The sequence below is a fragment of the Caballeronia sp. INML3B genome (assembly GCF_023631305.1).
Taxonomy (GTDB): domain Bacteria; phylum Pseudomonadota; class Gammaproteobacteria; order Burkholderiales; family Burkholderiaceae; genus Caballeronia; species Caballeronia turbans.
The window spans coordinates 57,672-114,687 of record NZ_JALQDI010000008.1; the positions used below are offsets into that span (position 1 = coordinate 57,672).

The 57,016-nt window shown below is 64.2% G+C and carries 51 protein-coding genes and 3 tRNA genes (1 of these 54 running past the window's edge); 35 read left to right on the forward strand and 19 right to left on the reverse strand.

Features of this window, described 5'->3' with window-relative positions:
* Positions 1-106 precede the first annotated feature (106 nt).
* Together ispD and ispF are read left to right on the forward strand one after the other, a co-directional pair.
* Positions 107-841: a 2-C-methyl-D-erythritol 4-phosphate cytidylyltransferase gene (gene ispD, locus NCS58_RS07280; RefSeq protein WP_061117385.1), complete on the forward strand. Its 735-nt coding sequence runs from the start codon at positions 107-109 to the stop codon at positions 839-841.
* A 26-nt stretch (positions 842-867) separates the two neighbouring features.
* On the forward strand, positions 868-1,359 hold the full coding sequence (gene ispF / locus NCS58_RS07285; RefSeq protein ID WP_061117384.1) for a 2-C-methyl-D-erythritol 2,4-cyclodiphosphate synthase: 492 nt from the start codon (positions 868-870) through the stop codon (positions 1,357-1,359).
* A 39-nt stretch (positions 1,360-1,398) separates the two neighbouring features.
* On the opposite strand, the gene NCS58_RS07290 is transcribed toward ispF, so the two are convergent.
* From NCS58_RS07290 to ompR, 4 genes are all read right to left on the reverse strand, one after another.
* Positions 1,399-1,923 carry a carboxymuconolactone decarboxylase family protein gene (locus NCS58_RS07290; protein ID WP_250476608.1) on the reverse strand — a complete coding sequence of 175 codons (525 nt, stop codon included), beginning with the start codon at positions 1,921-1,923 and terminating at the stop codon, positions 1,399-1,401.
* A gap of 84 nt (positions 1,924-2,007) precedes the next feature.
* A complete protein-coding gene (locus tag NCS58_RS07295) occupies positions 2,008-2,556 on the reverse strand; it encodes a peroxiredoxin (protein WP_061117382.1) in 549 nt (182 codons plus the stop codon).
* A 197-nt stretch (positions 2,557-2,753) separates the two neighbouring features.
* On the reverse strand, positions 2,754-4,118 hold the full coding sequence (locus NCS58_RS07300; RefSeq protein ID WP_061117381.1) for an ATP-binding protein: 1,365 nt from the start codon (positions 4,116-4,118) through the stop codon (positions 2,754-2,756).
* A 61-nt stretch (positions 4,119-4,179) separates the two neighbouring features.
* Entirely contained in the window at positions 4,180-4,905 is a 726-nt protein-coding gene (gene ompR / locus NCS58_RS07305; protein ID WP_008349770.1) for a two-component system response regulator OmpR, read from the reverse strand.
* Positions 4,906-5,149: 244 nt separating this feature from the next.
* Here ompR and NCS58_RS07310 point away from each other — a divergent pair, with 244 nt between their 5' ends.
* Together NCS58_RS07310 and NCS58_RS07315 are read left to right on the forward strand one after the other, a co-directional pair.
* Positions 5,150-5,521 (forward strand): hypothetical protein, encoded by a 372-nt coding sequence (locus NCS58_RS07310; protein ID WP_250476609.1) that lies wholly within the window; start codon positions 5,150-5,152, stop codon positions 5,519-5,521.
* A 15-nt stretch (positions 5,522-5,536) separates the two neighbouring features.
* A complete protein-coding gene (locus NCS58_RS07315; RefSeq protein ID WP_250476610.1) occupies positions 5,537-6,451 on the forward strand; it encodes a DUF1501 domain-containing protein in 915 nt (304 codons plus the stop codon).
* On the opposite strand, the gene NCS58_RS07320 is transcribed toward NCS58_RS07315, so the two are convergent.
* Entirely contained in the window at positions 6,448-7,290 is an 843-nt protein-coding gene (locus tag NCS58_RS07320) for a squalene/phytoene synthase family protein (RefSeq protein WP_250476611.1), read from the reverse strand. The two genes, NCS58_RS07315 and NCS58_RS07320, sit on opposite strands and share 4 nt — an antisense overlap.
* A 369-nt stretch (positions 7,291-7,659) precedes the next feature.
* Here NCS58_RS07320 and NCS58_RS07325 point away from each other — a divergent pair, with 369 nt between their 5' ends.
* Complete coding sequence (locus tag NCS58_RS07325) at positions 7,660-7,851, forward strand: hypothetical protein (RefSeq protein ID WP_250538189.1); 192 nt, start codon at positions 7,660-7,662, stop codon at positions 7,849-7,851.
* Between the two features lie 59 nt (positions 7,852-7,910).
* On the opposite strand, the gene NCS58_RS07330 is transcribed toward NCS58_RS07325, so the two are convergent.
* Positions 7,911-7,997, reverse strand: a tRNA-Leu gene (locus NCS58_RS07330).
* A gap of 280 nt (positions 7,998-8,277) precedes the next feature.
* Here NCS58_RS07330 and NCS58_RS07335 point away from each other — a divergent pair.
* Together NCS58_RS07335 and NCS58_RS07340 are read left to right on the forward strand one after the other, a co-directional pair.
* The gene (locus tag NCS58_RS07335) at positions 8,278-8,688 is read left to right on the forward strand and encodes a DUF2946 domain-containing protein (protein ID WP_250476613.1); all 411 of its coding nucleotides are present in this window, start codon (positions 8,278-8,280) and stop codon (positions 8,686-8,688) included.
* A 205-nt stretch (positions 8,689-8,893) separates the two neighbouring features.
* Positions 8,894-10,333, forward strand: coding sequence for a PepSY domain-containing protein (locus NCS58_RS07340; RefSeq protein WP_250476614.1), 1,440 nt, complete (start codon positions 8,894-8,896; stop codon positions 10,331-10,333).
* A 13-nt stretch (positions 10,334-10,346) separates the two neighbouring features.
* On the opposite strand, the gene NCS58_RS07345 is transcribed toward NCS58_RS07340, so the two are convergent.
* Positions 10,347-11,495 carry a glycerate kinase gene (locus tag NCS58_RS07345; RefSeq protein WP_250476615.1) on the reverse strand — a complete coding sequence of 383 codons (1,149 nt, stop codon included), beginning with the start codon at positions 11,493-11,495 and terminating at the stop codon, positions 10,347-10,349.
* A 529-nt stretch (positions 11,496-12,024) separates the two neighbouring features.
* Between NCS58_RS07345 and tig the strand changes: the two genes are divergently transcribed.
* The 8 genes from tig to NCS58_RS07385 all read left to right on the forward strand — a co-directional run bounded on the left by tig (position 12,025) and on the right by NCS58_RS07385 (position 21,226).
* Positions 12,025-13,371 (forward strand): trigger factor, encoded by a 1,347-nt coding sequence (gene tig, locus NCS58_RS07350; RefSeq protein ID WP_061117375.1) that lies wholly within the window; start codon positions 12,025-12,027, stop codon positions 13,369-13,371.
* 138 nt (positions 13,372-13,509) lie between these two features.
* Positions 13,510-14,163 carry an ATP-dependent Clp endopeptidase proteolytic subunit ClpP gene (gene clpP, locus NCS58_RS07355; protein ID WP_008349755.1) on the forward strand — a complete coding sequence of 218 codons (654 nt, stop codon included), beginning with the start codon at positions 13,510-13,512 and terminating at the stop codon, positions 14,161-14,163.
* 174 nt (positions 14,164-14,337) lie between these two features.
* Positions 14,338-15,609 carry an ATP-dependent Clp protease ATP-binding subunit ClpX gene (gene clpX, locus NCS58_RS07360; RefSeq protein ID WP_035498697.1) on the forward strand — a complete coding sequence of 424 codons (1,272 nt, stop codon included), beginning with the start codon at positions 14,338-14,340 and terminating at the stop codon, positions 15,607-15,609.
* A 186-nt stretch (positions 15,610-15,795) separates the two neighbouring features.
* Positions 15,796-18,219 (forward strand): endopeptidase La, encoded by a 2,424-nt coding sequence (gene lon / locus NCS58_RS07365; RefSeq protein WP_061117374.1) that lies wholly within the window; start codon positions 15,796-15,798, stop codon positions 18,217-18,219.
* Positions 18,220-18,435: 216 nt separating this feature from the next.
* On the forward strand, positions 18,436-18,762 hold the full coding sequence (locus tag NCS58_RS07370) for an HU family DNA-binding protein (RefSeq protein WP_311394663.1): 327 nt from the start codon (positions 18,436-18,438) through the stop codon (positions 18,760-18,762).
* A 77-nt stretch (positions 18,763-18,839) separates the two neighbouring features.
* Positions 18,840-18,915, forward strand: a tRNA-Val gene (locus tag NCS58_RS07375).
* A gap of 26 nt (positions 18,916-18,941) precedes the next feature.
* Positions 18,942-19,018, forward strand: a tRNA-Asp gene (locus NCS58_RS07380).
* A gap of 282 nt (positions 19,019-19,300) precedes the next feature.
* Positions 19,301-21,226, forward strand: coding sequence for a SurA N-terminal domain-containing protein (locus NCS58_RS07385; protein WP_250476617.1), 1,926 nt, complete (start codon positions 19,301-19,303; stop codon positions 21,224-21,226).
* Positions 21,227-21,327: 101 nt separating this feature from the next.
* Here NCS58_RS07385 and NCS58_RS07390 read toward each other — a convergent pair whose 3' ends face one another.
* Complete coding sequence (locus tag NCS58_RS07390) at positions 21,328-21,669, reverse strand: hypothetical protein (RefSeq protein WP_061117372.1); 342 nt, start codon at positions 21,667-21,669, stop codon at positions 21,328-21,330.
* 123 nt (positions 21,670-21,792) lie between these two features.
* The gene (locus tag NCS58_RS07395) at positions 21,793-22,461 is read right to left on the reverse strand and encodes an arylesterase (RefSeq protein ID WP_284502160.1); all 669 of its coding nucleotides are present in this window, start codon (positions 22,459-22,461) and stop codon (positions 21,793-21,795) included.
* On the opposite strand from NCS58_RS07395, the gene NCS58_RS07400 reads away from it, so the two are divergent.
* Positions 22,346-23,161 carry an ABC transporter ATP-binding protein gene (locus NCS58_RS07400; RefSeq protein ID WP_409219263.1) on the forward strand — a complete coding sequence of 272 codons (816 nt, stop codon included), beginning with the start codon at positions 22,346-22,348 and terminating at the stop codon, positions 23,159-23,161. The two genes, NCS58_RS07395 and NCS58_RS07400, sit on opposite strands and share 116 nt — an antisense overlap.
* 50 nt (positions 23,162-23,211) lie before the next feature.
* On the opposite strand, the gene pgi is transcribed toward NCS58_RS07400, so the two are convergent.
* The 3 genes from pgi to NCS58_RS07415 form a co-directional block, all read right to left on the reverse strand.
* Positions 23,212-24,846, reverse strand: coding sequence for a glucose-6-phosphate isomerase (pgi, locus tag NCS58_RS07405; RefSeq protein ID WP_250476618.1), 1,635 nt, complete (start codon positions 24,844-24,846; stop codon positions 23,212-23,214).
* A 195-nt stretch (positions 24,847-25,041) separates the two neighbouring features.
* Positions 25,042-26,604: an NAD(P)H-hydrate dehydratase gene (locus tag NCS58_RS07410; RefSeq protein WP_250476619.1), complete on the reverse strand. Its 1,563-nt coding sequence runs from the start codon at positions 26,602-26,604 to the stop codon at positions 25,042-25,044.
* Positions 26,605-26,712: 108 nt separating this feature from the next.
* On the reverse strand, positions 26,713-28,005 hold the full coding sequence (locus tag NCS58_RS07415; RefSeq protein ID WP_250538190.1) for an FAD-dependent oxidoreductase: 1,293 nt from the start codon (positions 28,003-28,005) through the stop codon (positions 26,713-26,715).
* A 458-nt stretch (positions 28,006-28,463) separates the two neighbouring features.
* Here NCS58_RS07415 and purL point away from each other — a divergent pair, with 458 nt between their 5' ends.
* Complete coding sequence (gene purL / locus NCS58_RS07420) at positions 28,464-32,501, forward strand: phosphoribosylformylglycinamidine synthase (protein ID WP_250538191.1); 4,038 nt, start codon at positions 28,464-28,466, stop codon at positions 32,499-32,501.
* 132 nt (positions 32,502-32,633) lie between these two features.
* Here purL and NCS58_RS07425 read toward each other — a convergent pair whose 3' ends face one another.
* The 5 genes from NCS58_RS07425 to NCS58_RS07445 form a co-directional block, all read right to left on the reverse strand.
* Positions 32,634-33,416, reverse strand: a complete 783-nt coding sequence (locus tag NCS58_RS07425) for a peptidylprolyl isomerase (protein WP_061117365.1) — start codon at positions 33,414-33,416, stop codon at positions 32,634-32,636.
* Between the two features lie 82 nt (positions 33,417-33,498).
* On the reverse strand, positions 33,499-33,813 hold the full coding sequence (locus tag NCS58_RS07430; protein ID WP_250476622.1) for a BolA family transcriptional regulator: 315 nt from the start codon (positions 33,811-33,813) through the stop codon (positions 33,499-33,501).
* On the reverse strand, positions 33,810-34,346 hold the full coding sequence (locus tag NCS58_RS07435) for a septation protein A (RefSeq protein ID WP_250476623.1): 537 nt from the start codon (positions 34,344-34,346) through the stop codon (positions 33,810-33,812). The genes NCS58_RS07430 and NCS58_RS07435 overlap by 4 nt, the downstream gene beginning before the upstream one ends.
* A gap of 131 nt (positions 34,347-34,477) precedes the next feature.
* Positions 34,478-34,894, reverse strand: coding sequence for a peptide-methionine (R)-S-oxide reductase MsrB (msrB, locus tag NCS58_RS07440; protein WP_061117362.1), 417 nt, complete (start codon positions 34,892-34,894; stop codon positions 34,478-34,480).
* A gap of 47 nt (positions 34,895-34,941) precedes the next feature.
* Positions 34,942-36,465 (reverse strand): YdiU family protein, encoded by a 1,524-nt coding sequence (locus NCS58_RS07445; protein ID WP_250476649.1) that lies wholly within the window; start codon positions 36,463-36,465, stop codon positions 34,942-34,944.
* A 172-nt stretch (positions 36,466-36,637) separates the two neighbouring features.
* On the opposite strand from NCS58_RS07445, the gene NCS58_RS07450 reads away from it, so the two are divergent.
* The 9 genes from NCS58_RS07450 to NCS58_RS07490 all read left to right on the forward strand — a co-directional run bounded on the left by NCS58_RS07450 (position 36,638) and on the right by NCS58_RS07490 (position 46,144).
* Complete coding sequence (locus NCS58_RS07450) at positions 36,638-38,296, forward strand: 3-(methylthio)propionyl-CoA ligase (protein WP_061117360.1); 1,659 nt, start codon at positions 36,638-36,640, stop codon at positions 38,294-38,296.
* A gap of 167 nt (positions 38,297-38,463) precedes the next feature.
* A complete protein-coding gene (locus NCS58_RS07455) occupies positions 38,464-40,548 on the forward strand; it encodes a 3-hydroxyacyl-CoA dehydrogenase NAD-binding domain-containing protein (protein ID WP_250476624.1) in 2,085 nt (694 codons plus the stop codon).
* Positions 40,541-41,176 carry a bifunctional nicotinamidase/pyrazinamidase gene (gene pncA / locus NCS58_RS07460; RefSeq protein ID WP_409219260.1) on the forward strand — a complete coding sequence of 212 codons (636 nt, stop codon included), beginning with the start codon at positions 40,541-40,543 and terminating at the stop codon, positions 41,174-41,176. The genes NCS58_RS07455 and pncA overlap by 8 nt, the downstream gene beginning before the upstream one ends.
* Before the next feature lie 15 nt (positions 41,177-41,191).
* Entirely contained in the window at positions 41,192-42,370 is a 1,179-nt protein-coding gene (locus NCS58_RS07465) for an acetyl-CoA C-acyltransferase (RefSeq protein WP_250538192.1), read from the forward strand.
* A 70-nt stretch (positions 42,371-42,440) separates the two neighbouring features.
* Positions 42,441-42,743, forward strand: a complete 303-nt coding sequence (locus tag NCS58_RS07470; RefSeq protein ID WP_061117356.1) for a Dabb family protein — start codon at positions 42,441-42,443, stop codon at positions 42,741-42,743.
* Positions 42,744-42,748: 5 nt separating this feature from the next.
* Positions 42,749-43,228 carry a PaaI family thioesterase gene (locus NCS58_RS07475; RefSeq protein ID WP_061117355.1) on the forward strand — a complete coding sequence of 160 codons (480 nt, stop codon included), beginning with the start codon at positions 42,749-42,751 and terminating at the stop codon, positions 43,226-43,228.
* Between the two features lie 30 nt (positions 43,229-43,258).
* Entirely contained in the window at positions 43,259-44,263 is a 1,005-nt protein-coding gene (locus tag NCS58_RS07480) for an NADP-dependent oxidoreductase (RefSeq protein ID WP_061117354.1), read from the forward strand.
* A 16-nt stretch (positions 44,264-44,279) separates the two neighbouring features.
* Complete coding sequence (locus NCS58_RS07485; RefSeq protein WP_250476628.1) at positions 44,280-45,140, forward strand: SDR family oxidoreductase; 861 nt, start codon at positions 44,280-44,282, stop codon at positions 45,138-45,140.
* 50 nt (positions 45,141-45,190) lie between these two features.
* A complete protein-coding gene (locus NCS58_RS07490) occupies positions 45,191-46,144 on the forward strand; it encodes an alpha/beta hydrolase (RefSeq protein WP_250476650.1) in 954 nt (317 codons plus the stop codon).
* Between the two features lie 5 nt (positions 46,145-46,149).
* Here NCS58_RS07490 and NCS58_RS07495 read toward each other — a convergent pair whose 3' ends face one another.
* Together NCS58_RS07495 and NCS58_RS07500 are read right to left on the reverse strand one after the other, a co-directional pair.
* Entirely contained in the window at positions 46,150-46,971 is an 822-nt protein-coding gene (locus NCS58_RS07495) for an NRDE family protein (protein ID WP_250538193.1), read from the reverse strand.
* A gap of 12 nt (positions 46,972-46,983) precedes the next feature.
* The gene (locus NCS58_RS07500) at positions 46,984-47,982 is read right to left on the reverse strand and encodes a folate-binding protein YgfZ (RefSeq protein WP_250476629.1); all 999 of its coding nucleotides are present in this window, start codon (positions 47,980-47,982) and stop codon (positions 46,984-46,986) included.
* 104 nt (positions 47,983-48,086) lie between these two features.
* Between NCS58_RS07500 and mltG the strand changes: the two genes are divergently transcribed.
* The 9 genes from mltG to NCS58_RS07545 all read left to right on the forward strand — a co-directional run.
* Positions 48,087-49,097, forward strand: coding sequence for an endolytic transglycosylase MltG (mltG, locus tag NCS58_RS07505; protein ID WP_250538194.1), 1,011 nt, complete (start codon positions 48,087-48,089; stop codon positions 49,095-49,097).
* The gene (gene tmk, locus NCS58_RS07510; protein WP_250476630.1) at positions 49,098-49,718 is read left to right on the forward strand and encodes a dTMP kinase; all 621 of its coding nucleotides are present in this window, start codon (positions 49,098-49,100) and stop codon (positions 49,716-49,718) included. It abuts the gene before it with no gap.
* Between the two features lie 20 nt (positions 49,719-49,738).
* Complete coding sequence (locus NCS58_RS07515) at positions 49,739-50,779, forward strand: DNA polymerase III subunit delta' (protein WP_250476631.1); 1,041 nt, start codon at positions 49,739-49,741, stop codon at positions 50,777-50,779.
* Between the two features lie 28 nt (positions 50,780-50,807).
* On the forward strand, positions 50,808-51,593 hold the full coding sequence (locus NCS58_RS07520; RefSeq protein ID WP_250476632.1) for a TatD family hydrolase: 786 nt from the start codon (positions 50,808-50,810) through the stop codon (positions 51,591-51,593).
* A 55-nt stretch (positions 51,594-51,648) separates the two neighbouring features.
* Positions 51,649-52,437 carry an ankyrin repeat domain-containing protein gene (locus tag NCS58_RS07525; RefSeq protein ID WP_086960872.1) on the forward strand — a complete coding sequence of 263 codons (789 nt, stop codon included), beginning with the start codon at positions 51,649-51,651 and terminating at the stop codon, positions 52,435-52,437.
* Positions 52,438-52,543: 106 nt separating this feature from the next.
* Complete coding sequence (locus NCS58_RS07530) at positions 52,544-52,900, forward strand: Rap1a/Tai family immunity protein (protein WP_061117345.1); 357 nt, start codon at positions 52,544-52,546, stop codon at positions 52,898-52,900.
* Between the two features lie 182 nt (positions 52,901-53,082).
* Complete coding sequence (locus tag NCS58_RS07535) at positions 53,083-54,321, forward strand: mechanosensitive ion channel family protein (protein ID WP_061117344.1); 1,239 nt, start codon at positions 53,083-53,085, stop codon at positions 54,319-54,321.
* Positions 54,322-54,413: 92 nt separating this feature from the next.
* The gene (gene otsA, locus NCS58_RS07540; protein WP_250476633.1) at positions 54,414-55,799 is read left to right on the forward strand and encodes an alpha,alpha-trehalose-phosphate synthase (UDP-forming); all 1,386 of its coding nucleotides are present in this window, start codon (positions 54,414-54,416) and stop codon (positions 55,797-55,799) included.
* 266 nt (positions 55,800-56,065) lie between these two features.
* Positions 56,066-57,016, forward strand: partial view of a glycosyltransferase family 4 protein gene (locus NCS58_RS07545; protein WP_061117612.1) — the 5' portion only. It continues 120 nt past the right edge of the window; the window shows 951 of its 1,071 coding nt (coding positions 1-951); the start codon lies at positions 56,066-56,068; its stop codon lies off the right edge, out of view.

Here is a 57,016-nt window from a genome sequence, read left to right on the forward strand (position 1 = left end):
CGGCGAACGCGGGTTCGGGAGTCGAACCGACGTGTGCGGGACGTGGTCGCGAAGGACCTATTATAAAATCCGGGCTTCAACTTTGACTTGCCCACATTATTCGCCCGTGACTTCGCGCCTGTTCTCACTGATTCCCTGCGCCGGAACCGGCAGCCGATCCGGCGCGCCGATGCCGAAGCAATACCAGACTGTCGCGGGCCGCCCGATGCTCGCGTATTCGCTCGCAGCGTTCGACGCGTGCTCCGAATTCTCGCAGACACTCGTCGTGCTCGCACCGGACGACAACCATTTCGACGCCCGCCGCTTCGCCGGACTGCGTTTCGCGGTGGAGCGCTGCGGCGGCGCCTCGCGGCAGGCGTCGGTGTACAACGGGCTCATCGCGCTCGCCAAATTCGGCGCGCGCGAGGACGACTGGGTTCTCGTGCACGACGCTGCGCGCCCCGGCATCACGCCGGAGCTGATTCGCAAACTTGTCGCGGAACTGCGCGATGATACGGTCGGCGGTATTCTCGCCCTGCCGCTCGCGGATACGTTGAAGCGCGTCGCACCGAACATGCCCGATGTGCCGTCCGCTGCCGGCGAAAGCGAAGCGCGCATCGCGCGCACGGAATCGCGCGACGGACTGTGGCAGGCGCAGACGCCGCAGATGTTCCGGCTCGGCATGTTGCGCGAAGCGATCGAACGTGCGCGCCACGACGGGCACGACCTGACGGACGAAGCGAGTGCCGTCGAATGGCTCGGGCATTCGCCGAAGCTGGTTCAGGGCAGCCTGCGCAACTTCAAGGTGACTTATCCGGAAGATTTCGCGCTCGCGGGCGCGTTCCTTTCCGCGAACGCCTGACTCACACTCAACCAAGGTTTGAATCGATGGATTTCAGAATCGGACAAGGGTACGACGTCCACCAGCTCGTCGAGGGCCGCCCGCTCATCATCGGCGGCGTGACGATTCCCTATGAGCGCGGCCTGCTCGGCCATTCCGACGCCGACGTGCTTCTGCACGCGATCACCGATGCGCTGTTCGGTGCGGCTTCGCTCGGCGATATCGGCCGGCATTTTCCGGATACGGCAACCGAATTCGCCGGCGCGGACAGCCGCGTGCTGCTGCGCGAGGCGTTCAAGCGCGTGTCGGAAGCCGGATTCGCCATCGCGAACGTGGACAGCACGGTCATCGCGCAGGCGCCGAAGCTATCACCGCATATCGATGCGATGCGCGCGAACATCGCCGCGGACCTCGATCTCTCGATCGACCGCGTGAACGTCAAGGCCAAAACGAACGAGAAGCTGGGCTATCTCGGCCGCAAGGAGGGCATCGAGGCGCAAGCGGCGGTGCTGCTGCGCCGGACGTCGATCGACGGATAAAACGACGCCACGCTGTCGAGCCGTGGCGTCTTCGAAGATTCAACTCTTTTCCGCTTCGATCGTCAGCGCCACGGCGTTGATCACCGCCGCGATGCGGCCGACATCGCGCAGTTGCGTCGTCGACATGCCCTCTGCCACGAGATTCTCGTAGTGCGACTTCACGCAGAAGTGGCACTTGCCGATGATCGATGCCGCCAGCGCGTACATCTCGAAGCGCCGCTTGTCGACGCCGCCGTGCGATGCATAGGCATTCATGCGCAGGCCGGCGGGCTGCGTCCTGAGATCCGCGTTGTCGGCCATTTCCAGATACGGATACCAGACGTTGTTCATGCCCATCAGCGCGGCGGCGGTCAGCGCGGCGTTGGTCTCCTCCGGCGACAGTACGCCCGCGTTGCGGATGATGCTGGTGAGCTTCGTCGCCTTCGCGGCATAGGCGGCGGCAAGCGCGGCGCCGACCGCATCATTGCCTTCGAGCGACGAGCGGGCAATCGTACCGTCCACGTTCAGGCGAATATCCTTCGCGTAGTCGGGCACGAGTTCCTTGATCGCAGACAGGAATTCCATTGTTTTCTCCAGTTCGATGGCGTTAAAAAAGCCCGCCGCAGCCGAGGACTCGGCCGAGAGCGGGCTTTGCGGCATGAGGAACGCTTACAGCGTCGAGCCGCCGACCGCGCGGTTGCACGGGCACAGTTCGTCCGTTTGCAAGCCGTCGAGAATACGCAGGACTTCTTCCGGGCTGCGGCCCACGTTCAGGTTGTTGACGGACACATGCTGGATGACGTTGTCCGGATCGACGATGAAGGTCGCGCGCAGCGCAACGCCGGCTTCCTTGTCGCGCACGCCGAGCTGGTCGATCAGTTCGCCTTTCACGTCGCCGAAAGCGTAGTGGTTCAGCCTGTTCAAATCCTTGTGCTCGCGGCGCCATGCCAGCTTGACGAACTCGTTATCGACGCTGCCGCCGAGCAGCACCGCGTCGCGGTCCTCGAAGTCCTTCGCCAGCTTCGCGAACTCGACGATTTCCGTTGGGCACACGAACGTAAAGTCCTTCGGATAGAAGTAGATGATCTTCCACTTGCCAGGGAATGACTGTTCGGTGATTTCCTCGAAAGCGGACTGGCCGTTTTCTTCGTGATGATTGAAACCCGGCTTCGCAGCGGTGACGGTGAATGCTTCGACTTTATCGCCAACGGTCTTCATGCAGTAACTCCTGTGAAATCGTTGAAAGGACAAGCTCAGCCAAATTACTGGATCGCCATAACGCTCGCGTGACACTTTCATGCCAGACCTCGAGCGTTAACCCGGTTCATCTTAACTTTATTTAAAAAATCAACTCAATAGTTTTTAACTAACGAGTCGGATAGATTCTGACGAAGCCGTCGCGACGGGAGCCAAGTCTAACCGTCGAAGCGCGCGCCGCCTTTCATCGGCGGGAAATCGATGGTCACTTCGAAGCCGGGAAGCGGGGTGCGGTTGCGCAGCCGCAAAGTGCCGCGTTGACGCGTGACCAGGCGCTGAACGATGGCCATGCCGAGACCCGTGCCGTTCGCCTGCGTGCGCGCAGTATCGACGCGATAGAACGGGCGTGTGATGAGCGCGACCTGATCGTCGGGAATGCCGCGGCCTTCGTCCATCACGGAAAGTTCCACCTTGCCATGCGCGACCCGCGTCTGCAGCGTGATGCGTGCTATGTCGTCCTGCTCGCTACGTCCGTACTTGCGCGCGTTCTCGAGCAAATTGCCGACGACGCGGCGGGCATCTGTCGGATCGCCTTCGATCACGGCGCCCTGCGCGAGATCGGTGCGCATCACGACGCCGTCGTCGGCCTGAAAGCGCGCGGCAAGCTCGCTTGCGATCATCGAAAGATCCACCGCTTCGGGCATGCGCTGCATCGGCCGCGCGTAGTCCAGGAAGCGGCCGATGATCATGTCCATCTGCTCGATGTCGTCGATCATCGCGAGCTTGGTCGCTTCGTCCGACGGGCTCATTTCCGTCTCGAGACGCAGGCGTGCAAGCGGCGTGCGCAAGTCGTGCGAAATGCCCGCGAGCATCAGGGCGCGATCCGCTTCGAGCTGCTCGAGATCCTGCACCATCTGGTTGAAGCTTCGATTCGTTTCAGCTGCGACGCCCATGCCGCGCTCGGGCAAGGGCTCCGGCGACTGCCCCGAGCCGACCTTGCGCGCTGCGAGCGCAAGGCGCGCGAATGGCCGGTTCACGAGACTCGTGATGAACGCCGCGCCGAACAGCGACAGCGCCAGCGCGAACACGCCCCAGCCGGCCCATTGCAGGCCGGTGACGGTGTCGAGCTGATCGCGGTCGAGCGCGACCCAGTAATCGTCGTCGTCGATCTTGAAGCTGATCCAGACGCCCGGAATGTCGTTCACCGATTGCGCGATGATCGTCTCGTTGCCGAGCCGGCCGCGCACGTCGCGCTCGATCAGCCGGTTGAGCGATTCGTCGGGTTGCAGCTTGTATTTATCGGTGGTCTCGCGCGGATACACACGCACGCCCTCGTTGCTCTCCAGATCCTGAAGCAGCGCGCGACGCAGATCGGGGTCGGAGTAGAGCAGGGCGGTGCGCGTGAGCTTGACCACGGCGACGAGCTGAAGCGCCACGCGCTGCGCGCGCGGTTCGCGCTCGATCACGCGAAAGCTCTGAAACCACGCCGTGAGACTGACGGCGATGAGCAGCGCGATCAGCGCGAAGGTTCGCCAGAACAGGCCGCCGAACGCGAGCGCCAGTAGCCGCCTGTCGATGCGCATGGGTCTGTCGGGTTCAGCTCGGTAGAGGGGAGAAAGCGTGGCGAAACTCGCTCAGTGTCGATCAGGCTGCGCCGTCGGGAATGAAGACGTAGCCCAGGCCCCATACGGTCTGAATGAAACGCGGGCTGCTGGGGTCGGGCTCGATCAGTTTGCGCAGACGCGAGATCTGCACGTCGAGACTCCGGTCGAACACTTCATATTCACGTCCGCGCGCAAGCTCCATCAGCTTTTCGCGCGAGAGCGGCTGACGCGGATGACGCGCAAACACCTTCAGCACCGAAAACTCGCCGGTGGTCAGCGGAATTTCCTGGCCATTTTTCGTGAGCGTGCGCGTCGCGAGATTCAGGGCGAATTCGCCGAACTCGAACACTTCAGTGGTTTCGGACGGCGCGCCCGGCAATTCGGACGGCGTCTGGCGACGCAGCACCGCATGAATGCGCGCGACGAGCTCGCGCGGATTGAATGGCTTCGGCAGATAGTCGTCCGCACCCATTTCGAGTCCGACGATGCGATCTACATCTTCACCCTTCGCGGTGAGCATGATGATCGGCGTGCGATCGTTGCTGCCGCGCAGACGCCGGCAGATGGAAAGGCCGTCTTCGCCGGGCAGCATCAGATCGAGCACGAGCAGATCGAAACGCTCGCGCACCCAGAGCTTGTTCATCGACGGTGCGTTTTCTGCGACGTACACGTTGAAGCCCTGTTCACCGAGGTAGCGCCGCAGCAGATCGCGCAGGCGCGGATCGTCGTCGACGACGAGAATTTTTGAAGGGTTCTTGGTTTCCATGGCGGCATCTTAGCGCGTTTGATCAAACGCCGAGTTTGTAACAAAAGCGAGTGTAACAGTTGGTTACAAAATTTACGGAGCCTGTGGCACGGCCCAAGGGTTTGGTGCGTACACTGCTTTACCTAAGCCCGCCATTCGGTAGATACTCCATCAGACCAGCGCGTCATGCGGCCCGACCAAGCCATGGCGCGACGCGCGCGAAAAGAATGAGGCTGTCCGGTTGTCGAGCAACGAAGGGAACAACATGAAGGGAGCGCGGCAGCGCGGACCCGTGCGCACCGAGCGCATCTTCAGAAAGACACTTCTTGCCAGTGCGCTCTACGCAGTACTGAGCACACCTCACGTCTATGCACAGTCGACGGGCTTCGATCGCGGCATCACCGGTTCAACGAATCGTTTCGATGGCCGCATGATTCGCGCCCAGCAACGCGTGAGTAAAAGCTCGGCTCCTTCGAGCCACGATCGCGATCCGAAAGCGCCGGCCATGCAGCCTATCCAGCAGGTCGATCAGACACCGCCCGCGCGCCCGCCGCGTCACACGGTAATGACCGCTGACGAGCGGCGTCTCCTAAGGCAGCACATCGAAGAAGCGGTGCGCGATCTCTACAAGCGGTAAGCGGCGCGACCCGCGATGAACCGACGTCAATTCCTCTCGATTGCCGGCGCCTTCGCGGGTTGTGCGGGCAGCGCAGGGGAAGCGTTCGCTATCGCACATTCCGGTTCTTCCTCTTTCATTCGCTCGCTCGTGCTCGTCGATCTCGACGGCGGCAACGACGGGCTGAACACCGTCATTCCTTTTGCCGATCCTCTGTATCGCGCAGTGAGGCCCAATCTCGCGATATCCAGAGATCAGGCATTGCCGCTCGATATCCGCACGGCCTTACATCCGTCGCTGTCGCCGTTGATGAGCGCGTGGCGCGCGAACGATCTGGCGATCGTGCAGGGGGTTGGCTATGACGCGCCCAACCGGTCGCATTACCGCTCGCGCCAGATCTGGGATACCGCGTCGCACGCGGATGAATATCGTGCCGATGGCTGGCTCGATCGCGTGAGCGTCATCACCGAGGTAGCGACGTTCAACGCCGCATGCGACGCCGTCGCGCGCGCCTCGTCTCACGAAGTCAACGTCGTCCGCCTCGCGCTGCACGGCTTCGATACGCACGAGAATCAGGCGCGTCGGCATGCGGCGTGTCTTGCCCGGCTGGCTGAAGGACTCGCATCGCTGCGCGCGTCGTTGATCGCGTCCGGCGCGTGGGCCCGCACGCTCGTGATGACGCGTTCGGAATTCGGACGCGCCGCGCGTGAGAATGCCGCGGGCGGCACGGACCACGGCGCGGCCGCGGCGCATTTCCTAATGGGTGGAGGCGTGCGCGGCGGCCTGTTCGGCATGCCGCCACGACTCGATCGACTCGACGCGGACGGCGGCTTGCCCGTCGGCATCGACTTCAGAAGACTGTATGCGACGGTCCTCGACGCATGTTGGCAAAGCGGTTCCGCATCGATCCTTGGAGCCCGCTTCGAGCCGCTACCGATTCTTCGCGTCTAACGCGTGCGCCATGTGATCCACAACTTGCGGATCGGCGTGAGCGCGATGCGTTGATGCAGCACCTGAAAGTTTTCGCGTTCGATCTCGTCGAAAAGCGCGAGCGACAACGCGGCCTGCGCGCGCAACACGCGCTGCGTCGCGCGTTCCGAAGCGGGAATGGCGTCCAATGCATCGTTGAGCGCTTGCCGGGCGCGGCCGGTCTGAAAGCGCATGAGATCCGTGAAGGCATCGCCGTACTTGCGATTGATGACGTCGGCGGCCGTCACGCTGAAGCGCTGCAACTCGTCGATCGGGATATAGATGCGGCCGTTGCGCGCATCGCCGCCGACCTCCTGAACGCGCTCGGCGAGCAGCAGCGCCGAACCGAGCGGGGCGGACCACGCGTCGGCCTGGTCCGGATCGCGCGCGCTCGCACGTGCAAGCGCCGTCGCGAACGCGCCGCCCGTCTGATCGAGATAACGCTTGAAACCGGGCCAGTCTAGATAGCGCGCCTGATCCAGGTCCATGCCGAAACCGTCGACGACCGCGGCGAGCGACGCGCGCCCGGCATCGTCCAGAACCGGATGCGCGGCATCGCCCGCATGCGCCTGCAACGCTTTGGTGACCGGGTGCGTCGGCTCGCCGCCATTGAGCCGGCCGAGCTCGCTCTGCCACCAGGCGTGCTTCGTACGGCCGATGGTCGGATCGCTGGTTTCCTTCACGGTCTCTTCGAGTTCGCGATAGAGCGCGTAGAGCGCGGTCAGAAGCGGCTGACTCGCGGCCGGCGCGCGGCGCAGCGCGTAGTACGTGCCCGACCCTTCAGGGGCGGCCTTTTGCTGGCAATAGTCGTCGAAATTCACGAACGGGGCTTGTGGGAGTTCGAAAGGAAGGCGTCGTGGGGTGTCGTCTTGCGGTTCGTCACGCGGCGGACCGACGTACGAACGCTCATTTTATCCGGCAAGGCGCGGGTTCGCTGCCGCCCGGTGTTCGCCGCAAGATTGTGCGCCGAGCCAATGACGCTGCGCTTCGCGTGCGCAAGACTGCGGCAATCGACTCCATCTGCGCGCGCAGCCAAGAGGCATCCATGGCCGCATGAGAAGCGTGGCGAGGGATTCCGGCTTCGACTTTCGCGTGTGTGCAAGCCAGATGCACGTCTCGCCGACGACAGCCCTGCATATCACCGCCAACCGCCGTGCCGACGCAAGCTCACGTGTCCGCTCAACGTCTTCGTGATCTGGCAGCCGACGTGCGTGCGGCGGTTCTTGTCGCACGTCGATCGGCCGATCGCCGCTGTCCGCGCGAGCGAGCAGATACCGGATGAGATAAGGCGGGTGATGCACAGGGCGGGCATCGACTTCGCGGGCCGCTCGCAGGCGAAAGGCGAGGTGATGGCGATCGAGCTGGGCGACAGCGGCATCTGATTGACGAAAGCCCGGCTCCAAAACGAAAAACCCCTTTGCCGATGAAAGGGGTTTCGTTGTGGTGCGAGGAGGGGGACTCGAACCCCCACACCCTTGCGGGCGTCAGGACCTAAACCTGGTGCGTCTACCAATTTCGCCATCCTCGCAGCACGGCAGGCGCTCTGGGCTTGTTCGGTGATGACCCGCGCCCGGCGATGCCGCCGTGTCAGGCACCGGTCCACTGTGCCAAGCCCGAGATTCTAACCGATTCATCTGGCGATGTCTGCGAAATTGCGTCAACGCTTTTCGCGCTGCGGATCGGCTTGCGGATCGGCTTGTAAGCGCGCAAGCGCCGATCCCGGACATACACGCCGGGAGATTGCCGCTTCTCGAGCGGCTGCATACAATCTCGTTCATTCGTCCGTCTCCACACCCGACCTTCCTCTCATGACTCGCAACGCGCGCAATCGCTTCGTCGCATGGCTCGGCATTGCCGCCATGTGGCTCGCGATCGTCGCGCCGGTCATCAGCCAGACGCTCGACGCACGCAACGCCGCGAGCGACCCGCAAGCGACCCTGTGCGCAGTCGATTCATCCGCAACGGATGCGCACGAAGGGCATCACGCGGCCGGGCAAGACCATACGGCGCAGACGGGCCATCACGACGCGGCGAATCACTTCGACGCCTGCTCATACTGCGGACTGCTTGCGCACAACCTGCCCATCGGCACGGGCGTCGCGCATGGCGTCGCATTGATCGAACGCGTCATGCGCGCTCCGGCGTTTGCGAGCGCCGATCCCGTCGCTTCGAAATCCTTCAACGCCGCGAGCCCGCGCGCGCCTCCCGCAATCTCCTGAAGCTGTCCTTCGTCGATTGTCTGGCGTTCGCCGCGCGCACGAGCGCAGCCGACGCGCATTCGTGCGCATGCCTGCCGATACCGCTGCAGGCGCATGCCGCCCGCGCAACGCGCATGCGCTCCACCAAGGCGCTCGATCACATTCGAAGTTCGCATTGGCATCCGATGCTCATCAATTGAACCGCACACATTCAACCAAAATCGCCATGCTTGCATCCAACCTGAACGCTCCGGCAGCAGCGTCGAACGCGGAGGTCATCGCGCATCGTCGCACGCTCTGGCGCTGGCATTTCTACGCAGGACTCTTCGTGATGCCGCTGCTCATCGTGCTCGCGATCACCGGAACGATCTACTGCTTTCAGCCGCAGATCGAGCCGCTTCTGTATCGCGACCGGATGATCGTCGCGGATACGCACGGCCCCCAGCTTTCCCGCGACGTCCTGCTCGCGAAGGCCGCCGCGCGCGAGCCGCGCGGCGCCGTGCCGACGCTTGCGCAGATCGACGCCGATCGCACGCGCAGCGCCGAGTTCGTCTTTCGCCTTCCATCGGGCGAGAGCGAAAGCGTGTATGTGAACCCCTATGACGGCACGGTCCTCGGCACACTCTCCGTCGAGCATCGATTGATGAAGCAGGTGCGCACTCTGCATCGCGGACTGATGCTCGGAAAGACCGGCGAGCTCGTCATGGAGCTGGCGGGCTGCTGGACGCTCGTGATGATCGGCACGGGCATCGCGCTGTGGTGGCCCAGCCGATCGAATGCGCGGCAGGGCGGCGTGTGGCTGCCGCGTCTGTCGCTGCAAGGACGCGCGTGGTGGCGCGATCTACACGCGGTGGGCGGCATCTGGCTCGCCATCGGCGCGCTGTTCTTCGTGCTTTCCGGACTGCCGTGGTCGGGATCGTGGGGCAAGGAGTTCAAGGCGCTCGCGACCTCCGCGTCGCTCGGCTATCCGAAGGGCGCGTGGGGCGAAGCGCATGTGCATTCGGCCGCGCCGGGCGCCGCATCGAAGAACACGGACGAAGACGCGCTGCACGGCATGCACATGAAGATGGACGATTTGCCGCTGCGTCAGACGCCGTGGGCCGTCGGTGCGACGACCGTGCCGGATAGCGGCGACCCGCGGTCGCCGGCCGCGCGGGTGTCGATCGACGACGTGATCGCGCTCGCCGCGAAAAACGGTATTGCCGACGACTACGGCATCGCGCTGCCCGACAAGCCGACGGGCGTCTACACGGTATCGTATTTCCCCGCCGATCCGCGCGCCGAACGCACGCTTCACATCGATCAATACAGCGGCCGCGTGCTGTCCGACATCGATTACGCGAGCTACGGACGAGTCGCGCAATGGATCTCGTACGGGACGTCGCTGCATATGGGACGTTACTTCGGGCTCGCGAACCAGGTCGTCTGCTCCACGATCTCGCTCGGGCTGGCGGCGCTCGCCGTGACGGGCTTCGTCATGTGGTGGAAGCGTCGGCCCGCGCGTGAGCTCGGCGCACCGGCACGGCCGGTCAAGCGGCCGCCGATGCGCACGTGGCGCGGCGGCCTGACCTTGCTGGGCGTGATTTTCCCGCTGATGGGCGCGACGATGCTCGCCGTCTGGTGCATCGACCGCCTCGCTTTCGGCAGGAGCCGCGCGGCCTTCTAGCGGTTTCCGACGCTCAGATCGAGCCGAATTTGAGCCGCGTGAGTTGCTCGGCTTCGTTTGCGAGCAGCCGTGCGGCGTCGCGGATCGCCGTATCGAGCGTGATCGGGCCCGGCGCGGGCGAGAAGCAGCCGCTGAAGAATTCGGAGAGCCGCGGCAGCGCGGCCGAATCGACCGCGCCCGAGAGCAGCGACGCCGGCACGCCCTGATCGCGTGCGTGCTTGCAGGCGATGAAGGGCGCCTTGCCGTGCAGCGTCTGGACGTCCGAGCGGCCCTCGCCCGTGATCAGCCAGTTCGCGCCTTCGAGCGCGGCATCGAGGCCGATTTCGCGCGCGACTACTTCCGCGCCCGTCTCGAAGCGCGCGCCGAGCATGTGCAGCGCGAAGCCGAGTCCGCCCGCCGCGCCCGCGCCGGGTTCGTTGCGCTTCACGACGCCCATCGCGGGTTCGAGGAGATCGGCGAAATGGGCGAGGGCGGTGTCGATCGTCGCCACTTGTTCGGGCGTCACGCCTTTCTGCGGACCGAAAATCGCGGTCGCGCCGTGGTCGCCGGTGAGCGGATTATCGACATCCGACATGCCGACGAACTCCGCATCCTTCACACGCGGATCGAGTCCCGACGCATCGATGCGCGCGATCTGCGCGAGCGCCGACGGCACCGGATCGAGTGCCTGGCCGGCCGCATCGAAGAGTTTGAGCCCGAGGCCCACGAGCAGGCCCGCGCCGCCGTCGTTCGTGCTGCTGCCGCCGAGCGCGATGTAGAACTTGCGCGCGCCGGAATCGAGCAGCGCACGAATCGCCTCGCCCATGCCGAGCGTGCTGCGCTCGGTGACCGGCACGGCCATGCCATCCGGATCGGTGATGCCGACGACTTCCGCCGTCTCGATGATCGCGCCGCCATCGTCGAGCAGGCCGGTCGCGGCATCGCGGCGCGCGGCGGCCGCGCCGCGCACGTTGAGCATGCGGCGCCCGCCGCCCGCCGAGAGCATCGCGTCGAGCGTGCCTTCGCCGCCATCGGCCATCGGGCGGATGCGGACGTCGGCATCGGGCCGTGCGCGCCTGATGCCTTCCGCGATGGCGTTCGCGACACCTTCCGCGGAAAGCGAGCCCTTGAAGGAATCGGGAGCGATGACAACTACGGGAGCGGCAGACATGGCGTTAGGCATGGTGTCTCAAATGTTCTGGTGTGAAAGGACCGTTGAAAAACCGCGGCGTGCCTCAATTTATTCGCTTGTTGCATGCGCTCCATGCCTTGCAGCAATGGATTGCACGGCGAGGGCGTTCGTCGCGTGAATCATGCGTCGGCAAGCTTATCAGCGCGCCGTGCGCCGCAAAATAGCCGCGCGCGGATAGCCGGAATTGTGCGCGTACGAGCGCGTCCGAAAAACGCGGACTTACGCCAAAATCTGGCCGCGAAACGGGCACTTTTCGAGGCAAATCGCGCCGAAACGGCGTGTTGCCAAATTAGTCGGCGGGGCCGCCCGGAATAGTTTGCTAAAATACCCGGCTCTGTTGACTGACACTGTGTCGGGCGACGTTCCGGCACTCCCGCGAGACGCGTTTTAGCGCGCGTCTTTCGGCGCCAGGCGTCGATTACGGCCGGCTCACGCAGAGCCCGCATCCGGACCCGCGCCTTTAGAACCGCGGAAGAACCGAACACCGAATTTTACGATCTAATCTAGGACGATTTCAGCCATGGCTAACGTAGTTGAGAACCTCGGCAAGCTCGAACGCCGCGTGACGATTTCCCTGCCGAAAGACACGGTGCAGAAGGAAGTGGATTCGCGCATCCGCCAGTTGGCCAAGAACGTGCGCATGCCGGGCTTCCGCCCGGGCAAGGTGCCGCTCAAGATGGTGACGCAGCAGTACGGCGGCCAGGTCGAGGCAGAAGTGCTGAGCGACAAGGTCGGCAAGGAATTCTTCGACGTCACGCGCGCGGAAAACCTGCGTGTTGCGGGCCAGCCGAGCTTCGCGCCGAAGTCGGAAGTCGCAGCTGACGCCTACGCGTTTGACGCGACCTTCGAGGTCTACCCCGAAGTGAAACTGGGCGATGTGGCGAACGCTGAAATCGAACGCACGGTCACCACCATCTCCGAAGCTGAAGTCGATCGCACGCTGGACATCCTGCGCAAGCAGCGCGTGCACTTCCACGCGCGCGGCGAAGCGGGCGAGCACGGCGACGGCGGCCCGAGCACCGCAGCGGCCGACGGCGACCGCGTGACGCTCGACTTCGTCGGCAAGATCGACGGCGTCGCGTTCGAAGGCGGCAGCGCACAGGACTTCGCATTCGTGCTGGGCGAAGGCCGCATGCTCCCCGAATTCGAGCAAGCCGCGACGGGCCTGAAGGTCGGTGAAACGCGCGAGTTCGATCTCAAGTTCCCTGAGGACTACCACGGCAAGGACGTCGCGGGCAAGACGGCGCAGTTCACGATCACGGTCAAGAAAATCGAGTGGCCGCATCTGCCGGAAATCAACGCGGATTTCGCAAAATCGCTCGGCATCGAAGACGGCGATCTCACGAAGATGCGCACCGAGATCAAGGACAACCTGGAGCGTGAAGCGAAGCGCCGCACGCAGCAGATCGTGAAAAACCAGGTCATGGACGCGCTCCTGAAGATCTCCGAACTGGACGTGCCGAAGGCGCTGATCGAGCAGGATCAGCAGCGTCTCGTCGAAATGGCGCGCCAGGACCTGCAGCAACGCGGCGTGCCGAACGCCGCCGACGCGCCGATCCCGGCTGAAATGTTCGCCGAGCAGGCCGAGCGCCGCGTGAAGCTGGGCCTCGTGCTGGCCGAGCTGGTGAAGGCCAACGAACTGCAGGCGAAGCCCGAACAGATCCGCGCTGAAGTGGACGAATTCGCCAAGAGCTACGAAGACCCGAAGGAAGTCGTCCGCTGGTATTATTCGAACCAGCAGCGCCTCGCCGAGATGGAAGCGTACGTCGTGGAAAGCAACGTCGTCGATTTCGTCCTGGGCAAGGCCAAGGTGACCGACAAGGAAGTCAGCTTCGAGGAACTGGCCAGCGCAACGGCGCAAGCCTGACGCGTTGAGCAAGGGGCGTGCGGAGTCGTCGGACTGACGGCCCGCACGCCTTTTTTGCATTAAAGTTGGGCGTTTGCATGCCGTTCTAGTGGATGTTCCTTTGTCGTTCAGTATCCCTATTCCGAACAAGGAAATTGCATGACCTTTCGCGCTGAATTGCTCGATACGTTGGCGTCCCACGCACCGCGGGACTTCGAAGCCCAGGCGCTCGGCCTCGTTCCGATGGTCGTGGAAACGAGCGGCCGCGGCGAGCGAGCCTATGACATTTATTCGCGTCTCCTCAAGGAGCGCGTGGTGTTTCTCGTCGGCGAGGTGAATGACCAGTCGGCGAACCTCGTCGTCGCGCAGCTGCTGTTTCTCGAAAGCGAGAACCCGGACAAGGACATCAGCCTGTACATCAACAGCCCTGGCGGTTCGGTTTCGGCCGGCATGGCGATCTACGACACCATGCAGTTCGTGAAGCCCGATGTTTCCACGCTGTGCATGGGTCTCGCCGCGAGCATGGGCGCGTTCTTGCTGGCAGCGGGCGCGAAGGGCAAGCGCGTCGCGCTGCCGAACGCGCGCGTGATGATTCACCAGCCGCTCGGTGGCGCGCGCGGTCAGGCATCGGACATCGAAATTCAGGCGCGGGAGATCCTGTACCTGAAGGAGCGGTTGAATCAGTTGCTGTCGCATCACACGGGGCAGCCGGTCGAGCGCATTGCGCGCGACACGGATCGCGACAACTTCATGTCGGGCGACGACGCGCAAGCTTACGGCCTCGTCGACCAGGTGCTTCACAAGCGTCCCTGAAGGCGTCCGGAGCGGCGCCGCGCCGGTGCTCGGAGACGGATACCGGCCAGCAATGCGAAGTCGCGCATGCGGCGCAACGCCAAAACGCGCTTCGTTCGACCTCCAGGTGCGAATCTGCGTCGTCGAATCGAAGGGCGTATCATGTAACAAGAGTGTCCGGAGGCTTACACATTTATGGCGGACAAAAAAGGTTCCAGCAGCGAAAAGCTGCTGTATTGCTCGTTCTGCGGAAAAAGCCAGCATGAGGTGAAGAAGCTCATTGCTGGGCCGTCGGTGTTCATCTGTGATGAATGTATCGATCTGTGCAACGAGATCATTCGCGACGAGGCAGCGGGTGCGGCAGAGGAGGCCGGGCTGACCAGGTCCGACCTGCCGAGCCCGCAGGAAATCAGCGATATCCTCAATCAGTACGTCATTGGCCAGGAACGCGCGAAGAAAATTCTCGCGGTGGCCGTGTACAACCATTACAAGCGGCTCAAGCATCTCGACAAGAAAGACGAGATCGAGCTGTCGAAGAGCAATATTCTCTTGATCGGGCCGACCGGCTCGGGCAAGACGCTGCTCGCGCAGACGCTCGCGCGCATGCTGAACGTGCCGTTCGTGATCGCGGATGCAACGACGCTGACCGAAGCCGGCTATGTCGGCGAGGACGTCGAGAATATCATTCAGAAGCTGCTGCAAAACTGCAACTACGAAGTCGACAAGGCGCAGCGCGGAATCGTTTACATCGACGAGATCGACAAGATCAGCCGCAAGTCTGACAACCCGTCCATCACGCGCGACGTGTCGGGCGAGGGCGTGCAGCAGGCTTTGCTCAAGCTCGTCGAAGGCACGATGGCATCGGTGCCGCCGCAAGGCGGACGCAAGCACCCGAATCAGGATTTCATCCAGGTCGATACAACCAACATCCTGTTCATCTGCGGCGGCGCGTTCGACGGACTCGAAAAGGTCATCACGGATCGCACCGAGAAGACTGGGATCGGTTTCGGCGCAAGCGTGAAGAGCAAGCAGGATCGCGATGCGGGCGAAGTGCTGCGTGAAGTCGAGCCTGAGGATTTGATCAAGTTCGGTCTGATTCCGGAGCTGATCGGCCGTCTGCCCGTCGTGGCGACGCTCGGCAAGCTCGACGAAGCCGCGCTCGTGAAGATCCTGATCGAGCCCAAGAACGCGCTCGTGAAGCAGTATCACAAGCTCTTCGCGATGGAACGCGTGGAACTGGAAATCCGTCCGGCTGCGCTGCAGGCCATCGCGCAGAAGGCGATTCGCCGCAAGACCGGCGCGCGCGGCCTGCGTTCGATTCTGGAACAGGCGTTGCTCGACGTGATGTACGAACTGCCGACCATGAAGGGCGTTTCGAAGGTGATCGTCGACGACAACACGATCGACGGCGACGGCAAGCCGCTCCTCATCTACGAAGACGCACCGAAAGTAGCAGGATCGAACTGAAGCAGGCTGTGTGTCGGCGAAAGGCCGTTCATGGCGACGTGAACGGCCTTTTATTTTTTTCGGTTTATCTTGTGGACGTTACTGACGCGATCTTTGACTAACGACTTTTCCCTTCCGATAAAGGCTTGCAATAGCTCTGAACGGCCTTACTTACGATTGAATTGATTCCATTAATGGGGAAATGAAATGTCAGGAACCCAACTCCTCCCGCAGGAACGCATTACGCTGCCGTTGCTCCCGCTGCGCGACGTAGTCGTTTTCCCGCATATGGTGATTCCGCTCTTCGTCGGGCGGCCCAAGTCGATCAAGGCCCTCGAAGCCGCGATGGAAGGCGGCAAGCACATCATGCTCGTCGCCCAGAAAACGGCGGCGAAAGATGAGCCGACCGAAAAGGACATGTACGAAGTAGGGTGTGTCGCCAACATCCTGCAAATGCTGAAGCTGCCTGACGGCACCGTAAAAGTGCTCGTCGAAGGGCTGCAGCGCGCGAAGACGCTCTCGATCGAAGAGCAGGAAACGCAGTTTTCATGCGATGTGATGCCGCTCGAGCCGGATCACGCTGACAGCGCTGAAACCGAAGCGCTGCGCCGCGCGATTGTTTCCCAGTTCGATCAGTACGTGAAGCTCAACAAGAAGATTCCGCCGGAGATCCTGACGTCGCTGTCGGGTATCGACGAAGCGGGTCGTCTTGCCGACACCATCGCCGCGCATCTGCCGCTCAAGCTCGATCAGAAGCAGCACATCCTCGAGATGTTCCCTGTGATCGAGCGCCTGGAGCATTTGCTCGCCCAGCTCGAAGCCGAAATCGACATCCTTCAGGTCGAGAAGCGCATTCGTGGGCGTGTGAAGCGCCAGATGGAAAAGAGCCAGCGCGAGTACTACCTGAACGAACAGGTCAAGGCCATCCAGAAGGAACTGGGCGAAGGCGAAGAGGGCGCGGACCTCGAAGAACTCGAGAAACGCATCACCGCCGCGCGCATGCCGAAGGAAGCCAAGAAGAAGGCCGATGCCGAGCTGAAGAAGCTGAAGCTCATGTCGCCGATGTCCGCGGAAGCGACCGTCGTGCGCAATTACATCGACACGCTGATCGGCCTGCCGTGGCGCAAGAAGAGCAAGGTCAACAACGACCTTTCGAACGCCGAGCGCGTGCTGGATGAAGACCACTTCGGCCTCGAGAAAGTGAAGGAACGCATTCTCGAGTACCTCGCGGTTCAACAACGCGTCGAGAAGGTGAAGGCGCCGATCCTGTGCCTCGTCGGGCCTCCCGGCGTCGGCAAGACCTCGCTCGGCCAGTCGATCGCGCGTGCGACGAACCGCAAGTTCGTGCGCATGGCGTTGGGCGGCGTGCATGACGAGTCCGAGATTCGCGGTCACCGTCGTACGTATATCGGCTCGATGCCCGGCAAGATCCTGCAAAGCCTCGCGAAGGTAGGCGTACGCAATCCGCTCTTCCTGCTCGACGAAGTCGACAAGATGGGCATGGATTTCCGCGGCGATCCTGCCTCTGCGTTGCTCGAAGTGCTCGACCCGGAACAGAACCACACGTTCGCGGACCACTACATCGAAGTGGACTTCGACCTGTCGGACGTAATGTTCGTGGCGACGTCGAACTCGCTGAACATTCCGCCGCCGCTGCTCGACCGGATGGAAGTCATCCGCCTGTCGGGTTACACGGAAGACGAGAAGGTCAGCATCGCGACGCGTTACCTGCTGCCGAAGCAGAAGCGCAACAACGGGCTGAAGGACGGTGAAATCGACGTCACGGAACAAGCCATCCGCGACATCATTCGTTACTACACGCGTGAAGCGGGCGTACGTTCGCTCGAGCGTGAAGTGTCGAAGATTTGCCGCAAGGTCGTGAAGATGTTGCTGCTGAAGAAGGCCGAAGGCGCCGTGAAGGTCGATGGCTCCAACCTCGACACCTTCCTCGGCGTGCGCAAGTACGACTTCGGTCTGGCCGCGAAGGACAACCAGATCGGTCAGGTAACGGGCCTTGCATGGACGGAAGTCGGCGGCGATCTGCTGACGATCGAAGCAGCGGTGATGCCCGGCAAGGGCGGCGTGATCCGCACGGGTTCGCTCGGCGACGTTATGAAGGAATCCGTCGAAGCGGCGCGTTCGGTGGTTCGCTCGCGTTCGCGTCGTCTCGGCATCACGGATGAGTCGTTCGAGAAGAAGGACATTCACATCCACGTGCCGGAAGGCGCGACGCCGAAGGACGGTCCGTCCGCCGGTATCGCGATGACCACGGCCCTGGTGTCGGTGTTGACGGGCATTCCGGTTCGCGCCGATGTTGCGATGACGGGCGAAATCACGTTGCGCGGCGAAGTGCTGCCGATCGGCGGGTTGAAGGAAAAGCTGCTGGCGGCGCATCGCGGCGGCATCAAGCTCGTGCTGATCCCCGAGGAGAACACGAAGGATCTGGCCGAGATTCCCGACAACGTGAAGAACGCCATCGAGATCGTGCCGGTTCGCTGGATCGATCGCGTGCTGGAACTGGCGCTCGAACGTACGCCGGAGTCGTTGCCTGAAGACGAAGCGAAGGCGACGCCGGTCGCGGCCGAACAGCAGAAGGACGCGCCTGCACCGGGCGAGGTCGTGAAGCACTGAGCGCTTCCTGCAACACGGTTCATCGCCGTGTCGTGTGATCGAAGCTAAAACCCGCGGGTGTATGCCCGCGGGTTTTTCTTTGGGCGCGCGGCTTTACCGAGGAGCTCTTCTAAAACGCCTCGAACCCGCACCGAATAAGGCTCAACCCTCGTTGACACGCTGCTTTCGGCTAAGTTAAATGAGCGCCGCATCCAATCATATCGAGATGCCATTCGCATCGATGCTGGACCAGATCGATTAAAACGTGCCAATACTGATTCGGGGATCACAATGAACAAGACGGAACTGATCGACCATATCGCGCAGCAAGCCGATATCTCCAAGGCCGCCGCCGGCCGAGCGCTCGAAGCGGTGATCGGCGGCGTAAGCGCAACGCTGAAGAAGGGCGGCACCGTGACGCTCGTCGGCTTCGGCACGTTCGCCGTCGGTAAGCGCACTGCGCGCACGGGCCGCAATCCGCGCACGGGCGACGCGATCAAGATCAAGGCCGCGAAGGTTCCGAAATTTCGCCCTGGCAAAGCGCTGAAGGATGCGCTAAACTAGCGGACTCGCTGGATGCGGCGCTTCTCAAAACGAAGCGTTAAGTTTAACGAGGCGCAAACCGAGTGAATTTGCGGACCGGGTGCTTAGCTCAGTTGGTAGAGCGGCGCCCTTACAAGGCGTAGGTCGGGAGTTCGAGCCTCTCAGCACCCACCAGGTCTCAGTTCATTGCGCGCTACCCAGGAGCGGTAGTTCAGTTGGTTAGAATACCGGCCTGTCACGCCGGGGGTCGCGGGTTCGAGTCCCGTCCGCTCCGCCAGAATCAAACAAAAAAGTCCTGCAAGCTGCATTGCTTGCGGGACTTTTTTGTTTTACGTGCGCTCGCGCTGTCGTTAAGAATACTAATGATTGCGTCAAAGAAGCACGGTTCCGAGCACTTGGATGCGCCGCCCAGGGCGGCATCCTGGGGCGCGACACCTTTAATTACAAGGATCAGCACGACAATTTCGCCTTGGGCAACGCAAATCCCACCCGCCTTTCGCCTTTTCCCCGCCCACTGTTGTAATATCGAGCGTTTTGTTATAACCACGCAGCGTTACGCATGCTCGACTTCTTCCGTAATCACCAGCGCCTGATGATGGCTCTGCTAATCCTGATCGTCGTGCCCGGTCTGGGCATGGTCGGGATTCAGGGCTTCAGCAACTATTTCGACGAGAGTTCCTACGTCGCCAGCGTGAATGGCCACAAGATCACGCGCGCCGAGTTCGACAGCGCCTTCCGTCAGCAAGTGGACCGCGCCCGCTCGATGCTCGGCGCACAGTTCGACGCCAAGATGTTCGACACGCCCGAGGCACGCGCCGCGATGGTCGACAGTCTCGTGCAGCAACGCGCGATGGCCGACGAAACGCAGCGTCTGCATCTGACCGCGTCGGATGACGCCGTGCGTCGCGCGCTGCTTTCCGATCCGGTGATTTCGTCGCTGAAGAAGCCCGACGGCAGCATCGACCTCGATCGCTACAAGCAACTGCTCGCGATGCAGGGCATGACGCCCGCGCAGTACGACGAGCGCATGCGCTACACGATCGCGACCGAGCAGATTCCGGGCAGCATCCAGGCGACTTCGTTCACGTCGAAGTCGCTCGCACAGAGCCTGACGGAACTTGCAGAGCAGAAGCGCTCGGTGCAAGGCCTGTCGCTGCGCACGGCCGATTACACCGCGAAGATCCAGCCGACCGACGCGCAGCTCACGGCATACTACGACGCGCATCGCAACGACTTCGCGACGCCCGAGACGGCCACGATCCAGTATCTCCTGCTGTCGCCGTCGACGGTCGCGGCGGCATCGAAGCCGAGTGACGCCGATCTCAAGAAGTATTACGACGAGAACATTCAGCGCTATCGGACGGAAGCGGAAGTGCGCGCGAGCCACATTCTCGTGAACGCGCCGAAGGACGCGAGCGCGGCCGACAAGGCGAAGGCGAAGCAGAAAGCCGAAGAACTGCTCGCGCAAGTCAAGGCTCATCCCGACCAGTTCGCGCAGATCGCGCAGAAGAACTCGGACGATCCTGGCTCGGCGAGCAAGGGCGGCGATCTCGGCTACTTCGCGCATGGGCAGATCGCGGGCGGCAAGGCATTCGACGATGCCGCATTCGGCCTGAAGAAGGGCGAGGTGAGCAATATCGTCGAATCGGATTTCGGCTATCACATCATCCAGGCGACCGACGTTAAGCCATCGGTCACAAGACCGTTCGACGAAGTGAAGGACTCGCTCGCGAAGGACTATGCGGCCCAGCAAGGCACGAAGGGCTTCGCGGAAGACGCGCAGGGCTTCACCGACCTCGTCTACGAGAAGGCGAAGTCGCTGCAACCCGCCGCGGACAAATACAAGCTCACGATCCAGACGGCGACGGTCGGCCCGAAGCCGAATCCGCAATTGCCACAGGACAATCCGCTCAACAATCCGAAGTTCCTCACGGCCGTCTTCGCGCCGGACGCGGTGAAGGATCGCAACAACACGCAGGCCATCGACGTCGGCAACAACACGCTGATTGCCGCGCGCGTGACCGACTACAAGGCGTCTTCCGTCCCGGCGTTCGACGTCGTAAAGGACGACGTCCGCAAGAAGGTGGTCGCGGAACTGGCCGCTGCGATGGCAAAGAAGGACGGCGAAGCGAAGCTGGCGGACCTGCAGAAGTCGAAGTCGGCCGATGGCTTCACGTCGCCGGTCACGGTCTCGCGTAACGACGCGCAAGGCTTGCCGCCCGCCGCGCTGAGCGCGATCTTCAAGGTGGACGCATCGAAACTTCCGGCTTATGTCGGCGTGGATCTCGGCGCGGACGGCTACGCGATTTATCGCGTGAACGGGATCGAAAAGGGTACGCCGGTCGCAGCCGATCGCCTCGCGGGCGCGCAGCAGCAGGTCGCGCAGGTCTACGCGCAGGCCGACATGGAGGCGTACATCAACGCGTTGAAGGCGCGCTCGAAGGTCAAGCTGAGCCAGGCGCCCCCGCCGTCGTCGTCGAACTGATCGATCCTGGCTTCATAAAAAAAGCCCCGCTTCCGAAAGAATGCGGGGCTTTTTTGTTTGGCATGCCGCCATGAGGCAGCAAGCAGCCGTCCGAGCTTCGGTTACAGGCAAGCCTGGATATCGCCGGTTGCCTGACTGCCGGCAGCGCCCGAGGCGCGGAAACCGACCCACGTGCCCGAACCCGACCATGCCGGGCGGACAATGGCCGCCGCGCCGGTCGGCGGTTGCTGGCCGGGCACGTACACGTCGACGGCCTGATCGTTCGCGAGCGTGTTCTGCGACACGACCTGCTGCTGCGACGAGTCCGCCCATTTCTGGGCGACGCATTGCGCGACGACCTTCGGCGCCTTCTGGCTCGTGCCGACTTGCTGCACACCGGCGGGCGGCTGAGCAGCACAGGCCGAAATCGCAACGGTCAGGGCGAGAAGAGGAATAAATTTCACGTGACCTCCTTGTAGAGTCGCTCACGACGAGCGGGGTTATAAGAGTTACGCGAAAGTCTCAGATATCTGAATCTTGGCCATGCTCCGCGTCGGTTGCTGAAGCTGTCGCGTCCGGCGTCTTCGTTAATGCGACGCACTGGCGCCCAGCAAGGGTTTCAAGGTTGGCCAGACGTTATCCAACAGCAAAGGCTGGGCCTGCACGGTCGGATGAATCTGGTCGGCCTGGAACATGGCAGGCTTGTCCGCGATGCCGGCAAGCAGAAACGGCACGAGCGGCACGTTCTTGTCCTTCGCGATACGCTCGTAGACCGCGTGGAACTTTTGCGTGTAGTCGGGGCCGTAATTGGGTGGAACGTACATGCCGATGAGTAAAACCTTCGCATGCGCGGCCTGCGATGCCTCGACGATGCTGCGCAGATTCGTCTCCGTCGTCGCGAGCGGCACGCCACGCAACGCGTCGTTCGCGCCGAGTTCGACGATTACGACAGCCGGCTTGATGCGCGACAGCACCGCGGTCAGACGCGCGCGCCCGCCGCTCGTGGTGTCGCCGCTGATGCTCGAATTGGCGACGCTATAATCGAAACGCTCCTTCGCCAGCTTCTCGCGCAGCAGATTCACCCAGCCAGTGTCGCGCGGCAGACCGTATTCGGCCGACAGACTATCGCCCAGCACGACGATTGCGGGCTTCGGTTGCGATGCCGCCCGCGCGTCTGCCGCGTGCGCGGTCGCACAACATGCCGCCATCAGCGCGGCGGTCGCAAAGCCGCGCAAGTTCTTTTTCAAGGTGTCCATGCAAAACAATATCGAGCCGGTCATCGAAGTTCGGGGATTAAGCAAGCGAGTGAAGGACGCAACGGGCGAACTCACGATTCTCGATCAGGTCGATCTGTCGATTGCGAAGGGTAGCAGCGTCGCGATCGTCGGAGCATCGGGCTCGGGCAAGTCGACATTGCTCGGCTTGCTCGCCGGATTGGACAGCGCGAGCGAGGGCTCGGTTCGTCTGCTTGGCAAGGAGTTGGCCACGTTGAACGAAGACGAACGCGCCGCGCTCAGAAGCGGCGCGGTCGGCTTCGTGTTCCAGTCGTTCCAGTTGATGCCGCATCTGACCGCGCTCGAGAACGTCATGCTGCCCCTCGAGTTGCGCGCTCAGACTCCGCACAGCGAAATCGCCGCGCGCGCCCGTTCGCTGCTCGATCAGGTCGGGCTGTCGCAACGCACCGGCCATTATCCGAAGCTGCTTTCCGGCGGCGAACAGCAGCGCGTCGCGCTCGCGCGCGCGTTCGTCACGCATCCTGTCGTGCTCTTCGCCGACGAACCCACCGGCAGCCTCGACGCCGCAACCGGCTGCGCAATCATCGACCTGATGTTCGAGATGAATCGGCGCAACGGCGCGACGCTCGTGCTGGTTACGCACGATCAGGAACTCGCCGAGCGTTGCGATGCCACGGTGACGATCGAAGCGGGGCGCCTCGTCAACGGTCTCGGCGTGTAAAAAAGCCCGCAACGCGCAAGCGTCGCGGGCCATCGACGACTACGGGAGCGTCAGCGCTTCAGCGCCTTGCGCGCACGCGCGATCAACGCCGATGTCGACGAGTCGTGCCTGGCCGGATCGACGCTCGCGGCAGTGATATCGGCCTCGACGACCTTGCCGAGAATCTTGCCGAGCTCAACGCCCCACTGATCGAACGAGTTGATGTCCCACACCGTGCCCTGCACGAGCACCTTGTGCTCGTAGAGCGCGATGAGCGCGCCGAGCGTCTGCGGCGTGAGGGCATCGAGCATGATGGTCGTGGTTGGCCGGTTGCCGGGGAAGCTCAGATGCGTCGCCAGTTCTTCCTTGCCAGGACCGGCAACCTTCTTTGCTTCTTCCAGCGTGCGGCCGAGCATCAGCGCTTCGCTCTGCGCAAAGCAGTTGGCGAGCAGCTTCGCGTGATGATCGACGAGCGGATGCTCCGGCGTCAGCACGGCGATGAAGTCGATCGGGATGAGCGTGGGGCCCTGATGCAGCATCTGGAAGAACGCGTGCTGGCCGTTCGTGCCCGGCTCGCCCCAGATGACGGCCGCCGTCGGATAGTCGACCATCTTGCCGTCGAGCCGCGCGGACTTGCCGTTGCTCTCCATCTCGAGCTGCTGGAGGTATGAAGGCAGATAGTGCAGCGCCTGCGAATACGGCGCCACCAGATCGCTCTGCGAGCCAAAAAAGTTGCGATACCAGATGCCGATCATGCCCATCAGCACGGGCAGGTTCCTGTCGAGCGGGGCGGTGCGGAAGTGCTCGTCCATCGCAGCCGCGCCTTGCAGGAGCGCGTCGAAATTTTTCGGGCCGACCGACAGCATGATCGAGAGACCCACCGCCGACCACAGCGAGTAACGGCCGCCGACCCAGTCCCACATCTCGAACACGTTTTCTTTCGCGATACCGAACTTGACGACTTCAGCCGGATTCGCCGAGACGCCAACGAAATGCTTCGACAACTGATCGTCGGGACAGCCGGACTTCAGGAACCAGTCGCGCATCGAATGCGCGTTGGTCATCGTCTCGAGCGTCGTGAAGGTCTTGGAGACGACGATCGCCAGCGTCTCCTCGGCGTCGACTTGCTGAAGGACGTTCCAGAGATCGGCGCCGTCGACGTTCGATACGAAGTGCGTGTCGAGATCCTTCGAAGCGAGATGATGCAGCGCATGCACGACCATCTTCGGTCCGAGGTCCGAGCCGCCGATACCGATGTTTACGACGTGACGGATGCGCTTGCCGCTATAGCCTTTCCATGAGCCGTCGCGCACGCGATCGGAGAAGGCGGCCATTTTGGCCTTTTCCTTCTGCACCTGCTCGTAGAAAGGCGCGTCGGGCGACTGCGCGCGCAGCGCGGTATGCAGCACCGCGCGATGTTCGGTGATGTTGACGATATCGCCACGGAACATCGCGTCGCGGCGTTCGGTGACCTTGGCCTGCTGGGCGACCTCGACGAGCAGCTTGAGCGTTTCGTCCTTGACGCGGTTCTTGGAGAAGTCGATTGCGAGGCCGCCGCCTTCGAAGGTCAAGCGCTCGGCGCGCGTCGGCGCGGTGTCGTTCTGAGGCCCGAACCAGTCGCGCAGGCGCTCGCCGGAGATGGCATCGTAATGCGACTGGAGCGCCGACCAGGCAGGAAGCGAATTGAGCATCGAGTTTTGGGTCATGAGCGGTCCGATAGTCTGAGAGTGACAGAGGAATACGTTCGTGCGATTGCGGCTCGGCTTGCCTGTGCGTGTCGTGTTTGGTGAACGCGACTAAACGGCCGCGGTTGCCCGAATCAAAAAAGAGTATAGCGACGATGCATGACCGGATGCTTGCAAAGCGTCACGGGGACTTCGCGGGCGTGCGCCCGCAAGCCTTCAGCTTCGCGCGTGCTGCGCGTAAAAGCGGCGGTTGATGAGACCGCGCACGGCCGGCGCGAGTTCGCCCGCGGTCAATCCCGCCGGGCCCATGCCGTCGTCGGTAAGTGTCTGCGCGGCAAGGCCATGCAGATAGACGCCCGCGAGCGCGGCTTCGTAGGCCGGCAGTTTCTGCGCGAGCAATGCTCCGATCAATCCGCCGAGCACGTCGCCGGTGCCGCCTGTCGCGAGACCGGCGTTGCCGGTTGGATTCACGCAGACACGTCCGTCGGACGACGCGATTACGGTGCCCGAGCCCTTGAGCACCGCGATCGCCGCATAGCGCGCGGCGAGCTGGCGCGCGGCGGCGATGCGGTCGGCCTGAACGGATTTCGCGTCAGTCTGCAAGAGACGCGCCGCTTCGAGCGGATGCGGCGTCAGGATGCACGGATCGCCCTTGGCGCCGCGTGTCGCGACGGCGGAGGCGAGCGCGTCGTCTTTGGCGACGAGATTGAGCGCGTCGGCATCGAGCAGCTTCGGGATGTCGAGCTTGAGCGCGTCCGCCAGCACGTTTTTCGCGCGCTCGCTCGTGCCCATGCCGCAGCCGATGGACAGCGCGTCCATCGTGTCGGGCGCGAAGCCGGCGGCGCGATGCAGCATCAGCTCGGGATGCGGCGGATCATAGGGCGGAAAGCCTTCGCCCAGAAACGCGACGTGAACCTTTCCCGCGCCGCCGTAGAGCGCCATGCGCGCGGCGAGAATCGGCGCGCCGCACATGCCGGTGTCGCCGCCGATGACCGCGAGCGAGCCGAACGTGCCCTTGTTGGTCGCGTTGTCGCGCGGCGGCATGCATGCGCCGAAGAGTGCGGGCGCGTTAAGCGTGATCGAAGGCGCGGTGCTCGAATCGACCTCCAGCGTCGACACGAAGAGCCGTCCCGTCAGATCGCGGCCTTGCGACGTGAAATGCCCCGGCTTCGCGCCGATGAACGTGATGGTGTCCGTCGCGCGCACGGCTTCGCCGCCGTTCACGGGTGTGCCGGTGTCGCTGTTCAGGCCGCTTGCGATGTCGAGCGCGAGCACGCGGCCTGAAGCGCTGGAACGGCGCGCCATGCGCGCGGCGATATCCGCGAATACGCCGTCGAGCGCGCGCGTGAGGCCGATGCCGAACATGCCGTCGACGAGCCAGCCGAAGCCGTCGAACGATGCGGGCGGCTGGCCGTCGATCGGCACGCCCGCAGCGCGCGCCGATTCGAGCGCCCAGCGTGCGTCGTCGGGCTTGACCTCGACCGGCATGCACACACGTACCGCAATGCCGGCGCGATGCAGTTGCTCCGCCATCACGAGCGCGTCGCCGCCGTTGTTGCCGGGGCCGGCCACGAGCCACACCGGCCGTGCGCGGGAGTCGGGATCGTTCTCGAGCACGTCGATGAGGCATTGCGCGGCGGCCGCCCCCGCGCGCGCCATCAGCGTGTGCGGCGGCAGCGCCGCAGCCGCACGCGCTTCGAGCGCGCGCAGCTCGGTAAGCGTCAGCAGCGCGAGGGGATCGTCTTTGGGGCTGAAGTAGGGTGAGCGGGCAGCGGTCATGGCGGCGGGCGGAAGGGCGCTTCGAGAATCGAGTCGGTCGGGAATCCGGCGTCGCCGCAGCAATCGTGCCCGTCGCGGCGGTGCGCGCCGCGCGGTGACTGCTGCTTGCTAGAAGCGCTCGATGCTCATCGCCGCGAGCGCGCTGGCGGGAATGTCGGGCGTAACGCCGGAGACGAGGTCCGCGATCACTTTAGCAGACCCGCATGCGAGGCCCCAGCCGGCCGGGCCGTGCGCCGCGTTGACGAAAAGCCGCGGATGGCGCGTCGCGCCGACGACCGGCAGCCCGTCGGCGGTGATCAGTCGCAAACCATCCCACGCGCGCGCGGCGGACACTCGCGCCGCGCCCGGAATCCAGTCGTGCGTGCCCTGACCGAGCAAATCGAGCGCGCGCCGGGCCAGCGTGGCGTCGAGCGGCTTGTCGGCTTTGGAGGCGCTCTGAAACACGCCCGCGCCGCCCACGCGCAGCCGCTGGTTCACGCGCGTCATCGTGATGCGCTTGATCGTATCGACGACCGTGAGATGCGGCACGCGCTCCTCATAGGCGACGGGCGCAGTCAGCGTGTGCACGCGCAGCGGAAAAAGCGAGGACGCCGACCGGATGCCGCCGATGAGCCCGGGCGTGCCGGTGCCCGCCGCGACGACGATCGCGTCCGCGGTGATCAGCTCGACCTCGGCGCTGCGCTTCTTGCCCTCGCTCGGATCGGCGAGCTCGACGGCGGCGCGCGCGCCGTCGAGCCGCACCGACGCGACGCTCCGGTGCATGCGGAACTGCACGCCATCGTCTTCGAGCACCTGCTTCAGTTGCTTGGTGAAAAGCGGGCAGTTCGCGGTGCGCTCCTCGGGCAGCAGCACGCCGCCCGCGAACTCGGGGTAGTCCGGCACGGAAGGTTCGACGGCGACGCATTCCTCGGGCGTCAGCAGCCGATACGGCACGCCGCAGCCCTTGAGCAGATCGATGGCCGGTTGCGCGTCTTCGAGCTCGCGCGGCTGCCGGAACACGTGCAGCATGCCGCGGCGTTGTTCGAAATCGAGTTCCAGGCGGCTTTCGATGTCCGCCAGCACGCGCCGCGACAGATCGACGAGCGGCTGCAGATGCGCGTACTGCGCAGCGAACGCCTCGGGATCGCGAAGCGCCGCGAGTTGCTTGATGAAATCGCGGGCGGCCGAGTCGAACCCGGTCTTGACCACCATGCCGCTTTGCTTCGAGCGGCTCGATGCCATGAAGGTCGGCCCGAACCAGGCATCGAGCGGCGATGGCAGCAGTGCGCCGCCCTGGCCGTAGGTGGCGCCTTGCGCGACGGTCGCGTGGCGCTCGATCACGCAAACGCGATGACCTGCCGCGTGCAACTGGCAGGCGGTGGCGATGCCGGCGATTCCTCCGCCGATGACGATGACATCCATGACTTTTTGTGCCCGAAGGCGCGAGATTGCAGTGCTGCGCGTGTGACGCGCGGGAGCGAAGCGCCCGACGCCGCGCGCCTTGACGGTAAAACGACGGATCCTGAAGCGCGGCTCGGCGCGCCGGACCCGAAGAGCGCGCCATGATAGCGCCAAAATCGTTTGCGAGGGACGGCAAGCCGCGCGGTCATGCGGTGCGCGACTCATCAAGTTTGCCCCGGCCTTGTGCGTCCAGGTGATTTCGGGATGAGAACCGATTGGGTTCGCCTCGCCGCGCGCCGCCGCACAGCGCCGGGACGGACCGCCCGGCCCGATTTCGAGACGCTTCCGGGTTATAATCGCGGTCTTCCTTTCGCCTCACGCCGTTTTGCGCGCTCGAGTCCGAATTTGCGATTTTTTCGATTCGCAAAAAAGCGAGCGTCGCGCGAGCGGCACACAGACGTCATCGACGCACCGTCACAATGGCCCACTTCTCGTGTTTCCCCGGCGCTTCGGCCCTCTCCGATTTTCGTCAAACCCGCCTTCTCGAAACGCTCGCCCGCATCGACGCGAATATCGTCGGCGTGCGCGGTCAGTTCCTGCATTTCGTCAACGCGTCCGAGCCGCTCACCGACGATGACAACAGCCGCATCGATGCGCTGATGCACTACGGCGCGCCTTTCGACGCATCGCAGGAGCGCGGCCAGGTCGAGACCTTCCTGGTCGTGCCGCGCTTCGGCACGGTTTCGCCGTGGGCGAGCAAGGCGACCGACATCGCGCATCACTGCGGGCTCGATAAGGTGCGGCGCATCGAGCGCGGCGTCGAGTACTCGGTCATCATGAAAAGCGGCTTTCTCGGCGGCAAGAAGGCGCTGTCGGACGAAGCGCGCGCCGCCGTCGCGGATGCGTTGCACGACCGCATGACGGAAAGCGTCGCGGCATCGCGCGATCAGGCGCTGCATCTCTTCGATGAACTGCCCGCCAAGCCCTTGCAGACGGTCGATATCATCGGCGCGGGACGCAAGGCGCTCGAAGCCGCGAACACCGAACTCGGCCTCGCGCTCGCGGAAGACGAAATCGATTATCTGGTGAACGCATTCGAAGGGCTGAAGCGCAATCCGACCGACGTCGAACTGATGATGTTCGCGCAGGCCAACAGCGAACACTGCCGCCACAAGATCTTCAACGGCGAGTGGACCATCGACGGCGAGAAGCAGGACATGTCGCTGTTCCAGATGATCCGCAATACCGAAAAGCTGAATCACGAAGGCACGATCGTCGCGTATTCGGACAACTCGGCGATCATGCGCGGCGGCATCGCGCAGCGCTGGTTCCCGCGCGGTCGCGACGAGCAGTATCAGCGTCATGTGGAACTGACCCACACGCTGATGAAGGTCGAGACGCACAATCACCCGACCGCGATTTCCCCGTTCGCGGGCGCGGCGACGGGCTCCGGCGGCGAAATCCGCGACGAAGGCGCGACGGGCCGCGGCGCGCGTCCGAAGGCCGGTCTTGCCGGCTTCACCGTGTCGAACCTCGATTTGCCCGGCGCGCGCGAAATGTGGGAAAACGATCGCGATGCCGCGGTGCCGCTCGCATCGCGCAATCCGGCCGACCAGAACGAGCCATACGGCCGGCCCGACCGCATCGCCTCGCCGTTGCAGATCATGATCGACGGGCCGATCGGCGCCGCGGCCTTCAACAACGAATTCGGCCGGCCGAACCTCGGCGGCTATTTCCGCACCTACGAGCAGAACGTCGCGGGCCGCGTGCGCGGCTATCACAAGCCGATCATGATCGCGGGCGGCATCGGCAATATTTCGGACCAGCACACGCACAAGAACGATCTGCCGGCCGGCACGCTGCTGATCCAGATCGGCGGTCCGGGCATGCGCATCGGCATGGGCGGCGGCGCGGCGTCGTCGATGGCGACCGGCGCGAACACCGCCGAGCTCGACTTCGATTCGGTCCAGCGCGGCAATCCGGAAATCCAGCGCCGCGCGCAGGAAGTCATCAACACCTGCTGGCAGATGGGCGAGGGCAATCCGATCCTGTCGATTCACGATGTCGGCGCGGGCGGCATTTCGAACGCCTTCCCGGAGCTCGTCGATGGCGCGGGCAGAGGCGCGCGCTTCGAGCTGCGCAAGGTCCAGCTCGAAGAAAGCGGTCTCTCGCCGCGCGAAATCTGGTCGAACGAAGCGCAGGAACGTTATGTCCTCGCGATCTCGCCCGCCGATCTGCCCGCGTTTCAGGCGATCTGCGAACGCGAACGCTGCCCGGTGGCAGTCGTTGGCGTGGCGACCGAAGAGCGGCAGTTGAAGCTGATCGACGAAGCGAACGAAGGTCAGGAACCCGTCGATATGCCGATGGACGTGCTGCTCGGCAAGCCGCCCAAGATGCATCGCGACGTGAAGCGCGAGCACGCGCAGTTCACGCCGGTCGACGTGACCGGTCTGCCGCTGTCGGCGGTGGCGGTCGATGTGCTTAAGCATCCCACGGTCGCGAGCAAGTCGTTCCTCATAACCATCGGCGACCGCTCGGTCGGCGGTACGACCGCGCGTGATCAGTTCGTCGGCCCGTGGCAGGTGCCCGTGGCCGATTGCGCCGTCACGACGATGGACTACGCAGGCTTTCGCGGCGAAGCGATGACGATGGCCGAGCGCACGCCGCTCGCCGTCATCGACGCACCCGCATCGGGACGCATGGCGGTGGGCGAAGCGGTGACGAACATTGCCTCCGCGCCGATCGAATCGCTGAACAAGCTGAAGCTGTCGGCGAACTGGATGGCCGCGTGCGGCAGCGCGGGTGAAGATGCCGCGCTCTATGAAACGGTGAAGGCGATCGGCATGGAGCTGTGTCCGGCGCTCGGCATCAGCATTCCGGTCGGCAAGGATTCACTGTCCATGCGCACCAAGTGGCAGGACGCGCGCGGCGGTGCCCGCGAAGTCGTGTCGCCGGTGTCGCTGATCATCTCGGCGTTCGCGCCCGTGGAAGACGTGCGCCGTCATCTGACGCCGCAGCTCGTCAATGACGCCAACACGGTGCTGATCGCGATCGATCTGGGCCGCGGCCGCAACCGCATGGGTGGCAGCATCCTCGCGCAGGTGACGCAGCAGGTCGGCGATGCGGTGCCCGACGTCGACGACCCCGAGGATCTGAAGCGTTTCTTCGCCGCGATCCAGGCGCTCAACGCCGAAGGCAAGCTGCTCGCCTACCATGACCGCTCCGATGGCGGCCTGTGGGCGACGGTCTGCGAAATGGCGTTTGCGGGTCATGTTGGCGTGTCGCTGAACGTCGACATGCTGATGCTCGACGCCGAACACGAATCCGATTACGGCGACGCGAAGGACTGGGCGAAGCAGACGAGCGGCCGACGCGACGACCGCACGATCCGCGCGCTGTTCTCGGAAGAACTCGGCGCGGTGGTGCAGGTGCGCGCATCGGACCGCGACGCGGTGCTCGCCGCGCTGCGCGAGCATGGCTTGTCGGCGTGCTCGCATGTGATCGGCAAGCCGAACGAGAGCGGCGCGATCGAGATCTATCGCGACGCGAAGAAGATTTTCGATGCACCGCGCGTCGAGCTGCACCGCGCGTGGAGCGAAGTGAGCTGGCGCATCGCGCGTCTGCGCGACAACCCGGCCTGCGCGGATGCCGAATACGACGCGCTGCTCGATGCCGCCGATCCGGGCCTTTCGCCTCAGCTAACCTTCGATCCGGCCGAAGACGTCGCCGCGCCGTTCATCGCGACGGGAAAACGTCCGCGTGTCGCGATTCTGCGCGAGCAGGGCGTGAACTCGCACCTCGAAACAGCTTACGCATTCGACCGTGCCGGCTTCGACGCGCACGACGTCCACATGAGCGATCTGCTCGAGGGCCGCGCGACGCTCGCCGACTTCGCGGGCGCGGTCGCGTGCGGCGGCTTCTCATACGGCGATGTGCTGGGCGCGGGCGAGGGCTGGGCGAAGACGATCCGCTTCAATCAACGCCTCGCCGACATGTTCGCCGCGTTCTTCGGCCGCGGCGACACCTTCGCGCTCGGCATCTGCAACGGCTGCCAGATGATGTCGAGTCTCGCGTCGATCATTCCGGGCGCGGAAAACTGGCCGAAGTTCACGCGCAACAAGTCGGAGCAGTTCGAGGCGCGCTTCTCGCTCGTCGAGGTCGAGCGTTCGCCGTCGATCTTCTTCGCCGGCATGGAAGGCTCGCGCATTCCGGTGGCGGTCGCGCACGGCGAAGGTTTCGCCGACTTCTCGCAGCAGGGCGATCAGGCGCAGGCGCTTGTCGCGATGCGCTACGTCGATCATCGCGGCAATGCGACGGAGCAATATCCGTTCAATCCGAACGGCTCGCCGCAGGGCATCACGTCCGTGACGACGCCCGATGGCCGCTTCACCGTGCTGATGCCGCACATGGAGCGCGTGCATCGCAACGTGCAGATGAGCTGGACGCCCGATGACTGGACCACCGACGGCAGCCCGTGGCTGCGGGCCTTCCAGAACGCGCGACGCTTCCTCGGCTGATTGCGAAGGCGTCGGACGAAACACCCCGAGGGGTGTTTCGTTTTTTTAGCGCTAGCCAGAAGCAACAAAGCCGCCCGAGGGCGGCTTTGTCATGGCTCGCAGATGGCGAACGGAAGGATCGAGCAAGCGCGCTTACTTGATCACCGCTTTGCTGCGCAGACCTTCTTCGAACGCCTGCAGTTTTTCCTGCTGGATCTGCTGCGCGATCTGCGTCTTGACCTGATCGAGCGGCGGCGGGGCGACTTCGCGCGAATCGTCCAGGCGGATGACGTGCCAGCCGAACTGCGTCTTCACCGGCGCCGGCGTCACTTCTCCCTTCTTCAGCTTCTCCGCGGCCGCGCCGAATTCCGGCACATAAGCCGAAGGCGACGACCAGTCCAGATCGCCGCCATTCTTGCCCGATCCCGGGTCTTTCGAATATTGCTTGGCGAGATCCTCGAAGCTCGCGCCCGCCTTGATCTTCGCGATCAGGTCCTTCGCCTGCGCTTCGTCTTCGACGAGGATGTGATGCAGATGCAGTTCCTTGCCGCCGCCGTTCTGCTTGACGAGCTGGTCATAGCGCGCCTTGATCTCGGCGTCGGTCGGCGTGTTCTTCTTCACGAAGTCTTCGATGAGCGCGCGCAGCACGACGGTCTGCTGCGCCACCGCGACCTGCGCCTTGACATCGGGGCGCGTCGCGACGCCTTCGCGCGCGGCTTCCTGCATCAGGATTTCGCGGTTGATGAGTTCCTCGCGCACAGCTTGCTGAAGCTGCGGCGAATTCTGCTGACCCTGCGCGACGAGCTGCTTCACGAGCGCATCGGCGCGCGACGTGGGAATCGGCGTGCCGTTGACGACGGCGACGTTTTGCGCAAAGGCGGGCGCAGCCGCGAACGCAGCCAGCAACACCCAGACGCGGGTTTTTTTCAAAGTCATCGGAGGTTCCTAACTGAACAAACAGACGCCTTTAAAGGCGAGTTTCAAGAAGCAAGGCTTAAGCGGTGACGCGCGCGCGTGTCTATTCGAATTGTTCTGCGAACTCCTGCGGCGTGTAAGCCCGGATCGCGAGCGCGTGCACGCCGCGCCGCATTTCCTCGGCCAGCGCATCATACACCAGTCGATGCCGCGCCACGCGCGCCTTGCCGGCGAAGCACGCCGCGACGATCGTCACCGTGTAGTGGCTGCCGGCGGCCGCGCCGGCGTGGCCCGCGTGCGCGGCGCTGTCGTCGTCGATATGCACCGACTGCGGTTGCAATGCCTCGGTCAGACGCGCTTCGAGATGCCTGATCTTGTCGTTCGCCGACGCGCTCATGAAATCGAACGATGCGCTCATTGTCCGTCCTCCTTCATGTACTTCGCGAGCCAGAAGCTCTGCAAGACGATGAACACGACGAGACAGCCCGTCGCGCCGAAGAGCTTGAAATTCACCCACTGATCCGTGGTGAAGTTGTACGCGACGAAAAGGTTCACGATGCCGAGCAGCGCGAAGAACACCGCCCACGCGAGATTCAGTTGTCCCCACACGCGATGCGGCAGCACGATCTGCTTGCCCATCATCGCCTCGATCAGATTCTTTTTGAAGCCGATTTGCGCGACGATCAGCGCGAACGCGAACAGCCAGTAGAGCGCTGTCGGCTTCCATTTGATGAAGGTGTCGTTGTGCAGCACGAGCGTCGCGCCGCCGAATACGACGACGACGCCGAGACTGACCCACAGCATCGGATCGACCTTGCGATGACGGAACGCGACCCAGGCGATCTGAACGAGCGTCGCCGCGATCGCGACCGCCGTCGCGGTGTAAATTCCCCAGACCTTGAATGCGACGAAAAAAAGAATGATCGGAAACAGATCGAACAGAAATTTCATTGGCGTCCGGACGTGATGGGCATCGGATGGATGCGAGGCGCATGAGGAAAGAACGCCCGCTCGAACGGGAGCGGGCGCCGGTACGGCTTGATGCACGGTCGCTCCCCGGAGCGCGCGTGCCGGGCTCGCGCTTACTTGGGTTCGAATTGTAGCGCAGCCGAGTTGATGCAATACCGCAGACCGGTCGGCGCGGGGCCGTCCTCGAATACGTGGCCGAGGTGCGCGCCGCAGTTCTTGCACAGCACTTCGATGCGAAGCATGCCGTGCGAGCGGTCGGTTTTCTCCTGGATCACTTCGCCGTTGATCGGCTTGAAATAGCTCGGCCAGCCGCAGCCGGCATCGAACTTTGTGGCGGATTCGAAAAGCGGCGTACCGCAGCAGACGCAATCATAGACGCCGCGCTCGTCGTGATCCCAGTATTTGCCGGTGAACGGACGCTCGGTGACGGCGTGGCGCGTGACCTGATACTGCATGTCGTCGAGTTCGCGGCGATAGGTGGCGTCGTCCTTTTGCAGCGGATAGCTCGTCGGGGTGTCGTCGTGGCTCATGTCTTTCCTTTGGTCTGGCCGGGAAGGCCGTGTATATGAGGGCGATCCTACGAAGAGCAACTGACTTCGAGGTCGCTCGCCCAGTTGGGCGGCAGGCCGGCATAGGCCTCATAGTGGGGCTGTTCGTCGTACGGATGGCGCAGTACGTCCAGCAGGCGCTCCACTTCTGAAAAGTCCTTCTCGGCCGCGCGGCGGATCGCCTGTTCCGCCAGATGATTGCGCAGCACGTATTTCGGATTCACGCGATTCATGGCCTCGGCGCGTGCGGCGTCGTCGCGCGGCTCGTGCGCCAGGCGCTCGCGATACTGCGCGGCCCACGCATCGAACGCGGCGCGGTCGAGGAACAGATCGCGCACGGGTGCGTCGTGGCTCGCGTCCGATTTCGAAAGCTTCGACAAGTTACGGAACGTGAGCGTGAAGTCCGTGCGGTTCGCATGCATGATTTCGAAGAGGCCGTTGGCGAGCTTGTCGTCGCCGTCGCGCTCGATAGCGAGCCCGAGCTTCGCGCGCATCTTAGCGACGAGCGCGGGCCCGAAACGATCCTTGTATCGCTCCATCACTTTCTGCGCTTCTTCGACCACGCGCTCGGCGCGTCCTTCCTCCGGCAGGTTCTCGCCGAAGAGCGGGACGAGCGCCTGCGCGAGACAGAAGAGGTTCCAGTACGCCACTTGCGGCTGGCGGCCATAGGAATAGCGGCCCTGCGTATCCGAGTGATTGCAGATGTGATGCGCGTTGAAGGCGTCCATGAAACCGAACGGGCCGTAGTCGATCGTGAGGCCGAGAATCGACATGTTGTCGGTGTTCATCACGCCGTGGCAGAAGCCGACGCCTTGCCATTGCGCCATGAGATCGGCGGTGGAGCGCACGGCTTCGCCGAGCAGCGCGAGGTAGGGATCGTCGGCGTCGCGGCAATGCGGATGGAAACGGTCGATCACGTGATCGGCGAGCGTCCTCAGATCGTCGATGCGATCGTTCGCATAAAAGTGCTCGAAATGGCCGAAGCGCACGAAGCTCGGCGACACGCGCGTGACGATCGCCGCCGTTTCGATGGTCTCGCGGCGCACCGGCAGATCCGAGCCGATGACGGTGAGCGCGCGCGTCGTCGGAATGCCGAGATGGTGCATCGCTTCCGAGCACAGAAACTCGCGGATCGAGGAACGCAGCACTGCGCGGCCGTCGCCCATGCGCGAGTAGGGCGTGCGTCCCGCGCCCTTCAACTGCACTTCGAGGCGCTCGCCGGCGCTGACTTCGCCTAGCGTGAGCGCGCGGCCGTCGCCCAGTTGACCCGCCCATACGCCGAACTGGTGACCCGAATACACGGCGGCATAGGGCAGCGATTCGCCCGGCCAGTCGCGCGTCGGATTGCCGGCGAAGTATGCGGCGAATTCATTTGATTCGGCGCCGGTGGCGACGATCGGATCGAAACCGAGCGATTCGGCCATCTCGCGCGAAAGCCCGACGAGATACGGATCGGGCACCGGGGCGGCGGGAAGACGCGTGAGAAACGCGTTGCCGAGCGCAGCGAACGAACCGGGTTCACCGACTCGAATCGCGCCGGCGATTTCGCTCATGGAACGCGCCTCGGCGGGCGTCTCGTCGCGCGCCGCGCGCACGGCATTGCTTGGGGAAAACGACATATTGAGCGCCTCTGAGTTAAACGATATTGTAATTCCGCGCCCACGGGCCTGCACGAGCGCGGCCCGGCCATCCGACCAGCATTCGACAGATTCGAGGACCCTGCCTATGACGTCGCCGCTTTACGGCCAGATGATGGAAGTACCGCTGCTCGCGTCGTCCCTGCTGTCCCATGCCTCGCGTCACTTCGGCGACAACGAAATCGTGTCGCGCCGCATCGAAGGCGACATCCACCGCTACACGTACCGCGATTGCGAGAAGCGCGCGAAGCAGCTTGCGCAGGCACTGACCGCGCTCGGCGTCGAACAGGGAGAGCGCATCGGCACGCTCGCATGGAACGGCTACAGACATCTGGAGTGCTACTACGGCGTGAGCGGCATGGGCGCCGTGTGCCACACGATCAATCCGCGTCTCTTTCCCGATCAGATCGCGTTCATCATCGATCACGCCGACGATTCATATGTCTGCTTCGACATGACCTTCGGCCCGCTCGTCGAGCTCATCGCGCCGCAATGTCCGAACGTGAAAGGCTGGATCGCGCTCGGCGATGCCGCGTGCATCGGCCAGCATCTATCGAACATGAGCGTGCCGGTGATGAGCTACGAGAGCCTCATCGGCGAGCATGACGGCGACTACGAATGGCCGGTGCTCGACGAGCGTCAGGCCTCGTTTCTCTGCTACACGTCGGGCACGACCGGCAATCCGAAGGGCGCGCTTTACTCGCATCGCTCGACAGTGTTGCATGCGTACGGCGCGGCGTTGCCCGATGCGATGGGCGCGTCATCGAGCGATTCGATTCTGCCCGTGGTGCCGATGTTCCATGTCAACGCGTGGGGCATTCCGCATGCGGGGCCGCTCGTCGGTGCAAAACTCGTGTTCCCGGGCAAGGACCTCGACGGCAAATCGCTCTACGAACTGATGGAAGCCGAAGGCGTCACGTATTCGGCGGGCGTGCCGACCGTCTGGATGGGCCTGCTCAACTACATGAAGCAGCAAAACCTGCGGTTTTCGACGTTGAAGCGCACGGTGATCGGCGGCTCCGCGTGTCCGCCCGCGATGCTGCGCATCTTCGAGGAAGAGTACGGCGTGCAGGTGATCCACGCGTGGGGCATGACGGAGATGTCGCCGCTCGGCACCTTGTCACGCCTGAGTTTCAAGCAGAAGCAGCGCCCGCTGGAGGAGCAGCGGCGTTCGCTGGAGAAACAGGGACACACGCTCTTCGGCGTCGACATGAAAGTGGTCGGCGACGACGGCCGCGAACTGCCGTGGGACGGCAAGTCCTTCGGCGATCTGTACGTGCGCGGGCCGTGGGTCATCGACCGCTATTTCCGTCGTGACGAGTCGCCGCTCGTCGACGGCTGGTTCCCGACAGGCGATGTCGCGACCATCGATCCGGACGGCTTCATGCAGATCACCGATCGCAGCAAGGACGTGATCAAGTCCGGCGGCGAATGGATCAGCTCGATCGATCTGGAAAACATCGCGGTGTCGCATCCGCAGGTGGCGGAGGCCGCGTGCATCGCGTGCGCGCATCCGAAGTGGACCGAGCGGCCGCTGATCGTGGCGGTCCTCAAGCCCGGCGCCACCGTCACGCGCGAGGAGCTGCTCGCGCATTTCGAGGGCAAGGTTGCTAAGTGGTGGATTCCGGACGATGTCGTGTTCGCCGAGGATCTGCCGCACACCGCGACGGGCAAGCTCCAGAAAGTGCGTCTGCGCGAGCAGTTTCGCGATTACGTGCTGCCGAACGCCGCAGAAAACTCCGTTTAGGCCGCCCGCGCGCATCAAAGCCCCGTCCGCTCTCGCGGTACCGGGGCTTTTCTGCATTAGCGCCTCGCAAAGCACACGTTCACCTTAATTGGACGATCGTGCTTTTTTGTGTATTCTGCAGGCATCAACCACAATTCATCCGGTATCCGTCGACAGGAGTCACCTTCATGGCAGTGGACTACACGATCCGCGGCGGCGTCGCCGTCATCACGCTCGACAATCCGCCGGTGAACGGCCTCGGACATTCGACGCGCCTTGGCATCGTCGAAGGCATCGAGCGCGCGAACGATGACGACGACGTGCGCGCCATCGTCATCATCGGCGCGGGCAAGGCATTTTCAGGCGGCGCGGACATCACCGAATTCAACACGCCGAAAGCCACGCAAGAGCCGACACTCATGACCGTGATCAAGGCGCTGGAAGCGAGCGCGAAGCCCGTGGTCGCGGCGATCCACGCGGTGGCGATGGGCGGCGGCCTCGAGCTCGCGCTCGGCGCGCACTACCGCATCGCCACGCCCGGCGCGCAAATCGCGCTGCCGGAAGTGAAGCTCGGCCTGCTGCCCGGCGCGGGCGGCACGCAGCGTCTGCCGCGCGTGGTCGGGCTGGAGACGGCGTTGAACATGATCGTGTCGGGCACACCGGTGCCGTCGGAACAACTCGCGCGAACCGCGCTCTTCGACGAGCTCGTCGAAGGCGAGCTGCTGGCGCGCGCGCTGTCGTTCGCGAGTCAGGCGGCGGACCGGGGCGGTCCGCATCCGAAAGTGCGCGACCGCAAGATCGAGCATCCGAACGCCGAAGGTTTCATTCAGTTCGCGAGGAACGGCGTTGCGGCGGCCGCGAAGCATTTCCCGGCGCCGCACAAGTGCATCGATGCGGTCGAAAGGGGCGTGAAGGAAGGTTTCGAGCGTGGCCTCGCCTTCGAACGCGAATGCTTTCTCGCGCTCGTTCAGACGCCCGAGAGCCGCGCGCTGCGGCATGCGTTCTTCGGCGAGCGCGCAGCCGCCAAGATCGCCGATGTGCCGTCGAATACGCCTGTCAGGGAAATCGCGCAAATCGGCGTGATCGGCGCGGGCACGATGGGCGGCGGCATCGCGATGAACTTCCTCAATGCGGGCCTGCCCGTCGTGCTGCTCGAAACGAAGCAGGACGCGATCGATCGCGGGCTCGCCACGATCCGTCGCAACTACGAAGCCCAAGTGAAAAAGGGCAAGCTCACGCAGGAGAAAGTCGAAGAGCGCATGGCGCTGATTCAGCCAACTTTGTCGTTCTCCGATCTGGCGCAGGCAGACCTGATCATCGAAGCCGTCTTCGAGGAGTTGAGCGTGAAGGAGCAGGTGTTCCGCCAGCTCGATGAAGTCGCCAAGCCCGGCGCGATCCTCGCATCGAACACATCGACGCTCGATCTGAACAAGATCGCCTCGTTCACCAAACGTCCCGGCGATGTCATCGGGATGCACTTCTTCAGCCCTGCGAACGTGATGAAGCTGCTCGAAGTCGTGCGCGGCGAGAAGACGGACAAGGACGTGCTCGCCACCGTCATGCAGCTCGCGAAGAAGATCAAAAAGACGGCGGTGGTGTCTGGCGTGTGCGACGGCTTCATCGGCAACCGGATGATCGAGCAGTACATCCGGCAAGCGCTTTTCATGCTGGAAGAAGGCGCGCTGCCCGCGCAGATCGATCGTGCGATAGAAAATTTCGGCTTTGCGATGGGCCCGTTTCGCATGAGCGATCTGGCGGGCAACGACATCGGCTGGGCGATCAGAAAGCGCCGCTATCGGGAGCAGCCGGATCTGCACTATTCGCGCGTCGCGGATCGACTGTGCGAAATGGGCCGCTTCGGGCAGAAGACCGGCGCGGGCTGGTACGACTATCAGCCGGGCAAGCGCGACGCGGCGCCATCGAAGCTCGTCGACGACATGATCGTTGCGTATTCGAAGGAACGTGGCGTCGAGCGACGCAAGTTCGGCGATGAAGAGATCGTCGAGCGGCTCGTGCTGTCGCTCGTGAACGAAGGCGCGAAGATTCTGGCGGAAGGCATCGCCGGCAAGGCGTCGGATATCGATATGGTCTATCTGACGGGCTACGGCTTTCCGCTCTGGCGCGGCGGGCCGATGCTCTATGCGGACACCATCGGCCTCTATAACGTCGAACGCGCGATGCGCAAGTACGCGAAGCAGACCAACGGCGATGCGTGGCAACCCGCCGCGCTCGTGACGGCGCTCGCGCAATCGAATGGCCACTTCAATGACTGAGATGAAACCCGTTGAAGATGTATTCCTCGTCGTCGACGTGCAGTACGACTTCATGCCGGGCGGCGCGCTTGCCGTCGCGCGCGGCGATGAAGTCGTGCCGATCGTCAATCGGCTTGCCCCCGCGTTCTCGCACGTTGTGCTGACGCAGGACTGGCATCCGCGCGCGCATGTGTCGTTCGCGGCGAATCACGCGGGCCGTCAACCGTTCGAGATGATGACGCTGCCTTACGGCGAACAGGTGTTGTGGCCGGTCCATTGCGTGCAGGACACGCAAGGCGCGGCGCTGCATCGCGATCTGCACGTGCCGCATGCCCGGCTCGTGATTCGCAAGGGACATCACGAGCATGTCGACAGCTACTCGGCGTTTCTCGAAGCGGACCGCGCGACGCCGACGGGCCTCGAAGGCTATCTGCGCAACGTCGGCGCGAAGCGCGTCTGGCTCGCGGGACTCGCGACCGACTATTGCGTCGCGTGGTCCGCGCTCGACGCGCGCGCGGCGGGCTTCGAGGTGATCGTGATCGAGGACGCGTGCCGCGCGATCGATCTCGAGGGCTCGCTCGACAAGGCATGGCAGGACATGCGCGACGCCGGCGTACAACGTGTGAAGTCGGCAGACATACTCAATTAAAGCAAGGGAGACGACATGACCGATGCAGTCATCGTATCGACGGCGCGCACCGCGCTCGCCAAATCATGGCGCGGCGCGCTCAACATGACTCACGGCGCGACGCTCGGCGGCCATGTGACGAAGGCCGTCGTCGAACGGGCGGGCATCGATCCGGCGCGCGTCGAAGACGTCATCATGGGCTGCGCGAATCCCGAAGGCGCGACGGGCATGAACATCGCGCGGCAGATCGCCCTGCGCGCGGGGCTGCCCGTCTTCGTGCCCGGCATGACGGTGAACCGTTTCTGCTCGTCGGGCTTGCAGACGATCGCGCTCGCCGCGCAGCGCGTGATCGCGGGCGAGGGCGATGTCTACGTCGCGGGCGGCGTCGAATCGATCTCGTGCGTGCAAAACGAAATGAACCGTCACATGCTGACCGATGGCTGGCTGAACCAGAACAAGCCCGAGATCTACTGGTCGATGCTGCAGACCGCCGAGAACGTCGCGAAGCGCTACGAGATATCGAAGGCGCGGCAGGACGAATACGGCGTGCGTTCGCAGCAGCGCGCGGCGGCGGCACAAGCCGCTGGCAGATTCGACGATGAAATCGTGCCGATCACCGTGCTCGCCGGCATCGCCGACAAGGCCACGGGGCGCATGTTCACGAAGGAAGTGACGCTCGCCGCCGACGAAGGCATCCGCGCCGACACGACGCTCCAAGGCGTGTCTGACATCCGGACCGCGCTGCCGGGCGGCGTCATCACCGCGGGCAACGCGAGCCAGTTTTCGGACGGCGCATCGGCGTGCGTCGTGATGAACGCGACGCTCGCCGAGAAGGAGGGGCTTGTCCCGCTCGGCATCTTCCGCGGTTTCGCGGTCGCGGGCTGCGAGCCGGACGAGATGGGTATCGGTCCGGTCTTCGCGGTGCCGAAGCTGCTGAAACGCGCGGGCTTGTCCGTCGACGATATCGGCCTGTGGGAGTTGAACGAAGCGTTCGCCGTGCAGGTGCTCTATTGCCGCGACAAGCTGGGCATTCCGGACGACCGTCTGAACGTGAACGGCGGCGCGATCGCGCTCGGGCATCCGTATGGCGTCTCGGGCGCGCGTCTGACGGGACACGCGCTCATCGAAGGCAAGCGGCGCGGCGCGAGGTTCGTCGTGGTCACGATGTGCATTGGCGGCGGACAGGGCGCGGCGGGGCTGTTCGAAATCGTGTGACGGTTGCGCGTCCTTCGCCGCATGGCGATTTTTGCTACGCTTCAGGTCTCGTTCGACAACAGGAGCCGCCGTGCTACGTCACATCGTCATGTGGAAGCTGAAGGAAAATGCCGAGGGCGCGAGCCGCGCCGAGAACGCCGAAAAACTGAAGGCGAAGCTCGAAACCTGCCGCAGCATCGTCAAGGGGCAAGGACATTTCGAAGTCGGCACCGCGCAGCCGGGTTTCGATTGCACGTACGACGTCGTGCTCGTCTCGGACTTCGACGACAAGGCCGCGCTCGAAGCCTATCAGGTTCATCCGAAGCATCAGGCGTTGAAGGACTTCGTCGCGGCGATCCGCGAAGACCGGCAGTGCGTCGACTACGAAGTGTGAGCGCGATGTCCTCTTCCGAACCATCCGCCGGCAACGTCTCGATCGAAAGCCCCTTCATCGACGCCCTCGGCGTGCAGCTCGTCAAGGCCGCCGACGGCGAGAGCGAAGTGCGCATGCCGCTTCAGGAAGCGCACATGAACACCTGGGGCATCGCGCACGGCGGCGTCACGATGACCCTGCTCGACGCATCGCTTGCGCTAGCCGCGCGCAGCGTCGCGGGCGACGGCATCGGGGTCGTCACCGTCGAGATGAAAGTCAACTTCATGCAGCCCGGCCGCGGCGAACTGCGCGGCTATGGCCGCGTGCTGCATCGCTCGACGACGATGGCCTATTGCGAAGGCGAGATCCGCGACAGCGAGGGCCACTTCGTCGCGAAGGCGCTCGGCACGTTCAAGTACATGAAGCGGCTCGCGGTCGGACGCGACATCGTCAGGCAGAAGATGCGATCCGATCCGAAGGCGACGCCCGGTCCGAGCGACGCCTGAGTCGTCAAAAAAATACGAAGGAGAATCCGCATGGCAGATGCACAAATCAACCGCCAGATCCTGCTCGTGTCGCGTCCGCAAGGCGAGGCGTCGGTGTCGAACTTCAAGCTGGTCGAAACGCCGCTCGCGCCGCTGCAGGACGGCGAGGTGCGCGTGCGCAATCACTATCTGTCGCTCGATCCGTACATGCGCGGCCGCATGGACGATGCGAAATCGTATGCCGCGCCGCAGCCGCTCAACGAAGTGATGATCGGCGGCACCGTAGGCGTCGTGAGCGAATCGCGCAATCCGGCGTTCGCGGTGGGCGATAGCGTCGTCGGCGTGCTCGGCTGGCAGGAATACGGCACGTCCGATGGCCGCGGCCTGAACAAGGTCGATGCGTCGCGTGTGCCGCTGTCCGCGTATCTCGGCGCGGTCGGCATGCCGGGCGTCACGGCGTGGTACGGGCTCAATCGCATCATCGAGCCGAAGGCGGGCGAGACGGTCGTCGTCTCCGCGGCGAGCGGGGCGGTGGGCAGCGTCGTCGGGCAACTGGCGAAGGCGGCGGGATGCCGGGCGGTGGGCATCGCGGGCGGCGCGGAAAAGTGTCGCTATGTCGTCGAGACGCTCGGCTTCGATGCGTGCGTCGACTACAAGGCGGGCAGGCTCTACGAGGATCTGAAGGCCGCGACGCCGAATGGCGTGGATGGCTACTTCGAAAACGTCGGCGGCGAAACGCTCAACGCCGTGCTCGCGCGCATGAACGCGTTCGGGCGCGTCGCCGTGTGCGGAATGATCTCCGGTTATGACGGCAAGCCCATGCCGATGAACGCGCCCAGACTCATCCTCACCCAGCGGCTCAAGCTGCAGGGCTTCATCGTCTACGAACATCTGGATGTCTGGCCGCAAGCGCTGAAGGAGCTCGCCGAGCGCGTCGCGACGAAAAAGCTGCATTTTCGCGAGAGCATCGCCGAAGGGCTGGAGAATGCGCCCGAGGCGTTCCTCGGCCTCTTGCGCGGAAAGAACTTCGGCAAGCAACTCGTGAAGCTCGTCTGATCGCGAAGGAACGCACGTGGATCGTTTCGAAGGCAAGGTCGCCGTCATCACCGGCGCGGGCAGCGGATTCGGGCGCGAGTTCGCGAAGGAGGGCGCGGCGCTCGGCATGAAGCTCGTGCTCGCCGATCTCGACGCCGCCGCGCTCGCCGCGACCGTCGACGCGGTGCGCGCGCAAGGCGGCGACGCGATCGGCGTCACGACGGACGTATCGGACGCCGCTCAGGTCGAAGCGCTCGCGCGCGCATCGCTCGATGCGTACGGCGGCGTGCATCTGCTCTTCAACAACGCGGGCGTCGGCGCGGGCGGCTTCGTGTGGGAGAACAGCCCGAACGACTGGCAGTGGGTCTTCGGCGTGAACGTGATGGGCGTCGCGAACGGGCTGCGCGCGTTCGTGCCGATCATGCTCGAACAGAACGAGCCGGCGCATATCGTCAACACGGCGTCCGTGGCGGGCCTGCTCGCCGCGCCCGCGATGGGCGTCTACAACGCATCGAAGCACGCGGTCGTCGCGCTGACCGAGACGCTGCATCACGACTTGCGGCTCGCGGGCGCGTCGCTGATCGGTGTGTCGCTCCTGTGTCCCGCGTTCGTGCCGACCGGCATTGCCCGGGCCGAACGCTCGCGGCCCGAGGCGCTCGCCAACGAAACGCCTCTTACGGCATCGCAAAAGCTCGCGGCGCGGCAGCTCACGAGGGCGGTGGAAGGCGGCAAGCTGTCCGCGCGCGACGTCGCCCGGCTGACGTTCGATGCGGTGCGCGAAGGGCGCTTCTATGTCATCACGCATCCGAACATCATGCCGTCGGTGCGACTGCGCCTCGACGACATCGCGCAACTGCGCAACCCGACCGACCCGATGTCGCTGAAACGACCGCGCTGATGCCGCGCGGTTCGTGGCATCATCGTGCCCCTTTGACGCTCATACCGCCGATGCCGCTCAATCCGAAGATCGCGCAAATCCTGGAGATGGTCGCGCGCGCGAATCGACCGCCTTATCACACACTCACGCCGCAACAGGCGCGCGCCGCCTACGCGATGAGCGCGCAGATCCTCGACATCGCGCCGCTGCCGATGTTCAGCGTCGAAGATCTGCTCATTCCCGTGCGCGATGGCGAAACGATCGGTGTGCGCATCTATCATCCGGTCGAGCCGGGCTGGGCCGAGCCCGTCGCGGGGCTCATGTATCTGCATGGCGGCGGGTTCACGGTCGGCAGCGTGTCGACGCATGACGCGCTGTGCCGCAAGCTCGCGCACGACGCGGGCTGCGCGGTGGTATCGGTCGATTACCGGCTCGCGCCGGAGCACAAGTTTCCCGTCGCGGTGAACGACGCCTTCGACGCGCTGCAATGGCTCGCCCGCGAAGCGCCGACGCTCGGCATCGATCCCGCGCGGCTCGCCGTCGGCGGCGACAGCGCGGGCGGCACGCTCGCAATCGTGTGCGCGGTGCTCGCGCGCGATGCCGGCATTGATTTGCGGCTGCAATTGCTGATTTATCCGGGCACGAGTGCGTGGCAAAAGAGCGCCTCGCATGCGCGGTTCGCCGATGGCTATCTGCTTTCCGGCGAGACGATCCAGTGGTTTTTTGCGCAATATCTGCGCGACGACCGCGACCGCGACGACTGGCGCTTCGCGCCGCTCGATGCGGCGGGCGGCGTGCCCGACTTCACGGGCGTCGCGCCCGCCTGGATCGCGGCGGCGGATCACGATCCGCTGTACGACGAGGACATCGCATTTGCCGCCACGCTCGAAAAGGCTGGCGTGCCGGTCACGCTCACGCGCCATGAAGGCATGATTCACGAGTTCTTCAAGATGGGCGGATTCGTGCCGGAAGTCGCCGAGGCGCACGCGCACGCGGTGAGGGCGTTGCGGGCGGCGTTCGAGTGATGCGCTCAGCCTTCGATCTCGAACGCAAACGCCCGCTCGAACGCCCCCGGCCGCACGATCCGATGCGAGCCGTCATCGTCGCTCCGTTCCTTGATTTCCAGCGATAACCCGCGCGTCGACAGGTTCACGCGCAAAGCCGTCGTGCTGCGCGTCGCGTAATCGGGCGTTTCGATGAACGCCGCCGACAGCACGCGCTCCCGCTCGATCGAAATGCCCGTCGACGGCAAATGCTCGTCGTTCGCGATGCGCGGATCGCGCAATGTGCCGATGAGCACGTCGAGCGACGGGCGTTCATCGGCGTGAATCAGCTCGCACAGCGCCTCGCGCTGCGCGACGAGCTTGGGCCACGGCGTGTTCAACAGACTGTTGGACAAGCCGTGCACGCCTGCGTCGAGCAACGAAGGCGGTGCATCGGCGCGATTGCCGTACCAGCCGAGCTCGCGTCGCGTGAAATCACCGCACAGCAGGTTGAAGCCGTTATATCGATGACCTTCGCGCGCCACGTGCTGCAAATAGTCGAGCGGCGCCACACGCTCGCCCGTGAGAAACGCGCTCACGAGCGTGCCGCGCGTCGGCGCGTTCGGCTTCATGTCGTCCGGCGCGCGATAGTTCGTCAGCGCCGCAAAACGGCCGTCGCGCGAGACGCCGAGCCACGTTCCTCCGCCCGTCAGATCGCGACCCGCGAGGACACCGGGCGCATCGTTCCACCAGTGCATCGGCTCGGCGTCGCGGCGCAGGAATTCGTCGCGGTTGGCCGAGAGCGTCAGCAAGGCGCGGCTGTTTTCCTGCGAAGCCGCCGGCTGCCAGTCGAAGACGATCAGACACATGCGGGCGCAACCTCAGGCGTCGGCGGGAAAAGCGTAGGGCAGCGGCACGAAACCGAGCGTGGGGCCATCGGCCGCGCCGACGTGCACCGAGCCGTTTTCGAGCGCGGCGAGCTTGATCTCGACGAGACAATCCACGCCGCCTTTTTCGCCAGGCGCCACGTTGACGACGAGCCCGCACGGCTGGCCGGGATCGTCGGAATGGAAGAGTTCGGCGCCGGGCAGGACGGCATCGGTGCGCGTGTCGACGTGGGCGAGCGCCGTGCGACGCTTGATCGTGCCGCGATACTGGCTGCGCGCGACGATCTCCTGTCCCGGATAGCAGCCTTTCTTGAAGTTCACCGCGCCGAGCACGTCGAAGTTCACCATTTGCGGGACGAACTGCTCGACCGTCGCGTGCGTGATGCGCGGCTCGCCCGCGTGGATGTCGAGCCAGTCCCACATCTGCTCGGGCACGCGTGTCAGTTTTTCGTCGAGCTTCGCGACTTGCGCCTCGACATCGGCCTTCGCTCCGACCCACAGAAAGCGCGGCCGATGCGCGGCATCCGGCACCCGGATCAGCGAGCCGTGCGGGCCTTCGACCTTCACGTGCACACCGTCGGGCAGCGCATCGAAAATGCCGGAGAGCGCCGCGCGCACGTCGCCCGCGAAGGCGATCGCCCCCACTTCGGATGTCGCGTCGGTGAGCTTCGCCTTCGAGCGCAGCACGAACATCGACAGGCGTTTCTGCACGGCGGCCTGCACGTCCCGCGCGATCAGGAGGCGCACCGCATCGGCCGTGCGCCACATCAGGAACGAGCCGAGCAGGCGACCCTTCGGCGAGCAGTAGCCGGCGAGGCGCGCGGTCGACGCATCGAGATGCTGGACATCGTTCGTGATCTGGTTATGCAGGAACGAGGCGGCGTCCTCGCCCTTGACGTCGATCACGCCGAACTGGGTGAGCGGCATGTACGCGCCGGCGGTCCTGACGGCTTCGAAGTCTGAGGGGGCGAGGGCGATGGTCTGGGAATTCATGAGCGGGCGGGCTGTCAATCCTATCGTTTGGGCGCAAGCCGCAGAAAGCGGCTCTGACGCAGGCGGCAAGTTATTATATTGGTCTTATCTCAAGCGTGTTTCGCATGTCCCTTTTCAAGAAATGCGTCGTGGCGGCGGTGTTCGTCGCGATGCTCGCGGCGGCCGTCGCGGGCGGCCTGTACTGGTGGGCCAACCGGCCCCTGACCCTGCCGACGCCCGAACTCGACGTCACCATCAAGCCCCACAGCAGCCTGCGCAGCGTGAGCGCCCAGTTGAACCGTGGCGGCGTGCCCGTCGAACCCGAATTGTTCGTGCTGATGACGCGCGTGCTCGGGCTGTCCGCGCAGTTGAAGTCAGGCAATTACGCGTTCAAGAGCGGCATCACGCCTTACGAGGTGCTGGAGAAGATCGCGCGCGGCGACGTGAACGAATATGTCGCCACCGTCATCGAAGGATGGACGCTGCAAAAGATGCGCGGCGAGCTCGACAGCAACCCCGCGCTCACGCACGACACGGCGGGCATGACCGACACCGACCTGCTGCGGGCGATCGGCGCGACCGAAGTCGACAAGGCATCGGCCGAAGGTCTGTTCTTCCCTGACACCTATCTCTTCGACAAGGGCACGAGCGATCTCGCCGTCTACAAGCGCGCGTATCGGCTGATGCAGGCGCGCCTCACCGAAGCGTGGAACACGCGCGCGCAGAATCTGCCTTACAAGACGCCTTATGAGGCGCTCATCATGGCGTCGATCGTCGAAAAGGAGACGGGACGCGCCTCGGACCGGCCGCTCGTCGCGGCGGTGTTCGCGAACCGGTTGCGTATCGGCATGCCGCTGCAGACCGACCCGAGCGTGATCTACGGCCTCGGCCCCGCCTACGGCGGCAAACTCAAGAAAAAAGACCTGCAGACGGACACTCCGTACAATACCTACACGCGCATGGGCCTGCCGCCGACGCCGATCGCGCTGCCCGGCGTGGCCGCATTGAATGCCACGCTCAATCCCGCCGCGAGCAACGCGCTGTATTTCGTGTCGCGCGGCGACGGCAGCAGCATCTTTTCCGACAATCTGGGCGACCACAACAAGGCCGTCGACAAATACATCCGGGGTCAATGAATGGCGCGCGGCAAGTTCATTACGTTCGAAGGCATCGACGGCGCGGGCAAGACCACGCATCTGGACTGGTTCCGCCAGCGCCTCGAAGCGAAACTGGAGCCGGGGGGACATCGTGTGGCGATGACGCGGGAACCGGGCGGCACGCCGCTCGGCGAAACGCTGCGCGGCATCCTGCTGAATCAGCCGATGGATCTCGAAACCGAAGCGCTGCTGATGTTCGCCGCGCGCCGCGAACATCTGGCGCAGGTGATCGAGCCGGCACTTTCGCGCGGCGACTGGGTGTTGTCGGACCGTTTCACGGACGCGACTTTCGCGTATCAGGGCGGCGGACGCGGCCTGCCGCGGGACAAGCTGGAAGCGCTGGAGCGCTGGGTGCAGGGTGGTTTTCAGCCCGACCTGACCGTGCTTTTCGATGTGCCGACCGACACCGCGAGCCAGCGCCGCTCGGCGGCCCGGGCGCCGGACAAGTTCGAGAGCGAATCGGAGGCGTTTTTCGAGCGCACGCGCAACGAGTATCTGCGCCGCGCGGAGGAATCGCCGCAGCGATTTTTCATCGTCGATTCGACCCGGTCCATCGACGATATTCGGAAAGAACTTCAAGAATTGCTTGCAAGCCTCTGATTTGATATAGAAACATACTGATGATCTACCCTTGGCAAACCGACGACTGGCAGCGTCTCCAGCAATTGCGCGCGCACTGGCCGCATGCGCTGTTGCTTCACGGAGAAGCGGGTATCGGCAAGCTCCGGTTCGCGCAGCATCTCGCGCAGGGACTGCTTTGCGAGACGCCCGCGGCAAATGGCGAGCCGTGTGGCGCTTGCCCGGCATGTCTGTGGTTTTCGCAAGGCAATCATCCCGACTACCGGGCGGTGCTGCCTGAAGCGCTTGCAGGCCTCGCTGCCGGCAACGGCGACGCAGCGGAAGCATCCGCCGACAAAGCCGATGGCGACGAAGGCAAGAAGACCCGCACGCCGAGCAAGGAAATCAAGATCGAGCAGGTGCGCGCGCTGCTGGACTTTTGCGGTGTCGGCTCCCATCGGGGCGGCATGCGCGTCGTGGTGCTGTATCCGGCCGAAGCGCTCAACGTCGCGGCGGCGAATGCGTTGCTGAAGACGCTCGAAGAGCCGCCATCGGGCGTGGTGTTTCTGATGGTGTCGGCGCGCGTGGACCGGCTGCTGCCGACCATCATCAGCCGATGCCGTCAATGGCCGATGAGCGTGCCGCCGCAAAACGAGGCGAGCGCGTGGCTCGCGTCGCAGGGCGTGGACAACCCGGCGGAACTGCTCGCGCAGGCAGGCGGCGCGCCGCTTGCCGCGCTCGCGCTGGCCAACGACGAAAACCACGCGTTGCGCGATTTCACACTCGCACAACTTGCCGCCGGCCCGAATTGCGACGCCTTCGCCTGCGGAGAAAACCTCCAGAAGCTGCCGGTGCCGCTCGTGCTCGGCTGGCTGCAACGCTGGCTGTACGATCTGCTTGCCGAGCGCACGGCGCGCCGGCCGCGCTATTTTCCCGGCGCGGCGAAAGCGCTCGCGCGTTGCGCGCAAAGCGCCGATCCCGCCGCGCTCGCGCGCTACATGAAGACCGTCACGCGGCAGCGCGCGGTGGAAAATCACCCGCTCAATGCGCGCCTCGTGTTCGAGGAGCTGTTCATCGGCTACCGCGCGATCTATACGGCCTGAGCGCAGCACCTGCATTAAGGAGCACCGGATGTTCGTCGATTCACATTGCCACATCAACTTCGAAGGACTCGCCGACCGTCTGCCCGACGTGCTCGACAAGATGCGCGCGCACGCGGTGACGCATGCGCTGTGCGTATCGGTCGATCTGGAAACGCTGCCTTCGGTCCTCGAAATCGCCGAAAAGCACGACAACGTGTACGCGTCCGTCGGCGTGCATCCGGATCACGAGGAGGCGAAGGAGCCGAGCGTCGCGGAACTCGTCGAACTGGCCGCGCACCCGAAGGTTTGCGCGATCGGCGAGACCGGGCTCGACTACTATCGTCTGGAAGGGCGCAGCATCGCCGACATGGAATGGCAGCGCGAGCGTTTTCGCACGCATATCCGGGCCGCGCACAAGACGGGCAAGGCGCTCATCATCCACACGCGCTCGTCGTCGGATGACACGCTGCGGATCATGGAGGAAGAGCGCGCCGGCGTGCCGGGCGGCGTGATGCATTGCTTCACGGAACCGTGGGAGATCGCGGAACGGGCGCTCGCACAGAACTTCCACATTTCGCTGTCCGGCATCGTCACGTTCAAGAACGCGAAGGATGTGCAGGACGTTGCGCGCCGCGTGCCGCTCGAGCGCCTGCTCATCGAGACCGATTCCCCATATCTCGCGCCGGTGCCGTATCGCGGCAAGCCGAACGAACCTGCGTACGTGAGTTATGTCGGACGTTTCATCGCGCAGTTGCGCGAGCAGCCGGAAGAAGCCATCGCGCAGGCAACCACCGACAACTTCTTCCGGCTCTTCAAGATCGCGCGGCCAGCCTGAGGGCGGCCGGGCGGCCGCGCGAACAACCTGTTTCAAGGCAATCCGAAGGTCACTTATGAACAATTCCCCGATGGTTTCCACCCAGTCCGTGGCGAGCGCGCCAAACGTTTCCCGTGCACCCGATTCACATCACGCACGCAATCCGCGAAAAAGCGCGGCCGTGCGCGGCCTCGTCGCCGGTGCGCTCCTCGCAGCGTGCGCAATTGCGCAGCCGGTCTGGGCCGCATCCGTGGACTCGCTCATCAAGGCGGTCAAGTTCGACGACGTATCCGCCGTCAAGAAGCAGCTCGCGCAGGGCGCGGACCCGAATACGGTCGACAACACGGGCACGCCGATCATCGTGATCGCCGCGCGCGAGAAGTCCGACAAGGTCGGCCAGCTGCTCGCCGACAACCCGAAGACGGATCTGGAAAAGCTCGACCCGGCCGGCGAAAACGCGATGATGCTCGCCGCGCTCAACGGCGACGCGACCTTCGTGAACCTGCTGATCGCAAAGGATGCCGAAGTGAACAAGAAGGGCTGGACGCCTTTGCACTACGCAGCGACCAACGGCCATGACGACATCGTGAAGATACTGGTCGACCATTCCGCCTATATTGACGCCGGTTCGCCGAATGGCACGACGCCGCTCATGATGGCCGCGCGCGGCGGTCATCTTTCGACCTGCAAGCTGCTGCTCGACGAAGGCGCGGATCTGCGCGTGAAGAACCAGCTCGGCCTGACGGCGGTCGACTTCGCCCGCAAGTACAACGAGAAGGACGTCGCCGAAGGCCTGCAGGCGCGTCTGGATTCGATGCCGCAAGGCGGCGGCGCTCCGCAAAGCGGCTCAAACGGTGCAAAATAACGCAGCGCGACAGTCAAGCTCCGGGGCAGGCGCGGCCAGGCGCGGCCGCGCATCGCCCCGAACCGGTTGCCCCATTCAAGCCGCCGCTCACCATAAAAGGAAGACCATGCTGCGGGAATTCGTCCTCGCCTGTGCTCTCGCGACGCCCGTCTGCGCGTTTGCGTTTACCGGCAACGATCTGAACAAGCTCTGCACCAAAACGGATCCCAACTCGCGGACTGCCTGCGCGGCCTATATCGAAGGCGCGGCGGACGGCATCTACAACACGATCGAGGCGATCGGCGGAACCTCCGGGCCGCAGATCGGCCAGTACTTCTGCCTGCCGGCGGACGTGAAGCCGCAGCAGCTTACGGACGCGGTGCGCAAGTACATCGCCAATAATCCCGACAAGGCCGATTTCAACGCGACCACGATGGTCTCGCTCGGCCTCGGCAAGGCGTTCCCTTGCAAAGCGGAGCGCTGAACGTCTTTTGACGCCAGGACGCCAGCGCGCGTCCCGGCGTCGTGCTTGCCGGCGCGACATGCGCCACGGCCGCGCCCGGGCGGCCACCGCGGCTGCATTTCGCGGCATCCCGCATCCGTGCGATGCGACCGCCGTATCCACCTCGCTGCTTCCACTTTCACGAGGCCGATCCCGCGACGCTCATGCTCTCATTCGATCACTTCCTGAACCTCGCAGAACGGCCGCTCGGCACGTGGCCCGGCGCCCTCGTCGTGGCCGCCATCGCGGTGGCGGTCGCGGTGGGCGTGCATCGGATCGGCGCGCGCATCCTCACGCGCATCGCGCGGCCGTATCCGCTGATGAGCGTCGTTCTGCGCTACGTCGACACGCCCGCGCTCGTCCTGCTCATCATCCTCGGAATCGGTTTCATGATCTTCGAGGCGCCCGATACGCTGCCGTTCATCGGCGTGCTGCGCGATGTCGAAACCGTCGCGCTGATCGGCGCGCTCACGTTCCTCGCGGCGCGCTCGGCAGGCGCGGTGGGCGAGGCGATCGTGCAGGCGCATCCGCTCGACACCGACGACAATCTCAACGCCCGCCGCATCCACACGCAGGCGCGCGTGCTCGCGCGCTCGGTGATGGTGGTGATCGTGATCATCGGCTTCGGCGCGGCGCTGATGGCGTTTCCGAGCGTAAGGCAGATCGGCGCGAGCCTGCTCGCGTCGGCGGGCGTTGCCGGTCTCGTCGCCGGTATCGCGGCGCGGCCGGTGCTCGGCAACCTGATCGCGGGATTGCAGATCGCGCTGTCGCAGCCGATTCGCCTCGACGATGTCGTCGTGATTCAGGGCGAATGGGGGCGCGTCGAGGAGATCACCGGCACGTACGTGTCGATTCGCATCTGGGACCAGCGACGCCTCATCGTGCCGTTACAGTGGTTCATCGAGAATCCGTTCACGAACTGGACGCGCAACAGCTCGCAGATCATCGGCACGGTGTTTTTGTTCGTCGATTACCGGATGCCGATCGCGCCGCTGCGCGAGGAACTGGAGCGCATCCTCGCACACGCGCCGGAATGGGACGGCCGCGTGCAGGTGCTGCAAGTCACCGACGCCACGGACCGCGCGATGCAGCTTCGCGTGCTCGTCAGTTCCTTCGATTCGGCACTCAACTGGGACTTGCGCTGCCGCGTGCGCGAAGGGCTCGTGAACTTCGTGCAGGCCGCGTATCCGCAGTATCTGCCGCGCGCGCGCGCGGATTTGTCGACAGACCGGGAACATCACGTCGACTTCGCGCCGCCGCTCGATCGCGCGGCCACGACGCATGTCGGCAGCACGGCAAACACGCCCGCCGATCCGGTCGCGAGCCGCGGTGAGCCGACCGGCCCGGACCCTCGCGCGCATTCGTCGGCGTCCACCGCGCCGGCGCCTGCCGGAAAGCACTGACGGCATCGACAGGAAACCCGCACCGCATTCTCCAGTCGAAAATTTCGGGTTTATCCTGAACAAGAAAATCTCGAAGAGGACAAGGAAAGCATATGAGCCGTCTCGTCGTCGTATCCAACCGGGTCGCCACGCCGACCGAAACCAAGGGCTCCGCAGGCGGCCTCGCCGTCGGCGTCTTCGGCGCGCTGAAGGACAGTGGCGGCGTCTGGTTCGGCTGGAGCGGGGACGTGGTGAGCGAAACCGTCGCCAATCAGGGGCCGAAACTCGAACAGGACGGCGCGGTGACCTTCGCGACCGTCGGCCTGCCGAAGAAGGACTACGACCAGTATTACCGCGGCTTCTCCAACGCGATGCTGTGGCCGGTCTTTCACTATCGCAACGATCTCGCCGTCTACGACCGCGATGAATACGCCGGTTACCGGCGCGTGAACGCGTGGCTCGCGCACAAGCTCATCAAGCTGCTCGAGCCCGACGACATCATCTGGGTTCACGACTATCACCTGATCCCGTTCGCCGAGGCGCTGCGCTCGGCGGGCATCACCAATCGCACCGGCTTCTTCCTGCATATCCCGTTTCCGTCGCCGCAGATTTTCCTGAACATTCCGCCGCACGAGGAACTGGTCAAGTCCCTGTGCTGCTATGACGTGGTCGGCTTTCAGACCGAGCGGGACCGCGTCGCGTTTCACGACTACATCATCCGGCATGCGCACGGCACCGCGACGCCCGACGGCCACGTCGAAGCGTTCGGCAGGAAGCTCAGGACGAACGTGTATCGCATCGGCGTTTTTCCGGACGAAATCGCCGAACAGGCCGAACGCGGCGAAGCGCGCCAGGACGTGATGGATCTGAAGCAGAGCCTCGAAGGCCGCAAGCTCATCATGAGCGTCGACCGGCTCGATTACTCGAAAGGGCTCGTCGAGCGTTTCCGCGCGTTCGAGCATTTTCTGGAGAAGTCGCCCGAGTGGCGCGGCAACGTCACGCTCGTGCAGATCGCGCCGCCGACGCGCTCGGACGTCGAAACGTATCAGCAGATCCGGCAGAACCTGGAGTACGAAGCGGGGCGTATCAACGGGCGCTATTCAGGCCTCGACTACACGCCGATACGCTATCTCAACCAGCGTTACGACCGATGGAAACTGATGTCGCTCTTTCGCGAATCGCAGATCGGGCTCGTCACGCCGCTGCGCGACGGCATGAATCTCGTCGCGAAGGAATACATCGCCGCGCAAAATCCGGACGATCCCGGCGTGCTCGTGCTCTCGCAGTTCGCCGGCGCCGCTGACGAAATGACCGGCGCGGTGATGGTCAATCCACACGACATCGTCGGCATGAGCGAGGCGATCGGGCGCGCGCTCGCGATGCCGCTCGCCGAGCGCAAGCAGCGCTACGAAACCAACATGACCGCGTTGCGCAAGCACGATCTGGGCGTGTGGCGCGACGACTTTCTCGCGGATCTGCGCGGCGACCCCAAAGCGTAACCGTCGCGCGAAACGGATGTTTCGCCCCTGTAACAGAGCGATGAAAGTGCAAGAGACGCCACGGGCGGTCGGCATCGCGCTCAATATGGTGTGCATCGCGCAGGCGACTGCCGGCGCGTGACAGGCACGGGCGGACAACGCGAGACGGAATTACGCGTAAGGGCAAACCTTGTTGGCCGACCTTTCGGCGCGCTGTCATACTCGATGCGCGCCGGGCCGGTACGACGTCCGTGCTGCACGCCGATATCCGCATGGAGACGACAACGATGAGAATTGCCCAGATTGCTCCGCTGACCGAGTCGGTGCCGCCGAAATTGTATGGCGGAACCGAGCGCGTCGTGTCGTACCTCACCGAGGCGCTCGTCGAGCTCGGTCATGACGTCACGCTTTTCGCCACCGGCGATTCGCAGACCAGCGCCAACCTGGAACCCGTCTGGCCGCGTGCGTTGCGGCTCGATCCGGCGATCCGCGACCGCATCGCGCCTCACATGCTGCTGATGGAGCTCGTGCGCCGCCGCGCCGAAGAGTTCGACGTCCTGCACTTCCACATGGACTATTACTCGTTCTCGCTCTTCAAGCGCCAGGACACGCCGTTCGTGACGACCATGCACGGCCGTCTCGATCTTCCCGAGCAGCAGCCGGTGTTCGATACGTTCAATACGGCGCCGGTGATTTCCATTTCCGATGCGCAGCGTCATCCGCTGCCGCAGGCGAAGTGGATCAGCACGGTCTATCACGGCCTGCCGGAGACGCTCTATACGCCGCAGCCGGTGGAGCAGAAGTACCTGGCGTTCCTCGGACGCATCTCGCCGGAAAAGCGTGTCGATACGGCCATTCGCATCGCGGGCCGCTGCGGTTTGCCGATCAAGATCGCCGCCAAGGTCGATTTCGCCGATCACGAGTATTTCGAGCGCGAAATCGCACCGCTTCTCAAGTTGCCGTATGTCGAGTACGTCGGCGAGATCAACGACAGTCAGAAGGCCGAATTTCTGTCGGGCGCCCATGCGCTCCTGTTCCCGATCGACTGGCCGGAGCCCTTCGGGCTCGTGATGATCGAAGCGATGGCGTGCGGCACGCCTGTCATCGCGTTCAATCGAGGCTCGGTGCCGGAAGTGCTGGATGAAGGCGTGTCGGGGTTCATCGTGGAGGATGAAATCGGCGCGGTGGCTGCGGTGAATCGCCTGCACACCTTGTCGCGCGAGCGCGTGCGCGCGCGC

Bases quoted from the DNA above. Each gene is read 5' to 3' on its own strand.
- NCS58_RS07495 (WP_250538193.1), bottom strand. From the start codon at position 46,971: ATGTGTCTGATCGTCTTCGACTGGCAGCCGGCGGCTTCGCAGGAAAAC.
- NCS58_RS07300 (WP_061117381.1), bottom strand. From the start codon at position 4,118: ATGCGCATCGACAGGCGGCTACTGGCGCTCGCGTTCGGCGGCCTGTTC.
- NCS58_RS07535 (WP_061117344.1), top strand. From the start codon at position 53,083: ATGCTCTCATTCGATCACTTCCTGAACCTCGCAGAACGGCCGCTCGGC.
- NCS58_RS07465 (WP_250538192.1), top strand. From the start codon at position 41,192: ATGACCGATGCAGTCATCGTATCGACGGCGCGCACCGCGCTCGCCAAA.
- msrB (WP_061117362.1), bottom strand. From the start codon at position 34,894: ATGAGCCACGACGACACCCCGACGAGCTATCCGCTGCAAAAGGACGAC.
- NCS58_RS07455 (WP_250476624.1), top strand. From the start codon at position 38,464: ATGGCAGTGGACTACACGATCCGCGGCGGCGTCGCCGTCATCACGCTC.
- tmk (WP_250476630.1), top strand. From the start codon at position 49,098: ATGGCGCGCGGCAAGTTCATTACGTTCGAAGGCATCGACGGCGCGGGC.
- NCS58_RS07445 (WP_250476649.1), bottom strand. From the start codon at position 36,465: ATGAGCGAAATCGCCGGCGCGATTCGAGTCGGTGAACCCGGTTCGTTC.
- pgi (WP_250476618.1), bottom strand. From the start codon at position 24,846: ATGACCCAAAACTCGATGCTCAATTCGCTTCCTGCCTGGTCGGCGCTC.
- NCS58_RS07430 (WP_250476622.1), bottom strand. From the start codon at position 33,813: ATGAGCGCATCGTTCGATTTCATGAGCGCGTCGGCGAACGACAAGATC.
- NCS58_RS07410 (WP_250476619.1), bottom strand. From the start codon at position 26,604: ATGACCGCTGCCCGCTCACCCTACTTCAGCCCCAAAGACGATCCCCTC.
- NCS58_RS07425 (WP_061117365.1), bottom strand. From the start codon at position 33,416: ATGACTTTGAAAAAAACCCGCGTCTGGGTGTTGCTGGCTGCGTTCGCG.
- NCS58_RS07310 (WP_250476609.1), top strand. From the start codon at position 5,150: ATGAAGGGAGCGCGGCAGCGCGGACCCGTGCGCACCGAGCGCATCTTC.
- tig (WP_061117375.1), top strand. From the start codon at position 12,025: ATGGCTAACGTAGTTGAGAACCTCGGCAAGCTCGAACGCCGCGTGACG.
- purL (WP_250538191.1), top strand. From the start codon at position 28,464: ATGGCCCACTTCTCGTGTTTCCCCGGCGCTTCGGCCCTCTCCGATTTT.
- NCS58_RS07520 (WP_250476632.1), top strand. From the start codon at position 50,808: ATGTTCGTCGATTCACATTGCCACATCAACTTCGAAGGACTCGCCGAC.
- NCS58_RS07335 (WP_250476613.1), top strand. From the start codon at position 8,278: ATGACTCGCAACGCGCGCAATCGCTTCGTCGCATGGCTCGGCATTGCC.
- otsA (WP_250476633.1), top strand. From the start codon at position 54,414: ATGAGCCGTCTCGTCGTCGTATCCAACCGGGTCGCCACGCCGACCGAA.
- NCS58_RS07395 (WP_284502160.1), bottom strand. From the start codon at position 22,461: ATGGACACCTTGAAAAAGAACTTGCGCGGCTTTGCGACCGCCGCGCTG.
- NCS58_RS07480 (WP_061117354.1), top strand. From the start codon at position 43,259: ATGGCAGATGCACAAATCAACCGCCAGATCCTGCTCGTGTCGCGTCCG.
- NCS58_RS07525 (WP_086960872.1), top strand. From the start codon at position 51,649: ATGAACAATTCCCCGATGGTTTCCACCCAGTCCGTGGCGAGCGCGCCA.
- pncA (WP_409219260.1), top strand. From the start codon at position 40,541: ATGACTGAGATGAAACCCGTTGAAGATGTATTCCTCGTCGTCGACGTG.
- NCS58_RS07475 (WP_061117355.1), top strand. From the start codon at position 42,749: ATGTCCTCTTCCGAACCATCCGCCGGCAACGTCTCGATCGAAAGCCCC.
- NCS58_RS07530 (WP_061117345.1), top strand. From the start codon at position 52,544: ATGCTGCGGGAATTCGTCCTCGCCTGTGCTCTCGCGACGCCCGTCTGC.
- ispF (WP_061117384.1), top strand. From the start codon at position 868: ATGGATTTCAGAATCGGACAAGGGTACGACGTCCACCAGCTCGTCGAG.
- NCS58_RS07435 (WP_250476623.1), bottom strand. From the start codon at position 34,346: ATGAAATTTCTGTTCGATCTGTTTCCGATCATTCTTTTTTTCGTCGCA.
- NCS58_RS07515 (WP_250476631.1), top strand. From the start codon at position 49,739: ATGATCTACCCTTGGCAAACCGACGACTGGCAGCGTCTCCAGCAATTG.
- ompR (WP_008349770.1), bottom strand. From the start codon at position 4,905: ATGGAAACCAAGAACCCTTCAAAAATTCTCGTCGTCGACGACGATCCG.
- NCS58_RS07490 (WP_250476650.1), top strand. From the start codon at position 45,191: ATGCCGCTCAATCCGAAGATCGCGCAAATCCTGGAGATGGTCGCGCGC.
- NCS58_RS07315 (WP_250476610.1), top strand. From the start codon at position 5,537: ATGAACCGACGTCAATTCCTCTCGATTGCCGGCGCCTTCGCGGGTTGT.
- NCS58_RS07290 (WP_250476608.1), bottom strand. From the start codon at position 1,923: ATGGAATTCCTGTCTGCGATCAAGGAACTCGTGCCCGACTACGCGAAG.
- NCS58_RS07500 (WP_250476629.1), bottom strand. From the start codon at position 47,982: ATGAATTCCCAGACCATCGCCCTCGCCCCCTCAGACTTCGAAGCCGTC.
- NCS58_RS07450 (WP_061117360.1), top strand. From the start codon at position 36,638: ATGACGTCGCCGCTTTACGGCCAGATGATGGAAGTACCGCTGCTCGCG.
- NCS58_RS07295 (WP_061117382.1), bottom strand. From the start codon at position 2,556: ATGAAGACCGTTGGCGATAAAGTCGAAGCATTCACCGTCACCGCTGCG.
- clpX (WP_035498697.1), top strand. From the start codon at position 14,338: ATGGCGGACAAAAAAGGTTCCAGCAGCGAAAAGCTGCTGTATTGCTCG.
- lon (WP_061117374.1), top strand. From the start codon at position 15,796: ATGTCAGGAACCCAACTCCTCCCGCAGGAACGCATTACGCTGCCGTTG.
- clpP (WP_008349755.1), top strand. From the start codon at position 13,510: ATGACCTTTCGCGCTGAATTGCTCGATACGTTGGCGTCCCACGCACCG.
- NCS58_RS07340 (WP_250476614.1), top strand. From the start codon at position 8,894: ATGCTTGCATCCAACCTGAACGCTCCGGCAGCAGCGTCGAACGCGGAG.
- mltG (WP_250538194.1), top strand. From the start codon at position 48,087: ATGTCCCTTTTCAAGAAATGCGTCGTGGCGGCGGTGTTCGTCGCGATG.
- NCS58_RS07415 (WP_250538190.1), bottom strand. From the start codon at position 28,005: ATGGATGTCATCGTCATCGGCGGAGGAATCGCCGGCATCGCCACCGCC.
- NCS58_RS07345 (WP_250476615.1), bottom strand. From the start codon at position 11,495: ATGCCTAACGCCATGTCTGCCGCTCCCGTAGTTGTCATCGCTCCCGAT.
- NCS58_RS07385 (WP_250476617.1), top strand. From the start codon at position 19,301: ATGCTCGACTTCTTCCGTAATCACCAGCGCCTGATGATGGCTCTGCTA.